The 57,671-nt window shown below is 38.8% G+C and carries 51 protein-coding genes, 5 tRNA genes and 2 pseudogenes; 29 read left to right on the forward strand and 29 right to left on the reverse strand.

The genetic code is table 11. The features are described from left to right. Positions 1-550 (reverse strand): annotated as a pseudogene (locus tag ESZ39_RS04590) (hypothetical protein); the annotation flags it as partial. A gap of 450 nt (positions 551-1,000) precedes the next feature. On the opposite strand from ESZ39_RS04590, the gene ESZ39_RS04595 reads away from it, so the two are divergent. Further along, entirely contained in the window at positions 1,001-2,341 is a 1,341-nt protein-coding gene (locus ESZ39_RS04595; RefSeq protein WP_146878616.1) for a dicarboxylate/amino acid:cation symporter, read from the forward strand. 362 nt (positions 2,342-2,703) lie between these two features. Here ESZ39_RS04595 and kdsA read toward each other — a convergent pair whose 3' ends face one another. The 7 genes from kdsA to hemA form a co-directional block, all read right to left on the reverse strand. After that, the gene (kdsA, locus tag ESZ39_RS04600; RefSeq protein WP_411266854.1) at positions 2,704-3,549 is read right to left on the reverse strand and encodes a 3-deoxy-8-phosphooctulonate synthase; all 846 of its coding nucleotides are present in this window, start codon (positions 3,547-3,549) and stop codon (positions 2,704-2,706) included. Positions 3,550-3,584: 35 nt separating this feature from the next. Beyond that, a complete protein-coding gene (locus ESZ39_RS04605; protein ID WP_146878618.1) occupies positions 3,585-4,847 on the reverse strand; it encodes a DUF819 domain-containing protein in 1,263 nt (420 codons plus the stop codon). Between the two features lie 86 nt (positions 4,848-4,933). Further along, a complete protein-coding gene (locus tag ESZ39_RS04610; RefSeq protein WP_146878619.1) occupies positions 4,934-5,734 on the reverse strand; it encodes a tetratricopeptide repeat protein in 801 nt (266 codons plus the stop codon). A 39-nt stretch (positions 5,735-5,773) separates the two neighbouring features. Continuing rightward, positions 5,774-6,148 carry a SirB2 family protein gene (locus tag ESZ39_RS04615; protein WP_146878621.1) on the reverse strand — a complete coding sequence of 125 codons (375 nt, stop codon included), beginning with the start codon at positions 6,146-6,148 and terminating at the stop codon, positions 5,774-5,776. A gap of 38 nt (positions 6,149-6,186) precedes the next feature. Beyond that, the gene (gene prmC / locus ESZ39_RS04620; protein ID WP_146878688.1) at positions 6,187-7,026 is read right to left on the reverse strand and encodes a peptide chain release factor N(5)-glutamine methyltransferase; all 840 of its coding nucleotides are present in this window, start codon (positions 7,024-7,026) and stop codon (positions 6,187-6,189) included. A gap of 50 nt (positions 7,027-7,076) precedes the next feature. Further along, positions 7,077-8,165 (reverse strand): peptide chain release factor 1, encoded by a 1,089-nt coding sequence (gene prfA / locus ESZ39_RS04625; RefSeq protein ID WP_146878623.1) that lies wholly within the window; start codon positions 8,163-8,165, stop codon positions 7,077-7,079. Between the two features lie 188 nt (positions 8,166-8,353). After that, positions 8,354-9,622: a glutamyl-tRNA reductase gene (gene hemA, locus ESZ39_RS04630; protein WP_146878625.1), complete on the reverse strand. Its 1,269-nt coding sequence runs from the start codon at positions 9,620-9,622 to the stop codon at positions 8,354-8,356. A gap of 266 nt (positions 9,623-9,888) precedes the next feature. On the opposite strand from hemA, the gene lolB reads away from it, so the two are divergent. The 11 genes from lolB (at position 9,889) to ESZ39_RS04685 (ending at position 17,014) form a co-directional block, all read left to right on the forward strand. Continuing rightward, positions 9,889-10,503: a lipoprotein insertase outer membrane protein LolB gene (gene lolB / locus ESZ39_RS04635; RefSeq protein ID WP_146878626.1), complete on the forward strand. Its 615-nt coding sequence runs from the start codon at positions 9,889-9,891 to the stop codon at positions 10,501-10,503. A 10-nt stretch (positions 10,504-10,513) separates the two neighbouring features. Further along, positions 10,514-11,374 carry a 4-(cytidine 5'-diphospho)-2-C-methyl-D-erythritol kinase gene (gene ispE / locus ESZ39_RS04640; RefSeq protein ID WP_146878627.1) on the forward strand — a complete coding sequence of 287 codons (861 nt, stop codon included), beginning with the start codon at positions 10,514-10,516 and terminating at the stop codon, positions 11,372-11,374. Between the two features lie 123 nt (positions 11,375-11,497). Next, entirely contained in the window at positions 11,498-12,445 is a 948-nt protein-coding gene (locus ESZ39_RS04645) for a ribose-phosphate pyrophosphokinase (protein ID WP_081149333.1), read from the forward strand. A 310-nt stretch (positions 12,446-12,755) separates the two neighbouring features. Then, positions 12,756-13,373: a 50S ribosomal protein L25/general stress protein Ctc gene (locus ESZ39_RS04650; protein WP_146878628.1), complete on the forward strand. Its 618-nt coding sequence runs from the start codon at positions 12,756-12,758 to the stop codon at positions 13,371-13,373. Positions 13,374-13,501: 128 nt separating this feature from the next. After that, a complete protein-coding gene (gene pth, locus ESZ39_RS04655) occupies positions 13,502-14,086 on the forward strand; it encodes an aminoacyl-tRNA hydrolase (RefSeq protein WP_146878629.1) in 585 nt (194 codons plus the stop codon). A gap of 32 nt (positions 14,087-14,118) precedes the next feature. Next, the gene (gene ychF, locus ESZ39_RS04660) at positions 14,119-15,210 is read left to right on the forward strand and encodes a redox-regulated ATPase YchF (protein WP_146878630.1); all 1,092 of its coding nucleotides are present in this window, start codon (positions 14,119-14,121) and stop codon (positions 15,208-15,210) included. Positions 15,211-16,411: 1,201 nt separating this feature from the next. Then, positions 16,412-16,488: transfer RNA gene (locus ESZ39_RS04665), tRNA-Met, on the forward strand. 29 nt (positions 16,489-16,517) lie between these two features. Beyond that, positions 16,518-16,602, forward strand: a tRNA-Leu gene (locus ESZ39_RS04670). 51 nt (positions 16,603-16,653) lie between these two features. After that, a tRNA-Gln gene (locus ESZ39_RS04675) sits at positions 16,654-16,728 on the forward strand. Positions 16,729-16,797: 69 nt separating this feature from the next. Then, a tRNA-Gln gene (locus tag ESZ39_RS04680) sits at positions 16,798-16,872 on the forward strand. Positions 16,873-16,929: 57 nt separating this feature from the next. After that, positions 16,930-17,014, forward strand: a tRNA-Leu gene (locus tag ESZ39_RS04685). A 526-nt stretch (positions 17,015-17,540) separates the two neighbouring features. Here the strand turns inward: ESZ39_RS04685 and ESZ39_RS04690 are convergent. Next, positions 17,541-18,710, reverse strand: coding sequence for an FAD-dependent oxidoreductase (locus ESZ39_RS04690; RefSeq protein ID WP_223270236.1), 1,170 nt, complete (start codon positions 18,708-18,710; stop codon positions 17,541-17,543). Positions 18,711-19,181: 471 nt separating this feature from the next. Here ESZ39_RS04690 and miaB point away from each other — a divergent pair, with 471 nt between their 5' ends. The 7 genes from miaB (at position 19,182) to ESZ39_RS04725 (ending at position 27,509) form a co-directional block, all read left to right on the forward strand. Further along, entirely contained in the window at positions 19,182-20,624 is a 1,443-nt protein-coding gene (gene miaB, locus ESZ39_RS04695) for a tRNA (N6-isopentenyl adenosine(37)-C2)-methylthiotransferase MiaB (RefSeq protein ID WP_146878631.1), read from the forward strand. 86 nt (positions 20,625-20,710) lie between these two features. Continuing rightward, a complete protein-coding gene (locus tag ESZ39_RS04700) occupies positions 20,711-21,790 on the forward strand; it encodes a PhoH family protein (protein ID WP_146878632.1) in 1,080 nt (359 codons plus the stop codon). After that, entirely contained in the window at positions 21,780-22,250 is a 471-nt protein-coding gene (gene ybeY / locus ESZ39_RS04705; RefSeq protein WP_146878633.1) for an rRNA maturation RNase YbeY, read from the forward strand. The genes ESZ39_RS04700 and ybeY overlap by 11 nt, the downstream gene beginning before the upstream one ends. A 202-nt stretch (positions 22,251-22,452) precedes the next feature. Beyond that, a complete protein-coding gene (locus ESZ39_RS04710) occupies positions 22,453-23,331 on the forward strand; it encodes an HlyC/CorC family transporter (protein ID WP_146878634.1) in 879 nt (292 codons plus the stop codon). Between the two features lie 5 nt (positions 23,332-23,336). Next, entirely contained in the window at positions 23,337-24,896 is a 1,560-nt protein-coding gene (gene lnt / locus ESZ39_RS04715; protein ID WP_146878635.1) for an apolipoprotein N-acyltransferase, read from the forward strand. Between the two features lie 583 nt (positions 24,897-25,479). Continuing rightward, positions 25,480-27,141, forward strand: coding sequence for an amidohydrolase (locus ESZ39_RS04720; RefSeq protein ID WP_146878636.1), 1,662 nt, complete (start codon positions 25,480-25,482; stop codon positions 27,139-27,141). 56 nt (positions 27,142-27,197) lie between these two features. Next, positions 27,198-27,509, forward strand: a complete 312-nt coding sequence (locus ESZ39_RS04725) for a VanZ family protein (RefSeq protein WP_223270237.1) — start codon at positions 27,198-27,200, stop codon at positions 27,507-27,509. A gap of 212 nt (positions 27,510-27,721) precedes the next feature. Here ESZ39_RS04725 and ESZ39_RS04730 read toward each other — a convergent pair whose 3' ends face one another. Together ESZ39_RS04730 and ESZ39_RS04735 are read right to left on the reverse strand one after the other, a co-directional pair. Next, positions 27,722-28,681: a GGDEF domain-containing protein gene (locus ESZ39_RS04730; protein ID WP_146878637.1), complete on the reverse strand. Its 960-nt coding sequence runs from the start codon at positions 28,679-28,681 to the stop codon at positions 27,722-27,724. Positions 28,682-28,683: 2 nt separating this feature from the next. Next, positions 28,684-29,793, reverse strand: a complete 1,110-nt coding sequence (locus tag ESZ39_RS04735; protein WP_146878638.1) for a response regulator — start codon at positions 29,791-29,793, stop codon at positions 28,684-28,686. 286 nt (positions 29,794-30,079) lie between these two features. Here ESZ39_RS04735 and tpx point away from each other — a divergent pair, with 286 nt between their 5' ends. Next, the gene (gene tpx, locus ESZ39_RS04740) at positions 30,080-30,652 is read left to right on the forward strand and encodes a thiol peroxidase (protein WP_223270241.1); all 573 of its coding nucleotides are present in this window, start codon (positions 30,080-30,082) and stop codon (positions 30,650-30,652) included. Between the two features lie 337 nt (positions 30,653-30,989). On the opposite strand, the gene ESZ39_RS04745 is transcribed toward tpx, so the two are convergent. Beyond that, positions 30,990-32,327: an amidohydrolase gene (locus tag ESZ39_RS04745; protein WP_146878640.1), complete on the reverse strand. Its 1,338-nt coding sequence runs from the start codon at positions 32,325-32,327 to the stop codon at positions 30,990-30,992. Between the two features lie 410 nt (positions 32,328-32,737). Between ESZ39_RS04745 and ESZ39_RS04750 the strand changes: the two genes are divergently transcribed. Then, positions 32,738-33,049, forward strand: a complete 312-nt coding sequence (locus ESZ39_RS04750) for a hypothetical protein (RefSeq protein ID WP_146878641.1) — start codon at positions 32,738-32,740, stop codon at positions 33,047-33,049. A 92-nt stretch (positions 33,050-33,141) separates the two neighbouring features. Beyond that, positions 33,142-34,551, forward strand: coding sequence for an FAD-dependent oxidoreductase (locus ESZ39_RS04755; protein WP_146878642.1), 1,410 nt, complete (start codon positions 33,142-33,144; stop codon positions 34,549-34,551). A gap of 269 nt (positions 34,552-34,820) precedes the next feature. Here the strand turns inward: ESZ39_RS04755 and ESZ39_RS04765 are convergent, their stop codons facing one another. The 3 genes from ESZ39_RS04765 to ESZ39_RS04775 form a co-directional block, all read right to left on the reverse strand. Continuing rightward, on the reverse strand, positions 34,821-35,120 hold the full coding sequence (locus ESZ39_RS04765; RefSeq protein ID WP_146878643.1) for an MGMT family protein: 300 nt from the start codon (positions 35,118-35,120) through the stop codon (positions 34,821-34,823). Beyond that, positions 35,120-35,785, reverse strand: a complete 666-nt coding sequence (locus ESZ39_RS04770) for an SDR family oxidoreductase (RefSeq protein WP_146878644.1) — start codon at positions 35,783-35,785, stop codon at positions 35,120-35,122. Before ESZ39_RS04770 ends, ESZ39_RS04765 begins: the two co-directional genes overlap by 1 nt. Positions 35,786-35,899: 114 nt before the next feature. Further along, complete coding sequence (locus ESZ39_RS04775; RefSeq protein WP_146878645.1) at positions 35,900-36,277, reverse strand: hypothetical protein; 378 nt, start codon at positions 36,275-36,277, stop codon at positions 35,900-35,902. Between the two features lie 613 nt (positions 36,278-36,890). Between ESZ39_RS04775 and ESZ39_RS04780 the strand changes: the two genes are divergently transcribed. The 4 genes from ESZ39_RS04780 (at position 36,891) to ESZ39_RS04795 (ending at position 39,572) form a co-directional block, all read left to right on the forward strand. Continuing rightward, a complete protein-coding gene (locus ESZ39_RS04780) occupies positions 36,891-37,856 on the forward strand; it encodes a tRNA-dihydrouridine synthase (protein WP_146878646.1) in 966 nt (321 codons plus the stop codon). 153 nt (positions 37,857-38,009) lie between these two features. Further along, positions 38,010-38,987, forward strand: coding sequence for a methylenetetrahydrofolate reductase (locus ESZ39_RS04785; protein ID WP_146878647.1), 978 nt, complete (start codon positions 38,010-38,012; stop codon positions 38,985-38,987). An 85-nt stretch (positions 38,988-39,072) separates the two neighbouring features. Next, a complete protein-coding gene (locus ESZ39_RS04790; protein ID WP_146878648.1) occupies positions 39,073-39,315 on the forward strand; it encodes a hypothetical protein in 243 nt (80 codons plus the stop codon). Positions 39,316-39,368: 53 nt separating this feature from the next. Further along, complete coding sequence (locus ESZ39_RS04795; protein ID WP_146878649.1) at positions 39,369-39,572, forward strand: hypothetical protein; 204 nt, start codon at positions 39,369-39,371, stop codon at positions 39,570-39,572. 273 nt (positions 39,573-39,845) lie between these two features. Here ESZ39_RS04795 and ESZ39_RS04800 read toward each other — a convergent pair whose 3' ends face one another. Together ESZ39_RS04800 and ESZ39_RS04805 are read right to left on the reverse strand one after the other, a co-directional pair. Next, the gene (locus tag ESZ39_RS04800) at positions 39,846-40,235 is read right to left on the reverse strand and encodes an acyl-CoA thioesterase (RefSeq protein ID WP_146878650.1); all 390 of its coding nucleotides are present in this window, start codon (positions 40,233-40,235) and stop codon (positions 39,846-39,848) included. 67 nt (positions 40,236-40,302) lie between these two features. Next, positions 40,303-41,373, reverse strand: a complete 1,071-nt coding sequence (locus ESZ39_RS04805) for a beta-ketoacyl-ACP synthase 3 (protein WP_146878651.1) — start codon at positions 41,371-41,373, stop codon at positions 40,303-40,305. An 821-nt stretch (positions 41,374-42,194) separates the two neighbouring features. On the opposite strand from ESZ39_RS04805, the gene ESZ39_RS17720 reads away from it, so the two are divergent. Both ESZ39_RS17720 and ESZ39_RS04815 read left to right on the forward strand, forming a co-directional pair. After that, positions 42,195-42,332 carry a hypothetical protein gene (locus ESZ39_RS17720; protein ID WP_191321702.1) on the forward strand — a complete coding sequence of 46 codons (138 nt, stop codon included), beginning with the start codon at positions 42,195-42,197 and terminating at the stop codon, positions 42,330-42,332. Positions 42,333-42,370: 38 nt separating this feature from the next. After that, positions 42,371-42,556, forward strand: coding sequence for an NfeD family protein (locus tag ESZ39_RS04815; RefSeq protein WP_191321703.1), 186 nt, complete (start codon positions 42,371-42,373; stop codon positions 42,554-42,556). A 368-nt stretch (positions 42,557-42,924) separates the two neighbouring features. On the opposite strand, the gene ESZ39_RS04820 is transcribed toward ESZ39_RS04815, so the two are convergent. The 11 genes from ESZ39_RS04820 to ESZ39_RS04865 all read right to left on the reverse strand — a co-directional run bounded on the left by ESZ39_RS04820 (position 42,925) and on the right by ESZ39_RS04865 (position 52,216). Then, a complete protein-coding gene (locus ESZ39_RS04820) occupies positions 42,925-43,254 on the reverse strand; it encodes a YbaB/EbfC family nucleoid-associated protein (RefSeq protein WP_191321705.1) in 330 nt (109 codons plus the stop codon). Between the two features lie 63 nt (positions 43,255-43,317). Next, a complete protein-coding gene (gene dnaX, locus ESZ39_RS04825; RefSeq protein ID WP_146878654.1) occupies positions 43,318-45,573 on the reverse strand; it encodes a DNA polymerase III subunit gamma/tau in 2,256 nt (751 codons plus the stop codon). A gap of 9 nt (positions 45,574-45,582) precedes the next feature. Beyond that, entirely contained in the window at positions 45,583-46,128 is a 546-nt protein-coding gene (gene apt / locus ESZ39_RS04830; protein WP_146878655.1) for an adenine phosphoribosyltransferase, read from the reverse strand. Positions 46,129-46,182: 54 nt separating this feature from the next. Beyond that, complete coding sequence (locus ESZ39_RS04835) at positions 46,183-46,566, reverse strand: response regulator (RefSeq protein WP_146878656.1); 384 nt, start codon at positions 46,564-46,566, stop codon at positions 46,183-46,185. Positions 46,567-46,587: 21 nt separating this feature from the next. Next, entirely contained in the window at positions 46,588-46,710 is a 123-nt protein-coding gene (locus ESZ39_RS18225; RefSeq protein ID WP_262984480.1) for a hypothetical protein, read from the reverse strand. Positions 46,711-47,272: 562 nt separating this feature from the next. After that, positions 47,273-48,532 (reverse strand): tetratricopeptide repeat protein, encoded by a 1,260-nt coding sequence (locus ESZ39_RS04840; protein WP_146878657.1) that lies wholly within the window; start codon positions 48,530-48,532, stop codon positions 47,273-47,275. 2 nt (positions 48,533-48,534) lie between these two features. Further along, complete coding sequence (locus tag ESZ39_RS04845) at positions 48,535-49,152, reverse strand: energy transducer TonB (protein ID WP_146878658.1); 618 nt, start codon at positions 49,150-49,152, stop codon at positions 48,535-48,537. Between the two features lie 3 nt (positions 49,153-49,155). Further along, positions 49,156-49,557 carry an ExbD/TolR family protein gene (locus ESZ39_RS04850; protein WP_081149207.1) on the reverse strand — a complete coding sequence of 134 codons (402 nt, stop codon included), beginning with the start codon at positions 49,555-49,557 and terminating at the stop codon, positions 49,156-49,158. A 12-nt stretch (positions 49,558-49,569) separates the two neighbouring features. Further along, on the reverse strand, positions 49,570-50,094 hold the full coding sequence (locus tag ESZ39_RS04855) for a MotA/TolQ/ExbB proton channel family protein (protein ID WP_146878659.1): 525 nt from the start codon (positions 50,092-50,094) through the stop codon (positions 49,570-49,572). After that, positions 50,094-51,437, reverse strand: a complete 1,344-nt coding sequence (locus ESZ39_RS04860; protein ID WP_146878660.1) for a MotA/TolQ/ExbB proton channel family protein — start codon at positions 51,435-51,437, stop codon at positions 50,094-50,096. The genes ESZ39_RS04855 and ESZ39_RS04860 overlap by 1 nt, the downstream gene beginning before the upstream one ends. Then, positions 51,437-52,216, reverse strand: a complete 780-nt coding sequence (locus tag ESZ39_RS04865) for a DUF3450 domain-containing protein (RefSeq protein WP_146878661.1) — start codon at positions 52,214-52,216, stop codon at positions 51,437-51,439. The genes ESZ39_RS04860 and ESZ39_RS04865 overlap by 1 nt, the downstream gene beginning before the upstream one ends. A 638-nt stretch (positions 52,217-52,854) precedes the next feature. On the opposite strand from ESZ39_RS04865, the pseudogene ESZ39_RS04870 reads away from it, so the two are divergent. Further along, positions 52,855-54,397, forward strand: a pseudogene (locus tag ESZ39_RS04870) (IS3 family transposase). Between the two features lie 155 nt (positions 54,398-54,552). On the opposite strand, the gene ESZ39_RS04875 reads toward ESZ39_RS04870, so the two are convergent. After that, positions 54,553-57,474, reverse strand: a complete 2,922-nt coding sequence (locus ESZ39_RS04875) for a TonB-dependent receptor domain-containing protein (RefSeq protein ID WP_146878662.1) — start codon at positions 57,472-57,474, stop codon at positions 54,553-54,555. Positions 57,475-57,671: the final 197 nt, after the last annotated feature.

Raw genomic sequence — 57,671 nt, forward strand, 5'->3', positions numbered from 1 at the left:
TAAAACTGATCACTTCATTGGCTAAATCGCTGCCATCTGAGGCTTCAAAATGAATGGTAATGTTACCCGGGCTGGCATTAGTAATTGAGGTGTTATTGGTAAAACTGGTGATGGTTAATGCATTGCCGTCTTCAGCTGAGCCATCGCCTGCACTTTTAAACGTTACGGCATTAGAGTCAATACCGTCAACAGTAGCAGTAATTGAACCATCTCCACTACTTACACCAGCAAGCAAACCTATTTCAGCTTTACCATCAGCACCAGTGCTACTGGTATTAATGTCAGTACTAAAACTTGCCAACGCTGCATGGCTAATTGAGAAAGTAACTAACTTATCAGATACCGGTGTATTTCCTTGCATCACACTTACTGTCAGCGTTTGAGGTGTCGCTTGAGTAAGGTTTTTATCCGAAATAACTAAAGTAAGAGTTATAGCGTCTGGTGTACTTGCATCACTCTCTGAGGTTTCATCAAACTCACCACTACTACCGCCACAACCAACTAAAATTGCAAACAGTAAAATCAAACTAAAGTGTTGAAATAGAATCATAAAAAGCATTTCCCTATTGTTTTTATTATTTAATTGGCTCATCTTAACCTAATTTTTGTAAAAAGATCAGTGATTAGCATAAAAAATGTAATTTATTGAGCACTCCTTGCCTGTTAAGTTACTTAAATCGCTGCTATTTTAAGCATACGGGCTGTATTGTTTGTTTAGAAGCGGTCCTAAACAAATAGAAAGCTGTACTCTTGTTCAAGTAAGGCAATTCATTCAAAAAAAACAGCTTAAAATACCCATGATAAAAAGACTTTATTGCTGTTAACTCTGCGTTGTCCTAGTTCATGCCAAAGATTAAATTTCATTTACTTAGCTTAATTTAGTAGCAAACAAACCAGCAGTAAAAATAATCTCGTAAAATCAACAGCCAAAGCTTTAATCATTTGATTTCTGCTCGTCGCAACAACATAATAAGGTATCGTTCAATAAAAATAGAATAATATGGCTGAAAAAAAGCAAGCAAGTTTAACTGCTCGAATTGTTACCGGTATGGTTGCGGGTATTCTCACTGGCACAATTTTACAATGGTTAATGCCTGATGGCTCTGATCTCGTTATTCCTTTATACCTCTTTGATTTTTCAGTCCGCGGTTTTTTAGTTGATGGTGTTTTTGAAGTTATTGGCCAAGTATTTATTTCGAGTTTACAAATGTTAGTGGTGCCTTTAGTGTTCGTTTCGTTAATTTGCGGGACGTGTTCACTAAAAGACACCACTAAGCTAGGTCGAATTGGTGGTAAATCCATCGGCCTATATTTAATCACAACAGCTATCGCTATTAGCTTTGCTATGGGCTTAGCTTTACTGGTGAGTCCAGGTGAAGGCGTAAATATGACCGCAGGTACAACCTTTACCAGTCGAGAAGCCCCTTCACTTGCTCAAACCATTATTCAAATGTTCCCCAGTAATCCATTTGCCGCCTTTGCTCAAGGCAATATGCTGCAAGTGATTATTTTTGCTTTATTGTTTGGTATCGCCATTGCACTTTCTGGCAAACCGGGCGAACGTGTTGCTGCACTTTTTGAAGATATGAGTGTTGTGGTCATGCGTCTTGTTACTATCTTGATGAACATTGCGCCTTATGGTGTATTTTGTTTGTTAGCTGGTTTATTTACTGATGTGTCATTAAGTACCTTTGGCAATTTGTTAGAGTATTTCTTTGTGGTATTTTTTGCATTATTACTGCATGCCTTTGTCACCTACCCTGTTTTACTTAAACTATTCACCGGATTAAATCCCGTAATATTTTTAAAGAAAATGCGTGATACCGTTATTTTTGCATTTTCAACCTCAAGCAGTAATGCAACATTGCCCATTACCTTAGAGACAACGACAAAGAAAATGGGGGTTAAAAACTCCATCGCCTCATTTACTGTGCCATTAGGTGCCACCATTAATATGGACGGTACGGCAATTATGCAAGGGGTTGCTACAGTATTTATCGCACAAGTATTTAGCCAAGATTTAACCCTTACTGATTACTTAATGGTGATATTAACCGCAACATTGGCATCAATTGGTACGGCGGGAGTCCCCGGTGTTGGCTTAATCATGTTAGCTATGGTGTTAGAACAAGTCGGTTTACCTGTTGAAGGCATTGCGCTAATTATTGGTGTAGACCGCTTATTAGATATGACACGCACCGCGGTTAACGTGACGGGTGATAGTATGGTAACGATTATTGTCGGTAAATCTGAAGATCAGTTTGATGAAGCGGTGTTTAACGACCCTAACGCGGGTAAAAACATCGAAGATATCGACTTTCATCACTTGAATAACCGTTAATTATCAGACAGCTAACATACAAAAAGGGCGCTTAACAGCGCCCTTTTTCTTGGTAGTAAATATTTACAATAAACGATATATTTGTGGTAATACCAATCCCATTAAGTTATTGCTCACTTGTACTAGTTAAAATAGCTCAAGGCTGTGTTGCTCTCACTCCCAATAGCCAGCTATTGCTCAATCGAGCGCCTTACCTTGAGTTATTTTTCCTGCGCACAACAAGATCACAAACTTAATGGAACTGGTATAATACCAAGTCGTAACTGACTGTTGCTACCGACTTAGTAAAATTAACCATATTTAATTTACCTGGCGCTTAACCCGATGATATAAGCTTAATTTTCTAAGTCGGAGTATCTTATCTACCCTGTGATTAGTGGCTCAAAACCTTTAACTAACTCGTCTAACGCTTTCATTTGTACTAAATAGGGTTCAAGTTTATCCAAAGGTAAGGCACATGGGCCATCACACTTTGCGTTTAGTGGATCAGGGTGCGACTCAATAAATAAGCCAGCAATACCAATAGCCATACCACTACGGGCTAATTGCGCGGCTTGTGCACGCCGGCCGTCAGCTGAATCTTCTCTACCCCCTGGGCGCTGTAAAGCGTGAGTAGCGTCAAACATAACAGGCGCATAATTTTTCATCTCATCCATGGCTAACATATCAACAATTAAGTTATTGTAACCAAAGCAACTACCGCGTTCGCAAAGAATAATATCTTCTTTACCGGCTTCGCCAAATTTATTGATAATATGACGCATTTCATGGGCAGCCAAAAATTGTGGCTTTTTCACGTTAATAATCGCACCCGTTTTTGCCATGGCGACCACCAAATCAGTTTGACGAGCAAGAAACGCGGGTAACTGAATAATATCAGCTACTTCAGCAACAGGTCCGGCTTGATAAGGTTCATGTACATCAGTAATAATTGGCACATTAAATGTTGACTTAATTTCTTGAAAAATCTTTAAGCCCTCATCCAAACCAGGACCACGGTATGCGCTAACCGACGAACGGTTAGCTTTATCAAATGAGGCCTTAAAAACAAAAGGAATATTAAGTTTTTGGGTCACTTCAACATAATGCTCGGCAATGGTCATGGCTAAGTCTCGCGACTCCAGCACATTCATACCACCAAATAATACGAAAGGTTTATCGTTGGCGATATCGATATCGCCAAGTGAAATTAATTGCTTTGTCATCATATTTCCAAAATTTCTCTAGTAGATTAGCGGCGATTCTAGCTGCCAATAATTCTTAATAACTGGCCACATAGCCATGCCATATAAGTACCTAATGCATAACCAAAAACGGCTAACAAAACCCCAACAGGTGCAAGCGATGGATGAAATGCCGATGCAATAACCGGTGCCGATGCTGCGCCGCCAATATTGGCTTTACTACCAACCGCTAAATAAAATACCGGCGCTTTAATATACTTACGTACTGCAAATAATAAGCCTACGTGCACGGCCATCCATATTAAGCCAATCACCATATATTTAGGCGCTTCTACAATTTGTGTAATATCCATATGCAAACCGATAGTAGCGACTAAAATATAAAGAAAACTACTGCCAACCTTTGAGGCGCCTACCGCCTCTAGTTTTCTAACTTTAGTAAAGGACAGTGCTAAACCAATAGTGGTAACCAGTACGATGATCCAAAATAATTTACTGTGTAAACTAAATTTCTTTAACTCAGGATAGCTGTTTTGAAAAAATGGTACTAAATAATCAGCCGCTAAGTGTGCCAAACCGGCAGCACCAAAGCCAACCGCTAAAATGAGCATATAATCTTTCAGTTCAGGTTGTTTTGAACTTTCTTTCGTTTCAGCTTCAACTTTTTCAATCAGTCGGTCAATACTTGAGGTATCTGCACCATTTTTTGCGTCAATGCGCTTATGGTTCGCCGCCATATACAGTAAAATAGCCATCCAAATATTGGCAACAACAATATCTACCGTCACCATAATAGTAAATATTTTACCATCCGCACCATAAATTTCTTTCATAGCAAGCATGTTTGCGCCGCCGCCAATCCAACTACCCGCTAGTGCAGCCATACCTCGCCATACCGCGTCTGGGCCGGAAACCCCGATTAATTCAGGCCAAACAGCTGAAACAATTAACAGTGCCAGTGGGCCGCCAATAATCACGCCAACGGTACCAGTTAAAAACATAATAATGGCTTTACTACCTAAGCCGGCGATGGCTTTAATATCAATGCTAAGCGTCAATAAAACTAAACAAGCGGGTAATAAATAATATTTTGCTACTTCATCAACTTGACTGACTTGTGCACTAACAATACCAAAAGTATTTAATAGTGATGGTAACAAATAGCACATTAACAGTGCGGGCACATACTTATAAAATGAGCGACAAGCAGGGTTACTGCTGTTTGAGGTATAAAAAACAAAGCCTAAAATTAGCGCTAGAATTCCAAGTACTGTGGCGTCGTTGGTGATCAATGGCATGCTAGCCACAACTGAATCTTGCATTACTTATCCTTATAATTTTTCTAGGTTATGGTGTTATTATTCTTCTTCTAGATGACTCTTAAACCAACTTAAAGCAGTAAGTTTTGTTAATGCAATATGGTATCTGCAATTGAAATCTTATCTAACTGCAATTTTAATAGCTGCGCAGCGGGATCTTTGGGGCATTGCTCAACAAAGTATTGGTAGTCGTCATAGGCGACTTTAAAGCAATCGAGTTGATGTAATAAAAAGCCACGATCGCGACGTTCAAAGGGATCATTTGGATTTAGTGCCAATAGCATATCAACACACTTTAGCGCGTTATCATAAGCTTGTTCTCGTATAAAAGCCGCTTTTAGACTTGTGATATGTTCAAGCACTAGGCTTTCTTGTTTCATTATATCTAGAGTGACTTCAAATGGATCACCTGAAATTTCACTCATGCGAGTATCAAGCTCATGCCAATTTAGCGACTCACCGGTAACGGGGTCGAAAATAATGGCGTAACTGTCATCACAAATAATTCTTAACATGGCTTTTTCTGGTACAAAAACAATGTCCGTCTGACAATCACAAGCATTAGCGACATAAGCAATAAGTACCGATTTTAAAATCGGTGAAACTAGTTTATGCGTTAACGCTGATGACACCTGATATGACATTACGGGCCAATTTTGCTGCTGTTTATCGATAAAAAGTTGATCAATAAACAAAGCATTAATCAGTACCTCAGCACGTTCAATAGGATCTTGTATTTCATCCGTTTCGCCTTGGCAATAACCCACTAGGTCATCCAGTTCACTTTGAATAGCCGTTTTTTTGCCAAAAATAAACTCTTCTATTAATAAAAAAGTTTGTAATAGTTCATTTTCTTCAGATTTAATTTCTGATAACAACAAGTCGTTCATGCATACTCGATTAATGGATTTGGTAATAATTTTAGTGGCTTATAAGCCAGCTAAAAATACGGTTTCCTTGCTGATGGCGATACGAACAATTAGCATTACCCAGCCTATTGCGCCCAGAAAGCCAATAATTTGCATAGCACGATTTCGCGCCAATTTCAGGGTGTAGTAACCGGTAAAAATATAAGCAAACACGGCAAACAGTTTTTCGGCAAACCAGAGTTGTTCTATTGGATTTATCGCTAGCTGAATCGATAACGCAATCCCAAGACCCAGTAACAGGGTATCGATAATATGTGGGGCAATTTTCAGCCATTTCAATGTTAATTTATTTGAATGAGCTAACGTTAAGGCAAAACGAAAAGTAAAAAGTAAAACACTGATCACCGCAATGGTCATATGTAAATGTTTAAGCATGATGGATTCCGTTAAGTTAATTTTGTAATTTTTGTGCTTTATGCCGAGTAACAAGCCCAAGTAACTCGGTCATTGTGACTGTAATCTTTCATTGTTTGGATTTCGCTATAAGCTAAATCTGCTAAAATTATTTGCACCATTTTGCTTTGCTCAAAGCCATGCTCAATATACAAAAAGCCACCAGGCTTTAAAAAATTAAGCGCGTGGCAGGCAATAATTTTAATATCAGCTAAGCCATTGTCCGCAGCAACTAATGCGGTTTTAGGCTCGTATTTAACATCCCCTTCATTCAGGTGGTGATCATTCTCATCAATATACGGGGGATTGCTAACAATAATATCGAAGCGTTTATCTTCAGCAACCTGATTAAACCAATCACTTTGATAAATATTAACCTGTGTTAGCGCTAAATTATCAGCATTACTCTTGGCCAACGCAACTGCCTCATTGCTATAGTCTACCGCTTCTATTTGCCATTGAGGTCGCTCAGAGGCTAAAGCTAAGGCAATAGCACCAGTACCTGTGCCTAAATCTAAACAACTTAAGCGTGCTGCTCGATGATGAGTTAACACCAGTTCAACTAGTACTTCAGTATCTGGACGCGGAATTAATGTCGCAGGTGACACTTGCAGGGGTAATGACCAAAACTCACGCAGTTTAACGATATAAGCGATAGGTTCGCCCTGAACTCTCCGTAACATCAGTTCAGCAAATTGTTTTGCTTGGCTTGTAGATAGCTTATGCTCTGGCCAGGTTAATAAAAAACTTCGCGCTTTAGCAATCACAAAGCAAATTAATATTTCAGTATCTAATTTGCTGCTATCAGAGTAAGGCAACAAAAGTTGCTGACCAAAAGTAGTTAATTTAGCCAAGGTCATCGATGATAAATCTTCAACCGATAACCTTTGTGCTACAGCTAATTCAATCACTAATGCTGCTCAGCAAGCTCTGCTAATAGATCAGCCTGACTTTCTTGCATAATCGGTTCAAGTACTAAGTGCAAATTACCTTCCATGATTTCATTTAAACGATAAAGTGTTAAGTTGATACGATGATCACTCATACGCCCTTGCGGGAAGTTATAGGTACGAATTCGCTCAGAACGATCGCCACTAGCCACTAAGTTACGACGAGAAGACTCTTCTTCACTACGGCGTTTTTCATCTTCTATTTGCTGTAAGCGAGCTTGTAATACTGACATCGCTTGCGCACGGTTTTTATGCTGAGAGCGCTGGTCCTGACATTCAACCGCCACACCACTTGGAATATGGGTAATACGAATAGCTGAATCGGTTTTGTTCACGTGTTGTCCACCTGCACCAGAGGCACGAAAAGTATCTATTTTTAAGTCAGCTTTATTGATTTCAATGGCTTGTGACTCTGGAATTTCTGGCATTACAACCACAGTACAAGCAGAGGTGTGCACACGCCCTTGTGATTCAGTTTCAGGTACACGCTGTACTCGATGACCGCCAGACTCGTACTTCATTTGGCCGTAAACACCGACACCGTTAACTTTAACAATAACTTCTTTAAAACCGCCCTGCTCACTTTCGTTGGAGTTCATCACTTCGATTTTCCAACCTTGCTTTTCAGCATAACGGCTATACATACGAAATAAATCGCCAGCAAAAATAGCCGCTTCATCACCGCCAGCGCCAGCGCGAATTTCAACAAAACAGTTATTATCGTCTTTTGGATCACGAGGCAAGAGTAAAACTTGCAGTTCCTCGGTCATTTTCTCTACCGATTTCTTCGCCGACTTAAACTCTTCTTGCGCCATTTCACGCATATCAGGGTCTTCATCCTTGAGCATTTCTTCTGCCGCAGCAAAATCATTCTCGGCATCTTGAAAGCGATGAAAAGCAGAGGTTACTACTTCTAATTGTGAAAATTCTTTCGATAAGGCTTGAAATTTCTCTTGATTGGCAATCGTTTCAGGATCAGACAACAACGCTTGTACTTCTTCAAAGCGTTCGACAAGTATCTCAAGTTTTTGGTAAACAGATTTATTCATTAAATGATCTTATATAGTCAATGATTGATGAATTATCCGCGCATTATATTCGACTATGCGGGTAATTTATACTAAATAGGCGAGCAAGCAAGCAGTATAAAGAGCTTAGCTAAGAGTTTCAACGGGTGTGAAGATAGTGCTAGGTAAATTATTGCTCGCTTAAATCAATGACTGAGCAAACTCGGTCGCTATTCTTGATGGTCAATATCAAAAATATCGCGTAAATAAATAAGTCTATCTAACTCGCCACCTTGTGCGGCCGATTGAATAGCACTAGTAGGTGCATGCATAAACTTATTAGTTAGCTTAGTGGCAAGCTCAGCAATTACCGCTTCCGGTTTTTTGTTCGCTGCTAACTGTTGCATAGCTTTTTCGAGTAATTGGTCACGGTTTTCTAAACACTGTTTTCGATATGAAATCACGGTATCCTGAGTATTTAAGCCTCTAAGCCATGACATAAAAACAGATGATTGATCAGAAACAATACCTTCTGCTAATACCGCTTCTTTGCGGCGATTATTTAAATTTTTTGCAATAATATTTTGTAAGTCATCAACGGTGTAAAGAAATACATCCTCAAGGTCTGAAACCTGCTCTTCAATATCACGAGGCACAGCCAAATCAACCATAAACATTGGCCGATGCTTTCTTTTCATTAAGGCCTTTTCCACCATACCTTTACCTATAATGGGTAAAGTACTGCCGGTAGAGCTGATGACAATATCAGCGCTGGACATCATTTCTGGGATTTGTGCCAGCGTTATAACATCGGCACCAAATTTTTTCGCCATATTTTCAGCGCGAATTAAGGTCCGGTTTGCCACAGTAATGTGGCCAACATTATTTTCATATAAGTGCTTAGCGACTAATTCGATAGTTTCCCCAGCACCCACTAACAAGACCCGAGTTTTATCTAAACTGGCAAAAATGTGTTTTGCTAAATTAACCGCAGCAAAAGCAACAGAAACCGCACTTGCGCCTATTTCGGTATCAGTTCTCACTTGTTTAGCAACGCCAAACGTACGTTGAAAAAGACGGTCCATCACTAACGCCATTGAACCGGCCGCTTTAGCTTGTTTGTAGGCTTGTTTCATTTGCCCTAATATTTGTGGCTCTCCCAGTACGAGGGAGTCTAAGCCACAAGCAACACGCATCATATGATTAACGGCTTGTTGATCTTGATGCCAATATAAACTGGGCGTTATAGTAGACGCAGGTACATTGTGATGTTGCACTAGCCAATGCACTAAACGCTCTTGCGTTAAGGTAATATCTCCCTCTTGTACGATATATAACTCAGTTCGATTACAGGTAGATAAAATCGCGGCTTCCTTGCAATCTACTGAATGAATCAGTTCCTGCAAAGCCGAACTCAAGTTATCAGGGTTAAATGATATTTTTTCCCTAATAGCCACTGGAGCGGTTTTATGATTGATACCTAATGCAACTATCGACATATGAATATATTGAGTCCAAAAAATGTTAATGGCCGGCAATGTCTGCGGCGGATGACTATTATCTTACGGTTGATTATACGCTTGTAATGGCTATTCGGCGCAATTATCAGTTAGATATTGAAAAAAACCTATGATCTGAGATAAAAAATCGCGATAATTTTACGTAAGATCACCTTAAATTGAAAGCATGCCGTCATATGTTTTCGTTATTTGTTGTTTCTCTTGATGAAGCAAAGCTTATTTAATTCGTTCAACTCAGGAATGCTATGTACAGTAAACGACTCATTACGCTATTTTTTGTCAGTATATTAAGTGCTTGTAGTAGCATCAACGACATACCCGTAGAGAAAAATCAAACAAACCAAGATATTGCTACACGCAACCAACAAGTATCACAACTAAATAGCTGGACCATCGCGGGGAAGATAGCCTTTATAAATAGCCAAAAGCGCCAAAGTGCGTCATTGCATTGGCAAAGAAATGCCGCGGATAAAACCGAGTCATTAAATTTATCGACTTTATTTGGTATTAAGGTCTTAGCACTTACTCGACAGCAAGATAACTTTGTTTTAGAAGTTGATGGCAATCTTTATAATACTAAAGATTTAGACCATTTAATTTATACACTTACCGGCTTAGATTTACCGACGCGTGCCATGAGTCATTGGCTGAAAGGTTTAGCTTTTTTAGCTACTGACAAGATAGATTACCATGCAAAAACTCAACTACCACAATCTTTAACCAGTTATTACAATAATAAAAACTGGTTGATAAAATACAATAAATATCATCACATTGGACCATTTCAATTGGCTAAACAGCTAACGATTATTCAAGGCGATTTACGGATAAAAATTGTCATTCATTCATGGAAAGTTTAACGAGGTCATCGTGAATAAGCAGCCATTTATTGCCTTTAAGTCACCAGCCAAACTCAATTTGTTTTTACATATTGTCGGCAGGATGGACAACGGTTATCACCAGTTAGAAACCGTTTTTCAGTTTTTAGATTACCACGACACCATAGAATTAAAAGTTACAGCGGATAAAGCCATAAAGCTGCTAACACCAATCCCCGGCGTAGCTAATGACGATAATTTAATTGTCAAAGCCGCACGGCTATTACAAAACTATAGCGAGTGTCAGCAAGGGACAGAGATTAAGCTAAAAAAACGCTTACCTATGGGCGGTGGCTTAGGTGGCGGTTCATCAAATGCTGCGACAGTATTACTCGCTCTAAATGCACTTTGGCAAACCAAGCTTACTATTGAACAACTGGCTGGTCTTGGTTTGAAACTGGGTGCTGACGTGCCAATTTTTATTCATGGTTTTGCCGCATTTGCCCAAGGCATTGGCGAACAACTAACCCCTGCCGCACCAAAAACTTATTGGTATCTAGTTTCTAAACCCAATTGTAGTATTTCTACCGCCAGTGTTTTTACTGCGAAAGATTTAACTCGAGATACGCCCACCATACGCTACAGCGATGATAACATCGAAAATTATCATAATGACTGTCAAACTTGGGTAATAAAAAACTACCCCGAGGTTGCCAAACTACTGGCTTGGTTGATAGAATACGCGCCGTCCCAGATGACTGGAACTGGTGCGTGTATTTTTTCACGTTTTAGCTCTAAACAAGACGCGTGCTACGTGCAATCTTTGCTGCCAAGCGGTATAGAATCATTTGTAGCCGAAGGACTAAATCAATCGCCCTTACATGCTGCAATTGCGGCAGTAAACGACAATTAAGTTCGGATAAAATTAATATAAATGCCATTAAAACTGGCAAAAATAAAATAATTTGCTGATATTTAACTCACCGTTTTATTCAGTATCGTAATTTAAATGTCAAAAGTTTCTGAGGAACTGACCGTGCCTGACATGAAGATCTTTGCGGGTAATGCCACCCCTGAACTGGCCAAGCAAATCGCTAATCGCTTATACATCACCTTAGGCGAAGCCAAGATTGGCAGTTTTAGTGATGGTGAAATTAGTGTTGAAATTACCGAAAACGTGCGTGGTGCGGATGTTTTTATTATTCAATCAACATGTGCCCCTACCAACGATAACTTAATGGAACTAATCGTGATGATTGATGCGCTACGTCGTGCATCAGCTGGACGTATTACCGCTGTTATGCCTTACTTTGGTTATGCTCGTCAAGACCGTCGCGTTCGTAGTGCTCGTGTCCCTATTACTGCAAAAGTTGTTGCTGACTTTTTATCAAGTGTTGGCGTTGACCGAGTATTAACGGTTGATTTACACGCTGAACAAATTCAAGGCTTTTTTGATGTGCCGGTGGATAACGTTTTTGGTACGCCTATCTTACTAGAAGATATGTTAGCGCGTAACATTGAAAATCCAGTGGTAGTATCTCCTGATATTGGCGGTGTTGTTCGTGCTCGTGCCGTGGCTAAATTATTAGACGATGCGGATCTGGCCATCATCGATAAACGTCGCCCGAAAGCGAACGTTGCGCAAGTAATGCATATTATCGGTGATGTTAAAGGTCGTGATTGTTTTATTGTTGATGACATGATTGATACTGGTGGTACATTAGCAAAAGCCGCTGAAGCATTAAAAGAACACGGTGCTAAACGCGTATTTGCTTATGCAACTCACCCAGTACTATCTGGTAATGCAGCTGAAAACTTGAAAAATTCAGTTATTGATGAAGTGGTCGTCACTGACTCAATTCCATTATCAGATGAAATTAAAGCGCTAGGTAACGTTCGCCAGCTTACCTTAAGTGGCATGTTGTCAGAAGCTATTCGCCGGGTATGTAACGAAGAATCAATTTCTGCAATGTTTGATGCTTAAGCGTTAATCAAAAAATATCATAAAAAAAGCACCTAGAGGTGCTTTTTTTTATTGTTATTAATGGTCAATTAAATAAGTTAATTACTCAGGCTTTTTGCCTGCCGCTTAAAATAAATATTTAAAGATAAGTAATGGATATCGTTTCATCGGGGTGTTATCATACTGCGCCTTTTTTAGCTAATTATGCTTGGTTAGTACCTCACTAATAGTGCTTCACTAATTAATCGCTAATTAATCGTCAAAAAAGGAGCAGGTTGCTTTTGGTCGCAAAAAGCAACAACCTTTAATTATTAAATAATGGATATAACCCATGACTGATTTATTTACATTGGATGCTGAAGTACGTACAGATTTAGGGAAAGGTGCGAGCCGCCGCCTACGTCACGCAGAAAAAGTTCCAGCAATTTTATACGGTGAAGGCCAAGAGCCTGTTTCTTTAACGTTAGCACACAGAAATGTTTTTCGTGCCCAACAAGAAGAAGCATTTTACTCTCACGTTTTAACAATCAACGTTGACGGCAAGCCTGTTGAGTGTCTTTTAAAAGACATGCAACGTCACCCGTTTAAACAACTTGTAATGCATTTAGATTTTTTACGTATCGATGCAACGCATGTTGTGCAAGTTAATGCTCCAATTCATTTTCTTAATGAAGAAGAAGCAGAAAAACTAGGTGGCACAATTGCACATCTAATGAATGAAATAGCAATTACATGTTTACCTGCTGATATTCCTGAGTTCATTGAGATTGATGTTGCTAACCTAGCCGTTGGTGAAACAATACATTTATCAAACGTTACTTTGCCTAAAGGCGTTACGTCTGACGAATTAGCTAAAGGCGAAAGCCATGATCAAGCCGTTGTTACTGTGAACGCTCCTAAAGTTCCAAATAGCGATAGCGAAGCAGCTGAAGAGGCTGCAGCTGAGTAATAGTTAACTTTACTCATGATAAACAAGCTTAAAGGGAAATGTTTTTACAACATACCCTTTAAGCTTTTTAGTTTTAAATACACTTGAATTTATTGACCTTAAGTTTAATAACAAGAGTAAATCATTAGATGGCGATTCAGTTAGTAGTCGGTTTAGGAAATCCAGGTTCCGAATACAGTAAAACCCGTCATAATGCTGGTGATTGGTTTGTTCAAGAGCTTGCTTCATGTCACAACATTTCACTAAAGCCAGAAAAAAAATACTCCGGCCTATACGGCAAAGGATTAATTGCCGGGCAATTAGTTCATCTGCTCATTCCGACCACTTTTATGAATTGTAGTGGTAAAGCCGTAGCACCTTTAGCCAATTTCTTTCGTATTCCTGTTGAAAATATTCTCGTTGCTCACGATGAGCTAGACATGTTACCTGGTGTTTGTAAAATAAAACAAGGTGGCGGCCACGGTGGCCACAATGGCTTACGCGACATTATTTCGTGCCTAGCCAATAACAAAGAATTTTATCGGTTACGCATTGGCATTGATCATCCAGGTCATCGCGATCGCGTTACTGGGCATGTGCTTGGAAAAGCCCCTGCTATAGAACAAAACTTAATTGACCAAGCGATAGATGAAGCTGCGCGCTGTTTTGAAATTTGGCAAAAAGATGATATTAAGAAAGCACAAAATCGTCTACATTCTTTTAAAGCGCAATAAAGCTTATTGCGTCAACATAATAGGTAAACATCATGGGATTTAAATGTGGTATTGTTGGCTTGCCCAACGTCGGTAAATCAACGCTTTTCAATGCGTTAACTAAAGCAGGTATTGAGGCAGCAAACTTCCCCTTTTGTACAATTGAGCCTAATACGGGTGTCGTACCTGTACCTGATCCACGCTTAGACGCGTTAACAAAGATAGTAAAACCACAGCGTGTATTAGCAACCACCATGGAATTTGTTGATATTGCAGGCTTAGTGGCTGGCGCTTCAAAAGGTGAAGGATTAGGAAACAAGTTTTTAGCTAATATTCGTGAAACTGATGCCATTGGCCATGTTGTGCGTTGTTTTGACAATGACAATATTATTCACGTTGCTAATAAAGTCAGCCCGATTGATGATATTGAAGTGATCAATACTGAATTAGCCTTATCTGATATGGACACAGCAGAACGCGCTATTTTTCGTTTAGCGAAGAAAGCCAAAGGTGGCGATCAAGACGCTAAATTTGAAATGCCCGTATTAGAAAAAATACTAAAGCACGTTGAAGACGGTGAAATGATACGGTCTTTAGTGTTAACTAAAGAAGAAAAAGCCGCTGTTGCTTACTTGAATTTTTTAACTATCAAGCCAACGATGTATATTGCCAATGTTAATGATGATGGTTTTGAAAATAACCCCTACCTTGATCAAGTGCAAAAAATTGCTGATACCGAAGGGGCAATAGTGGTAGCGGTTTGTGCTGAGATTGAAAGTGAGTTATCTGAAATGGATGATGAAGACCGTGTTGAGTTTATGGCTGAAATGGGCTTAGAAGAACCTGGACTAAATCGCGTTATCAATGCCGGATATTCCTTATTGCACTTGCAAACCTACTTTACTGCTGGTGTAAAAGAAGTCAGAGCTTGGACAGTGAAGCAAAATGCGACGGCGCCACAAGCGGCTGGTGTGATTCACACTGATTTTGAGAAAGGCTTTATCCGCGCAGAAGTAGTTGCTTATGATGATTTTATCGAGTTTAACGGTGAGTCTGGTGCGAAAGAAGCTGGAAAGTGGCGTTTAGAAGGTAAAGAGTATCGCGTTAAAGATGGTGACGTGGTGCATTTCAGATTTAATGTTTAATGTTTAATTTTTAATTTTTAATTTTTAATTAAAGCTTAATCAGCCCCAAAAAAAGAGAGCTCAAGCTCTCTTTTTTTTTCTAACATAACCGAACACTTAATCTATTTAGAGCTAACGCTAGCCCTGTGCGATTAAATAGACCAGTTTCATTTCAAGACCCCCTTGCAGAGCTAAGCTAAAAAATCAGATCAAGGCGCAATACATAGATAATGGTTGTTCTTGCCTATTATCTTTAATCCTTGCCTAGTACTAGTACTCATTGATTGAGTTATACCAATTTGATTAATTAAGTGATCTACTTTTTCATGAGGAAAAATGGATAAATACAAGGCATAAAATTTAGTAAGTAGTTATTCTACTTATGAATTTTATAACGCTGTAGTTATTCATTTTAACCATTAAAAATGAGCAGGTAATTAATCAACTTGGTATTATTGCCCACTTATGCTGGTTAAAGTACACCACGGCCGCGGTATTCTCTATAAAAATAGCCAGTAAACAATATGCTCCTGCTTATGCCACTGGCTTATACCAATCCCATTAAGTTATTGCTCACTTGTACTAGTTAAAATAGCTCAAGGCTGTGTTGCTCTCAATCCCAATAACCAGCTATTGCTCAATCGAGCGCCTTACCTTGAGTTATTTTTCCTGCGCACAACAAGATCACAAACTTAATCGAACTGGTATTACATCGACGTAGAAGCATTTATTCATGCCCAAGGCGATGCTCTTATATCGATGTAAGTCATTAACCTAATATAATACCAAGACGACTATAAAAAGCGACGTAAACACCAATCAGTGCTTTACCTAGATGAATGTCGATACTTATGCTTGGTCTGAAACAATAAACATCTGCCTTAATATATTTTTTCTAAGGTGCACAATAAAAACAAAAAATTAATCAAATTGTTATTATTAACTCAATAAGTGATAAAACACTTAACAAAAATTTAGTGTCCGCTAAAAAACTCCTGTTGTAAAAGCGGCTAAGGCAGCTATTAAATACCCTGATAAGTAAACTCATTAGAGTAGTCTACGATTAGGTTTGTCTTTTCGGGTTATTTTTGTGCAGATATCCGACAAATTGCACAGCGATTAGCCAAACAAGAAAAAAGTCTTATTTTTTGATAAAAAACGGTTGACGTAACGCGATCAGATTTGCATAATACGCGCCACTTGCTGAGAGGCAATACGGAAAGGCTACATAGCTCAGCTGGTTAGAGCACATCACTCATAATGATGGGGTCCCAGGTTCAAATCCCGGTGTAGCCACCACTTTACTCTTAGTAAGAAATAGAAGAAATGCGGGTTTGGCGGAATTGGTAGACGCGCTGGATTTAGGTTCCAGTATCGCAAGATGTGAGAGTTCAAGTCTCTTGACCCGTACCATTCTACTAACAACTGCCGTCATGGTATTTGTTGGAAAGTAAGTAACATTGTTGGGGTATAGCCAAGCGGTAAGGCAGCGGGTTTTGATCCCGTCATTCTGAGGTTCAAATCCTCATACCCCAGCCACTTTCTTTTATCTTTTAAGTTATTTGAAAGTCAATCAATGTTTCTCACTTTAATCTAAAAGTATCCAGTTGGGGTATAGCCAAGCGGTAAGGCAGCGGGTTTTGATCCCGTCATTCTGAGGTTCAAATCCTCATACCCCAGCCATTTTCTTTTATATTAATTTTTTATGGTTTCAATTTATTGAGATTACTACCTGAATATGCGGGAGTGGCGGAATTGGTAGACGCGCTGGATTTAGGTTCCAGTATCGCAAGATGTGAGAGTTCGAGTCTCTCCTTCCGCACCAATTCTATTTATACTTCCTAAGCATTACGCTATACGCAGTTACAACTAAATTTATTGCCCCATACTATTTTAAAAAAATCCCTTTCTTTGCAAAAAATAAACATTTTTTATATTAACCTAAGCTAACTCTCAGCTAACTCTCGGCTATTGATTTGCTTTCAAATTAAATACGCCCTCTAATACCAATCCCATTAAGTTATTGCTCACTTGTACTAGTTATACCAAGTTGATTAATTACCTGCTCATTTTTAATGGTTAAAATGAATAACTACAGCGTTATAAAATTTATAAGTAGAATAACTACTGACTAAATTTTATGCCTTGTATTTGTCCATTTTTCCTCATGAAAAAGTAGATCACTTAATTAATCAAATTGGTATTAAAATAGCTCAAGGCTGTGTTGCTCTCAATCCCAATAGCCAGCTATTGCTCAATCGAGCGCCTTACCTTGAGTCATTTTTCCTGCGCACAGCAAGATCAAAAACTTAATGGGACTGATATAACATCTTAAATTCATAAAACTCACTTTATACACCACAAGCATAGGCTAAGGCTTTATTTTTTAAGTTCGGCACTTTATTTACCATCATTAAGCCGGCATTTCGGGCTAGCTTGACTAAAGGTGATACATGGCCAAATGACAAATATAGTGCATCCATCGTGGTCATCATTAATAAGTTATCTGTTCTTCTTTTTTGTTGATAACGCGATAAGATTTTTGGTTGGTGCCATAACTCGCCATTGCCAATAGCTTTTGCAATAACATGCTGCAGGGCTTTAACATCTTTAAAGCCTAAATTAACTCCTTGCCCTGCCATAGGGTTAATCGTGTGTGCTGCGTCGCCTATTAACAGTACTCGGCCTTTCTGATATTGATTAGCATGTCGTCGTGTTAGCGGGAATGACGCTTTATTGATAATAGCTACTTTTCCTAAACATCTTGGAAAATGCTGCATTATTTCTTGTGCTAGATTGTCATGAGATAATGCTGATAAGCGCTTTATTTCATCTTTATTATGATACCAAACCAATGATGCATGATTTCCTGACATAGGCAGCATAGCAATGGGGCCGGTTTGAAAAAACTGTTGCCAAGTAATATCTTGTTGTGATTTTTCTGTCTCGACATTGATCAGCAGAGCAGATTGAGCATAATCCCAGCCTGTGGTACCAATATTAACCAGTTTACGGACATAAGAATTCGGACCATCGGCACCTATAACTACTTTAGCCTTTATTGTGCCTGACGATAAAGTTAACTCAACGTCTGTTGGACTTTGCTCAAGTTTAATTAAGGTTTCAGGACACAATAAAGTAATATGGCGATGTTGCTGCATTTGTTGCCATAACGAAAGTTGTAGCAACCTATTTTCAACAATATGACCTAAATGGCTTTGCTTGATATCTTGGGCATTAAATTCGGTATAGCTTTGCTCAATCTCCCATACTCCAAGACGTTTATAAGGGCACATTCGCCACTGTTGCAACTGCTGCCAAGCACCTAACTGTTTTAACAATTGCTCTGAGGCTAGCGAGATGGCTGACACCCTCAAATCAAAGGCTTGTTCAGGAAAAAATTTTTCTGGCACACTTTTTTCAATAATGGCCACACTTAATCCTAACTCAGCCAGTGATAAAGCACTTGCTGCTCCCACCATGCCACCACCGACAACAACACAATCAAATTGATTCATCATGATTTTTACAACTTTAAGAACGTTAGGTTATTCTACCCAACCTGATATCGTAATTCGATGTTTATGTGCCAGATTATGCAACAATACCTATCTGACTAATTTCCTAATTATTTCAACTGGTGAAAGCAACCCACAACTGCGTTATTTATTTAATCATCAGCACAACGAGTTATTAAAATAAATGCTGTGTATTTCCCAGTTTTACTTGGGTATAAAGAAGAGCTGCTCATTAACGACACGGATAAAACCCAAGTGAAACACTAGCAAAAAAACCTGCTACTAATCACTTAATGACCAAACTGAGCGCTTCAAAATTTTACTTACTAACCACGCTAGGCTAAAAAATTAAAACTTTTTTTAACCAAGATATTTCTAAGCTAGCATCATAGGCAAAGAAAGAGTAAAATATGCCTCCTTAAATTCTCTAGCAAAAACTAGAATCAATTCATAGAAAAGATTAGGCGCAAATCAATGAGTAAAAAGCTATATATCAAAACTTGGGGCTGTCAAATGAACGAGTATGACTCGCAGAAAATGGCTGAACTTTTAGACTCTACCCATGGCTTTGAATTAGCCGAAGCAGCAGAAGATGCTGATGTTATCTTACTCAATACCTGCTCTATCCGTGAAAAAGCACAAGAGAAAGTCTTTCATCAGCTAGGTCGCTGGAAAAACCTTAAAGTAAAAAATCCTGATCTCATTATTGGTGTTGGTGGTTGTGTTGCTTCACAAGAAGGTGATGCTATTCGCCAACGTGCTCCTTATGTAGATATGGTTTTTGGTCCACAAACCTTGCACCGTTTGCCTGAAATGATCCAACAAGTTACTGGTCATAAGGGCCATGTTGTTGATGTCAGCTTCCCAGAAATTGAAAAATTTGACCGTTTGCCTGAGCCAAAAGCTGATGGTGCTACTGCCTTTGTTTCTATTATGGAAGGTTGTAGTAAATATTGTACCTTCTGTGTAGTGCCCTATACCCGTGGTGAAGAAGTTAGTCGTCCACTTGATGATGTACTCTATGAGATTGCTCAACTTGCCGACCAAGGTGTGCGCGAAGTAAATTTACTTGGCCAGAATGTAAATGGTTATCGCGGCGATTCACATGATGGCAGTATTTGTCGTTTTTCTGAACTGTTACGCCTTGTGGCTACGATTGACGGTATTGACCGTATTCGCTATACCACATCACATCCCATCGAATTTACTGATGATATTATTGATGTTTACGCTGACGTGCCTGAGCTTGTTAGCCACTTACATTTGCCGGTACAAAGTGGTTCGGACCGCATTCTAACGCAAATGAAGCGTGGCCATACCGCTTTAGAGTACAAGTCACAAATCCGTAAACTGAAAAAAGTTCGACCTGATATTTGTATGTCATCTGACTTTATTATTGGTTTTCCAGGTGAAACCGATGCAGATTTTGAAGCTACCATGAACTTAATTAAAGCAGTGGATTTTGATTTAAGTTTCAGCTTTATTTACAGTGCTCGCCCAGGTACACCTGCAGCCGATATGGTTGATGACATTAGTGATGAAACTAAAAAGCAACGTTTACAAATTTTACAAGACCGTATTAGCCAGCAAGCGCTACAAATTGCCCGTCATATGCTTGATACCGAGCAACGTATTTTAGTTGAAGGTCCGTCAAAGAAAAATCCAATGGAATTACGTGGCCGGACAGAGAACAACCGTATTGTAAACTTTGTTGCTCCACATACCGTTATTGGCCAATTCGTTGATGTCAAAATCACCGATGTCTATGCCAACTCGTTACGTGGTGAATTAATTCGCCAAGAAAGTGAAATGGGTTTACGTATCGCCCATTCACCAGCTGATATTTTAGCTAACAACCATCACCAAGCAGAAAAAAATCTAGTCAATGAGCTAGGGGTAGCGACCTTTACGCCTTAAGCCGTTATTATTCATAAACGTAAATATTAAGGGCAAATAATTATTTGCCCTTTTAACATGATGCTTCGAGCACTCGGGAACCGCAATTGAGTAAAAATACCAGTATAACTTTTGAACTATCTCCAGCCGATAATAATCGCCTGGCCAATTTGTGTGGCGCTATAGACGACAACCTTAAGACGATAGAACGTCGAATGGGCGTTGAGATCAGCTACAGAAGCCATGAGTTTAAAGTCACCGGTAAAAGTTTAAATGCAGAAGCCGTGAAACAACTTTTGATCAATCTTTACCTTGAAACCGAAACAGTTAAAGGTAAGTCAAACACCATTACCGCTAAAATGCTGCACTTAGCCATTGTAGAAGCCGGAGTACTAGAAGCCACACCAAGCAAGCTTGATGGCAAGTACGACGATATGGTGACCATAAAAACCAAACGTGGTATGGTCAAACCGCGTAACGAGAGCCAGCAAAGTTATGTCCAAAATGTCATTACCAATGACATCAGCTTTGGTGTTGGTGTTGCCGGTACCGGTAAAACTTACCTAGCGGTGGCCTGCGCTGTCGACGCTTTAGAGCGTCAAGAGGTCAGGCGCATATTACTGACCCGCCCAGCCGTAGAAGCCGGTGAAAAGCTTGGCTTTTTACCAGGCGATTTATCGCAAAAAGTCGACCCCTATCTACGTCCGTTATACGATGCGCTCTTTGAAATGCTCGGTTTTGAGAAAGTTGAAAAACTGATTGAGCGTAATGTCATCGAAGTGGCTCCATTAGCCTACATGCGCGGTAGAACCTTAAACGATGCCTTTATTATTCTAGATGAAAGTCAAAATACCACCGTAGAACAAATGAAAATGTTCTTAACCCGCATCGGCTTTAACTCACGCGCCGTGATCACTGGTGACATTACCCAAGTAGATTTACCGCGCGGACAAAAATCTGGCTTACGTCATGCGATTGACGTATTAGTTGATATTCCGGGGGTTAGTTTTAACTTCTTTCAAGCAAAGGATGTTGTACGCCACCCGGTTGTTGGTCATATCGTTGAAGCTTATGAAGCGTTTGAACAAAAAGAGCAACGCTTAAAAGCAGAGAAACAGCAAGCTCGCGAACAACAGCAAAAAGCAGAAGCGTTAGCCGCTGCCAGCGAAAGCAAACATGGCGAATAACGCGGCTAATATTATTGTCGATTTACAATTGGCTTGTGGTGACAAAGTGGTGCCTAAGTTCGATGATTTTCAACGTTGGACCGAAGCTGCACTAGCACCCTATAAAAAATCATTTGAATTGACCATTAGATTGGTCAATAGTGCTGAAAGCCGCCAGCTTAATCATCAGTATCGAGGTAAAGACAAAGCCACCAATGTTTTGTCTTTTCCATTTGAAGTACCTGATGGTATTGAGCTTGATTTACTAGGTGATCTTATCATTTGCGTTGATGTTGTTGAGCAAGAAGCGGCAGAACAGCACAAAAGTATTAATGCCCATTGGGCGCACATGGTTGTGCATGGCTGCTTACATTTACTAGGTTTTGATCATATTGACGATGATGAAGCAGAAGAAATGGAAGCACTTGAAACCAAAATAATAACCGGTTTGGGCATTGCTGCTCCGTATGAAATACAATAGCAGCCAGTGTTAAATCGTAAGCGGACTGATTTATAAATTCGCTTACTGTAAATATCAAAGCATTATTTGATCTCTGTCAGCAAAATAGTTACTGAAGAGAATAAGCAACAATTTAGTACTTGAAATTAACGACGATCGGTTACAAACTGGTTAAGTAATTAAATAATATTAAATTCAACTAACAAGGAATTAAAAAGGCTCTATGAGCGACGACCAACCCCACTCTAGTAACGGTTCTTCAAATAAATCAATCTTGACTAAAATCATGCAAGTATTTACCGGAGAACCGAGAAGCAAAGAGCAGCTAGTCAATGCATTAAATGATGCTGAAAACCATGAATTTATCAACCCAGAGATCAAGCAAATGATCGAAGGTGTACTCGAAGTATCTGATATGCGAGTACGCGATATTATGATCCCTCGTTCACAAATGATCACCTTAGATATTAATGAGCCGCTAGAGAAATCACTCGCCATTATAGTGGATTCTGGACATTCAAGATTTCCCGTGATTAATGATGATATTGACGATGTTGAAGGCATCTTATTAGCGAAAGATTTATTAGCTTATGGTTTTAAAAAAATTGAAAAAAATTTCACCATAGCACAAATTATTCGTCCCGCTATTATTGTTCCTGAAAGTAAAAAAGTTGATCCACTGTTAAAAGAGTTTCGCCAACAGCGTTATCATATGGCGATTGTTGTTGATGAATACGGCGGCGTTTCAGGTGTGGTAACCATTGAAGATATTTTAGAGTTGATCGTAGGTGAAATTGAAGACGAAACCGACGATGCCATGGAGGAAGATATTAAATATCTTGCCGGTCAAGTTTATCAAGTAAAGTCTCTTACCGACCTCACCGACTTTAATAATTACTTTAATTTTCAATTTAATGAACGTGATGCCGATACCATCGGTGGTATTGTTACCCAGCATTTTGGGCACATGCCGAAAAAAGGTGAAAAAATCACCATTAATAAAATCATATTCAAAGTCACTGCTGCCGATAATCGACGCATGCAAACCTTGCAAATTACCGTACCAAAAGAACATCTTGTTGCAGGTAAAGTCACTGATTAAACGCTATGCTAAAGACAGTCTTTAAACGAATTCATCAAAATATCACCAATAAAGAAAATGGTCTCAGTTTTATACTGGGACTTGCATTAGTACTGTGCTATGCGCCATTTTCTTATTATTGGCTGATGGCGATACTATTACCAACATGGCTATACTCACTGCAAGAAAAATCAGCTAGAGCAGCAGCTAAGCAAGGTTTTATTTTTGCTTTTGGTTGGTTTTCTTCCGGTATTAGTTGGGTACATGTCAGTATCGATCAGTTTGGTGGCTTACCGCTAATTGTGTCAGTATTATTGATGATATTGCTGTGTGTATATTTAGCGCTATTTCTTGCTCTTGCCTGCTATTTAGCTGCGCGTTTTTCCTATCAAAATAAACTTAATCTTTGGCTTTTATTGCCCTTTTGGCTACTCGCCGAGTTTTTACGTGGTGTTTTGCTTACAGGCTTTCCATGGCTAACCTTAGGTTATAGTCAAATTGACGGTCCTTTAGCTGTCTTTGCCCCTCTCATTGGCGAGAAAGGTATTAGCGCCCTAGTGATTACCATCAGCATTGCCATGGTTTATATTCTTAAGCAGCGCAAACCTTACCTACATATTACCTTACTTATCACGATTAGTGTTGCAGGCCTAGTTTTGCAGAATAAGACTTGGGTGTCAGCAACGGGTAAGTCTGTCAACACGCTGATGGTACAAGGGAATATTAAACAAGCAATGAAATGGTCACCCGAGTTAACTTGGCCCACCATGCTAACGTACTTAGATCTAACCCGAAAAAACTACCCTGCTGATATTATTATCTGGCCAGAATCAGCCATCACCGCAGTAGAGCCAAGTGCCCAAGCACAAGATTTTTTACAAATAGCACAAAAATCAGCCTTACTGAATAACAGCGCGATTATTACTGGCATTATTGATTACAACATCAATAGCAAAAACTATTACAATAATTTAGTCGTACTTGGCAAGAAATCACCGAATGACAGTCAAGGAAGTTACCAATATAACAATCAGAATCGTTACGCCAAACATCACTTATTACCCATAGGTGAGTTTGTGCCCTTTGCGGGTTGGTTAAGACCACTAGCAGCGATTTTTAATTTGCCGATGTCATCTTTTAGTCGCGGTGAATATGTGCAAAATAACCTCGTCGCTAATGGCTATCACTTACTGCCACTGATCTGCTTCGAAGTGGCTTTTGCCGAGCAACTTAGTGCTAATTTTTCCAACCAAACTGATTTACTATTAACGGTGAGTAATGATGCTTGGTTTGGTGATTCACATGGCCCACACCAACATTTAGAAATTGTTAGAATGCGTGCGCTAGAGTTTGGTCGACCTTTCTTGCGCGCAACCAACAATGGCATTACTGCTGTTATTGACCACCAAGGCCAGATTCTTAAGCAAATCCCACAATTTGAACAAGTCGTACTTAGTACTCAAGTAGCTTTAGTGACTGGGCTAACACCTTACGCGCGCTACACGCGTGTTATCGACTTTGTTATTCCTTTATTACTTTTGTTATTGGCTGTTATACGCCGTTTTCAATATAGACCGAAATCATAAAACCTTAACAGCTATGCTTATAACACTGAGCTTATACCAATTTTATTAATTAAGTGATCCACTTTTTCATGAGAAAAAATGGATAAATACAAGGCATGAAATTTAGTCAGTAGTTATTCACCTTATAAATTTTATAACGCTGTAGTTATTCATTTTAACCATTAAAAATGAGCAGATAATTAATCAACTTGGTATTATACCAGTTCCATTAAGTTTGTGATCTTGTTGTGCGCAGGAAAAATAACTCAAGGTAAGGCCCTCGATTGAGCAATAGCTGGCTATTGGGATTGAGAGCAACACAGCCTTGAGCTATTTTAACTAGTACAAGTGAGCAATAACTTAATGGGATTGGTATTACTTACAACGAAAAGCTGTATTGGCAAGTCTTGCTAAGGTTAACCCTCCATGGTGCTGGCCACTTAAAACCTAGGCTAACGTTATGATTTTATCTTGTTCTCCTTTCAGAGCCTTTAGGCATTTTTTCTCATAAAAAGCTCTGAATCTATAGATAAAAAAGCTAAAGTTTTCATTATTTTTCATGTTAGTATTTAATGATAATAAAAAAGCAAATCAAGGAAATACTATGATTAGACTATCGACCTCAATAAAATCGGCAATACTCATTGCAACATTGAGCCCCACGCTAGTGTTTGCAAAAACGACGTTAATAACTAATGTTCAAGGCTATACCATAACAGGCAGTGAGCTTGAAAGCTTCGCTGCTATTGCGTTTACCGATGACAAAATCGATAAAATATATTCGGCAACAGACACCCTGCCAAGTACAAAAAATTTAACAGTTATTGATGGTAAAGGGAAAACTTTAATCCCGGGTTTGATTGACTCGCACGGCCACATTTTAAATTATGGTTTAAGCCTATTGCGCGCAGATTTAGTCAACAGTGCTTCCGAGCAAGATGCCGTTAACAAGACCTTAGCATACGCCAAAGCTAACGCGGGACTGACATGGATACAAGGTCGGGGCTGGAATCAAACCCAATGGCCAAGCAATGTTTTCCCTCATGCAGAGAGTTTAGACAAGCACTTTATCAACCAACCGGTCTGGCTTAAACGTGTTGATGGCCATGCTGGCTGGGCAAATTCAAAAGCGATGGCGCTGGCAGGCATCACAAAAGATACCCTATCACCAGAAGGTGGTGAGATTATTAAAGATAAAAATGGCCTACCTACGGGTGTTTTTATCGATAATGCCATGGCACTCATTGATAACAGTATTGCGCCTTTAACCATTAAGCAGCAAAAACAAGTATTGGTCAAGGCCATGGACTCGCTTGCCAGTTATGGCCTTACTAGCGTACATGACGCTGGCATTGACACTGATAACCTAAATGCTTTTAAAGAATTGAGCCAAGAACAAGCAATGAGTATTCGCGTTAATGCTATGTTGTATTTGCCGTCAGCTAAATGGCAACAAACTTTGGCTAACGGCCAATATCGCAGCAAAGATGATATGTTAACTTTTAATAGCGTAAAAATTCAAACCGATGGTGCCTTAGGTAGTCGTGGTGCGGCATTAATTGAAGATTATTCTGACCACCCAGGTCATAAAGGTTTACTGCTAAATACCCCAAAAGAATTTGAACATTTGGTTAATACTTCAATGCGCCAAGGCTATCAAGTCAATAGTCATGCCATTGGTGACAATGCCAATAAATTGGTACTTGATACCTACGAAAAACAGATCAAAGCGACTAATACCAAAGCTTTACGTCACCGTGTTGAACACGCACAAGTATTACGCCTTGAAGATATACCGCGTTTTGCAGAGTTAGATCTTATCGCTGCCATGCAAGCAACTCACGCAACTAGTGATAAAAATATGGCACAAGACCGACTAGGGCCAAGCAGAATGTTAGGCGCTTATGCTTGGAGAAAGTTACTTGATGCTAAGGTAATGATTGCGGCTGGTTCAGATTTTCCAGTTGAATCACCCAATCCATTTTTTGGTCTACATGCCTCAATTACTCGTCAAGATCATAGCAATAGCCCCAAAGGTGGTTGGTTTGCCGATCAGAAAATGACACCGCTGGAAGCTTTTAGAAGCTTTACCTTAGATGCCGCCTATTCTGGCCATCAAGAAAACATTATTGGTAGCTTAGCAAAAGGAAAAAAAGCTGACTTTGTTTTACTCGACAATAATTTATTTACCATGCCTGAGCAAAATATCTGGCAGGTGTCGGTTGATAAAACCTGGGTAAATGGCAAATTGGTGTATCAAAAGTAGTGATGATAATCACTATAACAAACTTTATTAAGCAGTTTTGGCAGGGTATAACAGTCGTGATCTTAGTACTAATAACGGTTGCTTCGCTCTACCCTGCCCAGTATTTACCTAGCGTACCTGGTAGTGATAAAACTCACCACTTTATTGCCTATTGCGCTTTAATGTTACCCATAGCACTGCGTCGCCCTAAGTATTGGTTAGCGTTTGCCTTATTATTCATTGTTTGGAGTGGTTTAATCGAATTGATTCAGCCACACGTTAATCGCTATGGTGAATGGCTAGACTTAGCCGCTAACGCCGGTGGTGTGCTATTAGCGATAATCATTGCACAAGGGTTACATGGGTTGATTGCACTAAGGAAAACATAATATCAGCATCAGCAAGATATTATGCTGTGCTTGTTATAACTAAAGTATTCATAAACTTATCAATATAAAAAAGCCCTAATGGGCTTTTTTTATGAAGAAAAATGAGGAAATACAAGAGATAAAATTTAATCAGTAGTTATAAATTTTATAACGCAGCAGTTTTTTATTTTAACCCTTAGAAATGAACCGATAATTAATCAACTTGTATAATATTACTTTTGATAAACCGTTACTTTATTACGGCCATTACCTTTCGATTGATATAACGCATTGTCGGTGTGCTCAAGCCACTGTGTTACTGTGCTATAGCTTGGTTCAACTTGTGCAACGCCTAAGCTAATCGTGTATTGAATTTCAATCTCATTATAAATAATTACTGACTCTTCTACTGTTTTACGCAAGCGCTCAGCAAATATCAGCCCACCTTCTGCATAAGTATCTGCCAATAAAATAATAAATTCTTCACCGCCATAGCGCGCTGAAATATCAGTTTCTCGTACTTGTTCACGGATCAATTTTGCTAAGTGGCGGATGACATCATCACCCACTAAGTGACCATAGTTATCATTAACAGCCTTAAAATGATCTATATCCAACATAACTAAGCTACTAGCATGTTGGTTACGCGTATAACGCTTAAATTCAGCTGCTATACATTGCTGCCAATGATTGCGATTAAACAATTGGGTTAGGCCATCAGTTCGGCTAAAAATGGCTAACTCAGCGTTGGCTTTTTTTAGTTCCTTTTTTTGTGTGGCATTATCAGTGACGTCATAAACTAATAAACATAAATGAGAAACTTCACCCGTAGTCGACATTAAGGGAATAAAAGTTGTATTTTGGTACATAAACTCAGCAGTACCAGTAATAGGGCGATAATTATTAAACTTAAACACATAAGGGCGTTGCTCCCAAATAGTAAAAGCTTTGTTTTTTAATAAAAATACTGACTCCGCTTTACGACGAAACCAATCTTGGGGTATTTCATCAAAAAGATCGAAGAGTAACTTACCTTTGACTTCACGCGGTAATAAGCCACTGTGATTTTCCATAAAACCATTCCAAATTTGAATGGTGTAATCACGGTCAAGTACCACTAGGCCAACATCAATGGTATGAAGTACTTCCATCATCCAATGTAATTCGTTCAACTGTGCTGTTTGTAATGACATGATTAATCCAACAAGTAAGCTATTTTATGATTAAGTACGGCTAACGATTGTTCGGTAAAAAGCAACAATAGGTCAAATTTAATAGGATAATTTTCAATACTATAGCTAATTTCAATCGCGAGGGTTTTCTTCCATTTATTAGTATTTGTCGCAATTAATTCGGAAATTTTGCTATGCTGACCTAATACAACCGGATGGCCTTGACTAAATGACATATCAAGCTGTTCTGCAATACCACTTAAACATGCACCAATAAGTAAGTTAGCTATGTCCATTAATAACTCTAATTCAACATTGTTATCTAACTTATCACCATATTTCATCAATGAGGCAATATCTTTGAAACTTGAGTCATTAAGAATTAAAAGTGCTTCACCTGAGATGCCAGCACCAATAAAACCTTGACAGATCCCCGAAGTTTCATCTTTGTTTTCCACATCCGAAAGCGCCATTGTTAACTCACTGACTTCAATTAAATTAACATTGGGGACAGGTAAAACAACAACAACATCTAGTAAACGAGCCAGTAAATCACCTGCCTGCCCCATCGCCACATTGGTGATTTCTTGATAACAATCAAGCATTTCACTATCAACTTTAATAATTGATTGCTGTCTTGCTGCCACCGCTGGCCTTCTCAGTTCACTCACTGATAGGCTTTTTACTGGGCCTGTTGATTGATTTATCGCTTTAGCTGTTTCAGTTTCAGTTTCAGTTTCAGTTTCAGCAATGATAAGGTCATCTTTACTGAAAACGCCATAAGCACTCAATACTTCAGTGAGTTTGCTTTTATCAACTGGTTTTTTAATGAAATCTAATGCGCCTAAACGCTTCACTCTTTGGTGTGCTTCGGGTTGAATGTCACCTGATATAACAATGGTTAAGGTTGGCAGGTCTTGTTTTAATATGGTTTCTAGTACTTGATAGCCGTCCATTTCTGGCATATTCAAATCAAGTAATAATATATCGCCTTTACCTGCTTTAACTGCTGCTATGGCTTCAACACCATTGCTAGCAAATGTTAAATCAACATCCCAACCATCAGGGAGTGAACGCGCGACTTGTTTTCGCGCCATAGTAGAGTCATCACAAATAAGTAAAGAAGTTGGCATAGCAGAAAGAACCCTAGGTTGGGATAGCAAAAGATAACTCAATTGGAATTTTCAGCAAGGTATATTCAGTAATAAAAAGGTCAACATATACTCATGCTATTATAATAGGCGGTAGTTTTTTTAAAATAAAACGCAATTAATTTGCATTTTTTCTACACTTTTTTCTTACACAAAGGTAAGCTTGAGTACTAGTTTACCTTAAGTAAATATCGAAATTATGAATATTTTAAAATTACCTGCAATTGCCTTACTTAGCTCAGTATTTATCGCTTCAGTTAGCGCTGATATGTCTGTAGCTGAACTAACAGAAACCACCAATTTAGTCATGGCGGGTAATAAATACGTTACCTTATTGGGCAATCAAGTAAAGGTAGGAGATGAGGCACCTGACTTTAAAGTAGTAACTCAGTCATTTTCACCCGTTACCTTAGCTGAATTTAAGCACAAACCCGTGTTAATTTCAGTTGTACCGAGTTTAGACACCGGTGTTTGCTCTATTCAAACTAAGCGCTTTAATGATGAAGTAGCAAACTTACCCGAAAACGTGGTTATGTTAACAATTAGTAATGATTTACCTTTTGCTCAAAAACGTTTTTGTAAAACTGAAAAAGTAGAGAGTATCAAAGTATTATCAGATGCTGTTTGGCGAAATTTCGGTCATAATTATGGCTTACTTATTAAAGATATGGGCTTGTTAACACGCGCTATTTTCATTATTGATGTCGATGGAAAAATCGCTTATAAAGAACTAGTTGGCAATATCTCTCAACACCCAGATTACGACACAGCGTTAACCAAACTAAGGTCAATGAGTCAGATTGTTAAGCCGAGTGAAACAACAAGTGAGCACTCAGGGTAAGGTTTTTTAAACCATTAAATGAAAAGAGCCAAGAAAAATAGCGATTAGCGCTAGCAGCTTATTACAACAACGTAATATCAATGTGATAGAAAAATTAATTTTTTCTTTACGCCTTTTATCTCTCTTGTTTTGCCCAGTCTCTGACTGGGCTTTTTTATCAGTAAAATACTGTTGAAAACGGTTATCTACTGATAAAAGTCTTGTTTAGCATCCAACTATCGACAGATAACAAACATGACTCAGCACAAAAGTTATGACTATTTTAGTATCACTAAAGCGATATTAATATAATTTGCGCTAGCCATTAAGTTTACAGACAAGATAAGGACTAGGGTAATTATTTCGCCATAACATCAAGTAGCGCATACACCGTAGCTTCAACACCTGATTTAATAGCGGGCTCAGGGGTTATTTTAAATTGTGGGCTATGATGACTTGGCACAGCTGCGCCACCGGCTTGTGCTCGCTCAAAATCAGCTTTTAGCGTGCCGCCTACTTTAAAGTAAACGCTAGGAATATAAGGTTTGGTAGTAAAGAAGCCAAAATCTTCTGCACCCATACCAGTTTCCGCCGGCTCTAATAGTGCGTCAGCACCCATTTTTTCACTTAATACGCTTTTCAAGCGCTGAGCCAATTTTTTATCATTAAAGGTCGGCGGGTACGCGAATTCACTGACCACTACTTCTGGTAATTTATCTTCTGGCACACCTGCAGTACGTGCTGTACCAATAGCAACACGCTTAATAGCTGATAGTAACTGCTCACGTACTTCTGGTGTTAAACTCCGTACCGTTAACTGCAACTTAGCTTCATCTGAAATAATATTATGCTTAGTACCGGCATGAAATGAACCTACTGTGATAACACCCGCATAACGAGGTGCCAATTCACGACTAATAATAGTTTGTAAGTTGTTCACAATTTGCGCACCAATCACAACAGGATCTTTACCTTGGTGTGGTGAAGCACCATGAGCACCAATACCGTGTATCGTAATATCAACCGTATCAGCACCGGCATAAGGCGAGCCTTCGTCTACAATTATTTTGCCCGCTTCTGAATTGGCACTAACATGAAAAGCAAAAGCATAATCAGGTTGACCAAAACGCTGCCATAAATTATCTGCCATCATCGCAGAAGCGCCAGGGCCCTTTTCTTCTGCAGGTTGGCCTATAAGCATTAAAGTGCCTGACCATTTATCTTTATTTTCAGCCATATAGCGACCAGTTCCCACTAGGCTTGTTATATGAACATCATGACCACAAGCGTGCATAACACCGACAGTTTCGTTATTCCAATTTTGCATTTTAACTGTTGAGGCATTAGCTAAGCCTGACTGCTCAACTACGGGCAAACCGTCCATATCGGCTCGTACCATGACCATTGGGCCTTCGCCATTTTTCATTATCGCGACAATGCCTGTGCCACCAACACCTTGAGTAACCTCATAACCCACAGCACTCAATTCTTGTGCTAAACGTTTTGCTGTTTTAGTTTCCATTAATGATAATTCAGGATTACGATGAAAATGATCCCATAACGGGGCTAAGTGCTGTTGATAATCTTTTGCAATATCGTTAGCCATATCTTGTTCAAAGGCTAAAACGTTAGTCGTCGCAAAAGACGAGATTGTTAGTGCTGACGCAATTAAAATAGCTAGTGTTTTACGCTTCATTTTCAACTCCATGGATTATCCAAGTATCGTCCGATTTTATAACGAATCACTTTAAAGTATTGATGTCTTTATTGTTATAAAAAACAGTGTAGGTATAACTTACTGTACCTAGGCTAATTATCAATGTCTTGCTGTTTTCGCTAATCTGCCTAAATCCAACGACAGGCGACTTTAATTTCTAGCCACTTCTGTCTAATTTTCATCTTATCCTTGTTGGTAATTAAAGCGATAGCTGACCGTACAAAGCTCAATCATATCGGGTCTTTAACCACCCTTTCGCTTAACAAACATGCGTTTAATAACACATTTGTTTACTTATTGATTTATGAGCCTCGGGGATAAGATTTTTTTAACAACAACGAAAGCTTAATTAACCGACGAATATTTAACCTGACACCAAAAATAAAAATTTGTCTGTTTCTTATCAAAAATTTACTGACATTAATTTTTTTATTGTGCTGAAAGTTGGATGCAATCTTACTCATGCTGCCAACAATATTGAGTTATCATTACATCAACGGCAAGTCACCTTATCTGCTAAGCGTGTTAGCGCAGATGGGCGCGAGCCCAATGTTATACCAATCCCATTAAGTTATTGCTCACTTGTACTAGTTAAAATAGCTCAAGGCTGTGTTGCTCTCACTCCCAATAGCCAGCTATTGCTCAATCGAGCGCCTTACCTTGAATTATTTTTCCTGCGCACAACAAGATCACAAACTTAATGGAACTGGTATTATTTGTATTGCGCCAGTGCCGTTATACAATGACTTTCAAAATATTTACCATTTTTCAGAATATTAAAGGAATACATCTAATGTCAGTAAGAGAGAAAATAACCATTGCCGGTGCCGGCCCAGTTGGTACTTTGCTTGCTGTGCTTTTAGCACGCCATGGTTATGCCGTTAATTTATTTGAATCGCGAGCTGATTCGCGTAGCCATAATATTTATCAAGGTAAGTCAATTAACATTGCTTTGTCTGATCGGGGTTGGTTGGCATTAGCATCTGTAGGTCTCGAAGCAGAGGTTAAGCAGCACGCCATTGCTATGTATAAGCGTGTAATGCACGCCATTGACGGCACGATTACCGAACAAGCATATGGTCAAGAAGATCAAGCTATTTGGTCAGTTTCTCGTTCGGGTATTAATGAGCAGCTACTTGATTTAGCTGAGCAAGAGCTTTTAATAAAAGTTAAATTTGAACAACGTTTAATTGATCTTGATTTTAGCAATGCCAGTGCTAGCTTTAGCCATGATCATAGCGTTGAAAAAGTCTCAGCAGATATTTTATTTGGTGCAGATGGCGCTTTCTCAAAAGTGCGTCGCTTAGCACAAGACACGCCACGCTTTAGTTATAACCAATCTTATATGCCACAAAGCTATATTGAATTACACATTCCAGCCAATGACGATGGATCATTTAAAATAGCCAAAAATGCCTTACATATTTGGCCACGTAAAACCTTTATGCTGATTGCCTTACCTAACCCTGACGGCTCTTTCACTTGCACCTTATTTCTAGACTCTGAAGGTGAGGTGTCATTTTCTTCATTAACAAACCGCGCTGAAGTCACTGCGTTTTTTGCAGAAAATTTTGCCGATGCACTGCCTTTAATGGAAAATCCGATAGATGACTTTCTCAATAAAACCGCCAGCCCATTATTTCTGCTGAATGTTGACCCTTGGGTTATCAATAATACTGTCGCGTTAATTGGTGATGCCGCTCATGCCATGGTGCCTTTTTATGGTCAAGGCATGAATTGCGGCTTTGAAGATTGTCGAGTATTAGACCAATTAATTACTGAATATCAGCAAGACTGGTCGAAAATATTTCCAGCTTATCAAGTGGCCAGAAAAATCAATGCTGATGCTATTAGTGAGTTAGCCAAACGAAATTTTGTTGAAATGAGTGAGTTATCAGGTCAGGCAACGTTTTTATTACAGAAAAAAATAGAAGCAGAATTTCATCAGCGATATCCGACACTTTGGACTCCATTGTATACTATGGTGACCTTCTCACCCTTACTGCCTTATTCTCAGGCCTTAGCACTTGGTGATATTCAGCAAGAGATTATGCAGAAGATAATGCAAATTCCTGATATCGAAAACTGTTGGCAAGCCGATTTTGTTTATGAAAAATTATGGCAATTGGCCCAGACAGCATTTGGCGCTGACAATACTGATTTAGTAGCCCAGAAAAATTTAACCGATCATAGTAACAACTAAAATAGACTCGACAAAGGCAATACTAATGCGCTAAAACAAACAACAACTCTGCTAGATCAGGTTGCCATTGAAAGTCTTTTAATTTGATACGCGCCCCCATAACCACCACTTGCTCAGCTTGCAGTAATACCAGTTCCATTAAGTTTGTGATCTTGTTGTGCGCAGGAAAAATAACTCAAGGTAAGGCGCTCGATTGAGCAATAGCTGGCTATTGGGATTGAGAGCAACACAGCCTTGAGCTATTTTAACTAGTACAAGTGAGCAATAACTTAATGGGATTGGTATAAGTCGCGCTGTTGAGCAAAGTTTTCGCTACCGGCTGCAAATGAAATTCTACCTTGAGCGTTAATCACCCGATACCAAGGCACTATTTGCCCGTGCCAGCCGTTAGTTGGCACAGCAGCTAACGCTTTGCCTACTAACCGAGCGCGGCCAGGTAAACCTGCTAGATCAGCAATTTGGCCGTAGCAGGCGACTTTTCCCACAGGAATAGCCAGCACGGTTTGCCAAACTTTTATATACTTACTACTAACCGGTTTACCAACATTTGAGCTTATATTGCTCTTCATTACCAAGGCAAGACATTACCATTGGAGTGCTTAAAAATACCACTTTGTGCTAAAGTGAGTTGATTAATTAACCCAACCAACTTTTTAGCTGCATCACTCGCGCTGATATCACCACCATAATTAACCATCTCGGTTTGGACATAACCGGGATGATATACACCAACAGCCACTTTCTTACTGGCAAGATCATGACTTAACGACATGGCTGCCGCATTTAAAGCCGCCTTTGACATTCTATAACCATAACGACCACCTGAGTCATTATCCGCAATAGAGCCCATTCTTGAGGTAATAAGTGCTACTTTTGCTTCTTCTTTAAGCTGTTTTTGCAAACTAGCAACTACTCTTAGCGGAGCTAAAGCATTGACTTCAAACTGCTCTCGTATAGTGTTTAAATCGAGAGTGGCTAGACTTTCATCGCGTAAAATACCGGCATTACACACCAATACATCAATGTCGATATGCTTTAAGGCAGATACCATGTTTGCTATACCTAAATCACTTGCTACATCGACATCTTCAATAATATTGACATCAAGCGCGGTTAACTCAACTGAAGTTTTTCGACACAGCGCAAAGACACTATCTCCTTGTGCCTTAAAGTGCAGACACATGGCTAAGCCTATGCCTCTATTCGCGCCAGTAATCACAATATTTTTGCTCATTGATTATCCTTATATTTAAACGTTGTCGTTAATATTAAATCATTAAAATTAAAAAACCACTTCAAGTGAAGTGGTTTTTTATATGCTATCAAGCTTATTTACTAAGCACTACACTTATTCGCCACACTTGCCTTCTTTAGCTTTTGTGACTTTACCTTCTCCACACTTGCCTTCGCCGCATTTACCTTTGGCTTTGGCTTTCATTTTGCCTTCGCCGCACTTACCTTCGGTTTTAACTTTGCCTTCGCCGCACTTACCTTCGGTTTTAGCTTTGCCTTCACCACACTTGCCTTCGGTTTTAGCTTTGGCTTTACCTTCGCCACATTTGCCTTCGCCGCATTTACCGTTCTCGTGACCGTCTGCAGACACTATAGTCATTACGTTTTGTACAGCAAATGGGTTAGTTTCTGCTTGCACTGGCATTGTTGCCGCAACCGTTAATACAAATAAGCCTAATAAAGCCACAATTGAAGATTTTTTAATTAATTTCATTATATTTTCCTTTTAATTTTTTAATTAGACACTACATCTACTAGGTATAGCTATTTACAAAGACCACACTGGATGTAAATAAATTTCAAATGCTGTAAATTTTTTGAATTAAGTTAAAGAAATTTTGTATCTACAACATCATTGAGATTAGCCTTATCTACATGAAACCACAAGTAAAAAACTCAGCTATTTAACTGCTGCATTAGCCACTTTCACTAGCAAAATGTAGTTAATATGATTGATTATTATATTATTTTTTGTCAAAAAAAAAGCCCATCAATATAGGCTAAAATCATTTAACTTTACAAATTCCACTTAATTTTCATGACAAAACTGCATTATATCTGAGTAACTTGCCAGTAAAAAAATAGTTTTTTGGCCCATTTTTAATACTAAAAATAAATGGAAGATAAATAAGTCGCTTACTATTTATTTTTAGTTGTTATGCTGCGCTTAATGTTATTATTGCCAGACGATCACCCTTGGGTAAATCAACAATAATGGCAGCTAAAGCGCGTTGCCTGCTAAGAGTACAGGTTACTCTCAGCATAAGGTATTTAATAAAACACCATTGAATAACGTCTACCGCCTCAAATATTACAGCTAATAACGTATGCATACCCCAATAGAAACTAAAGTAAAAAAAATAATCCTAGCGCCTATGGAAGGTGTTGCCGATGAATTAATGCGTAAAACACTGACATCACTTAATAATTATGATTTTTGTATAACAGAATTTATTCGCATTGTTGACGCTTTAATGCCTGAGCATGTTTTTAGAAGAATGTGCCCTGAGCTAGAGCATGGCTGCAGAACTCAAAGTGGTACCCCCTTGAGAATTCAGTTACTCGGCCAAGAGCCTGATTGGATGGCTGAAAATGCAGTTAGGGCAATAGACATGGGCTCACACGGTGTTGATGTAAATTTTGGTTGTCCGGCTAAAACCGTTAACAAAAGTAAAGGTGGCGCTGTTTTGCTAAACGAGCCAGAAAAAATCTATCAAATAATGGCTAAAATAAGAGCGGCTATTGACCCTAATGCCACTTTATCAGCGAAAATCAGGCTAGGCTTTAATGATGCCTCAAAGCTAGATGAAATTGTTAGTGCAATTGAGTCAGCTAAGGTTGACCAATTAACCATTCATGCTCGCACCAAGCAAGATGGCTACCGACCTCCTGCCTACTGGCACTTTATTGGCCAAATAAGACAAAAGTACGATATTGAGATATTTGCTAATGGTGAGATTTGGAGTAAAAGTGATGCCACTGACTGTGTAACTCAGAGTCAAACACCCAACCTGATGCTGGGGCGTGGCGCATTAGCCCTACCCAACTTAGCCAATGTTATTAAGTTTGATGAAAAACCTATGCCTTGGTCTGAACTAAGCTTGTTGTTAATAAGTAATAGCGCATTAGACTTAAAAGGCCATAAAAGCTTTTATTTTTCAAGTCGTTTAAAACAATGGTTGCGTTATTTAAAGTTACAATACCCACAAGCAGATACCTTATTTAACAATATCAAACGATTAAAAGATAAAGATGAAATTCTTCATCAAATAGATATCGCAGCATCGATATAAAAATCAATCGAACAGACTATATCCGTTGGCTTATCAGCATTAGCTATAATGTTGATAAAACTATTATTAGACGAGCGCAGATTTTTATCATGTAACAAGGTAAGATAATTGTTATTAAAGACCCTAACTTACCTTAAATAAGAAGTAACGATAGTGAAGAACGGTTCAGAGTTAAGAGCACGATATAACGACGTAAATCGTGGTGTCTACTTTATCGGCACAACCCCGCCCAAAAGTGATACACCCATCGAGCAAGTATCAATTATTGCCGATAAATTACTTGAGCGTGTAAGCGACATCGACTTTGACGGTTTAATTGTTTATGACATTCAAAATGAAGATTCACGCACCTCAAAGCCACGGCCTTTTCCTTTTAAGTCAACGCATGATCCTCGACTTTACTCCTCATTTTTACAACAGAAGTCAAAACGACCGGTGATTACTTACAAGAGTGTCGTGCAATCAAACGGTGATGCTTTTAATCAATGGGTTAATGAAGCGTGGCATGAATATGGTATTCGCGACATTGTACTGGTTGGCAGCCCTTCACGGCAAAATAGTATTAGTCTGCCTTTGGCTGAAGCCTATAAAACCTTAGTGACCAATGAAAATAACTTTTTTATTGGCGGTATTACTATTGCTGAGCGTCATGCAAATAAAGGCAATGAGCATGTTAAATTAATTGAAAAACACCAGCAAGGTTGCAACTTTTTTATCTCACAAGCCATTTATAATGCCCAAGCAACCATTGATATGTTGACGCGCTATGCCATCGAGTGTCAGCAACAAGGTATAAAGCCACAACGTATTATTTTAACCTTCTCTCCCTGTGGCAGTAAGAAAACCTTAGAGTTTATTGAATGGTTGGGTGTCAGTGTTCCTGAAGCAACAAGTTTACGCATTTTAAATGCTGAGCGACCATTATATGAATCGATTAGAATTTGCAGCAATACCTTGGTTCAGATTCTTGATGCGGTTTTGCCCTACAAAGTGCCTCTAGGGCTTAATATTGAGAGTTTAACTAACCGTAAAGAAGAGATTGACGGTTCAATATTACTTTATAAACTCTTGCGTTCGACGATGGATAATTATTTAGCAAAGCAAGAGCTCAGTGGGCTTTTTACTGATTAATTAAGCATTTTTCTCATCGTTATACGCTATACTTTGTAACTGAAATATTATTTATTTCAGTTACAAAGTATAGGAGACTTAAAATATGTCAGGTACAGCGATGGTTGTGGCAATTGTATTTATTTCGGTTGGCTTTGGTGTGATATTTGACATGTACAAAAAGCATTTAGAATTTAAAGCCAAAACCTTAAACCACAACAGCCAAAGTAATGAAAAAGCTATAGCGGTGATTAAACAAGTACAAGCACTTGAAGAGCGTATGCAAGTGTTAGAAAAAATTATTACTGATGAAGGCTATAGCGTTCAAAAAGAAATTAATAAGCTCTAGCGACGAACCTGTGCTATTGGTTATGGTTATAACGATGAGGATCGAGTGTTAATATGAAATTAATCATGAGAACCGAATTTGAAAACTTACAAAAAAAACTACTTCATGGTAGGCAAAGTGATGTAAATGGCGCAAAGCAGGTCGTAAAACCATATCGAAATGAGCAGCTTATTGCGAAAAAAATCACGCTAAAAAACTCTATTCGATATTTTGCTATTGATCGCTATCAACAATTTCTCACTGACGAAACTGAGTAAACTGAGTAAACACAACTACGGCTAAACCTTTACTCAGATAGAAGCCTGCTCAAATAAATACCTAATAAATAAATACACCACCTACATCATGATATTGCAATGTACTTTACTGGTAGCGCTCTAGACCAATTTAGCATTACTGCACTAAAGTAAAAACTACTAAATAATAGTAGTTTTTGCACTTCAAAAGTGAGACAGAGTTGACTATAAATGTGATAAGTTCTGATCATTTATGAGCCAGTTCCTAAAGTCTTCTTAGATTAAGCACATCCATTAACCTTCAATAATCTCAGTTAAAGAAGCCAACGTTTTACCATGTGGGATCGGTTGTTTAGATTCAGGATCAACTTGAACAAAAACAATATCATCAGCCAAACATATTGTTTTTTTCGTCACCTTATTACGCATAATGCATGTGATAGTAATCGAGGTATTTCCAACCGCTTTAGTTGATAAACCAAACTCAACAATGTCACCCTGTTGAGCCGGTGATTCAAAATGTATGGCGCCAATATGCTTAGTAACCAAACAGTTTGTTTCTAGTTGGCATATGGCATATATAGCAGCTTCCTCATCAATCCAAGCTAATGCCCGACCACCGAAGAGTGAATTAGCATAATTTAAATCATTAGGTAGAATTAATCGACGAGATAAAAAGCGCATGGGTATCCTTATTACAGCGATAAGCTAACCAGAAGTAGTGTTAGCTTATAAACAAAAAATTAATTTTTTACACAGATTTGCCAGCAATAATGTCTTGTACTAGTTCCAAGCCAGATTGCTTACATTCAGGTAAATTGACATCGGTTGTTGATAAAGCATGGGTTCTATCACCCCATTTCACAACATGAGCGCTCCATGTTAAACCACCACCAAAGGCTGGAAGCAACACATAAGATTGCTGCGCAATGAAGCCTTCTTCTATCGCTTCGACAAAGGCCACTAAGGTTGTTGCCGCTGACATGTTGCCATATTTATGAATGTTGATAAATACCTTTTCTTTGTCCATTTTAAGACGTTTTACTAGGGTATCAATAATACGTAAATTTGCTTGATGAGGAACAACACTGGCCATTTGGTCAGCACTGAGTTGCGCTTGTGCTAGTGCTTTTTCACAGGCCTGCGCCATACCTGAAACCGCTTTTTTAAAAATATCTGGTCCTAAAAACGCCCAATTAGACTGTCCAAGCAAACGTCCTTTATTAGCATATTTCATGCCCCAGCCTTCAACAGCCAGAATATCTCGGGATTCGCCATAGCATCCTAAAGCTTGCGTTATAACGCCAGTTTCTTCTGCACTTTCTTCTAAATAAAGCGCTGCTGCACCGTCACCAAATAAGACAGCAACATCACGGTTACTCCAGTCCATAATAGGCGAAATAGTTTCAGCGCCAATAATCAGTGCTGATTTAACCACTCCGCTTTTTATCATAGATGTTGCAACGCTTAAACTATACATGCCACCAGTACAGGCTGTACTAACATCCATGCAAGCGGCATTCTCAGCTCCTAGTAAACGCTGGACATTAGAGGCCGCGTTAGGACAGATCTGATCAAATGTGGTGCTGCCAAAAACAATCAACTCAACATCTTTGGCGGTTTTACCTGCAGCAGCCAATGCTCTCGCACAGGCAACATGGGCTAACTCACTGACAGTAACATGAGAAATTCTTCGCTCTTTCATACCAGTGCGAGAAGTTATCCATTGGTCATCTGTTTCTAAAAACGTGGCTAAATCATCATTGGTAAGAATAGCGGGCGGTAAGCACTTGCCCCAACCGGTAATTGCTGCGTATGTCATAGGAAACCTTATTTTGCTGTTATTTTTACTTTTAAAAAGCAAAGAATAGTTTTTTTTTATAGTCATATCATACTACAAAAAACAGTATTTTAACGGCTATTTACCGTATTTACACCAAGTTGATTTAAAATTAGGTCTGTCGATAAAGGCTAGCATTAAAGACCTTATAAAAAATCAGCGTTTTTACCTCTCCTGTCCTCCTACTTGTTTTCTACCTGTGAGTTATTTTATTATTTTTTACAGGGGGGAAAGGAAGGAGAAAACAATGAGGAAAGACTAAAACCTTTTGGGCTGGCTGTACTTATGCCAAGTTGGTTTAACATTTATTTAATCGGTAAAAATTAGTATTAAAAACCACCTAAAAAGTCAGTATTTTTTTACTTCTCCTGCTCTTCTCCTTCTTTTCTCCCTGTGAGTTATTTTATTATTTTTCACAGGGAGAAAAGAAGGAGAAATACTGAGAAAAAAACCACATTGGCGTAGGAGTAGCGGGTATTGTCGGCGGTATATCGTTACTTATCGCCTTATATGCCCTACAGTTACTGCCACTAAATTTTGCGGGTGTTGCCCTACTGTTGTTAGGCGTAACACTCATGGTAATGGAATCACTAATACCAAGCTTTGGTATTTTTAGCCTCGGCGGTTTTGACGCATTTTTTTAGGCTCGATCCTTTCATACCAATTTCATTAAGTTTGTGATCTTGTTGTGCGCAGGAAAAATAACTCAAGGTAAGGCGCTCGATTGAGCAATAGCTGGCTATTGGGATTGAGAGCAACACAGCCTTGAGCTATTTTAACTAGTACAAGTGAGCAATAACTTAATGGGATTGGTATTATTCGACACTAAGCTTGAGCAATTTAAAATATCTCTACCATTGATTGCCGGTTTTGCTTTTCTCCTGCACTATTTATTATCTTTGACTTGGGATTTATCTACCGAGCACAAAAAAATAAAATAGTCAGTGGTCAATAAGAAATAGTTAAGGCTTGGGTTACGGTGGAGATTGACTTCACTGATGAGGGTTATGTGCTCTTTAATGGCGAGCGTTGGGCGGCTAGCAGCCAACTAGCCTTGGAAAAAAATCAACAGGTACAAGTGCAAGAAATTAATCACCTAACCCTTGTTTTTGCACCAGCACTAAACGCAACAACTAAGGAGCAAGATAATGACTTCATTATTTAATAATTTAGAATTATTCACCGGCTCAATTATACTTTTACTTATTGCCTTTTTGTTAAGTGCTTTTAGAGTTTTACAATAATATGAACGTGGGGTTATTTTTTTACTTGGACGATTTTATAGCGTGAGAGGGCTTGGTTTTATTATCGTTATTCCGTTTATCCAACAAAACACGAACGACCTCGTTGACTAATAAAGAGCATATTATATGATAATGTTCTAGTCGAAATAGCTAGAAAAGACAGAAGTATAATCACGTTGTGTGCGTTTGCTGTTTTTATTATCAGGTCCTAAGTGTGTAAATGTATTTAGGACGGGCAATCCATACAAAAAAGCCCGCATAAGAAGCGGGCTTTTTCATAGACTTAAAACTAAAACGGCATTTTCATCCCTGGAGGCATTTGCATACCACCAGTTAAAGCACCCATTTTATCTTTATTTTGCTCTTCAACGCGACGTACAGCATCATTCATTGCTGCGGCGACTAAGTCTTCAAGCATATCTTTATCGTCTGCTATTAAGCTGTCATCGATAATAACACGACGTACGTTATGGTTACCTGTCATGGTCACTTTGACCATACCTGCACCCGCTTCGCCGGTCACTTCCATTTTAGCTAAATCTTCTTGTGCTTTTGCCATTTTAGCTTGCATTTCTTGGGCTTGCTTCATTAAGTTGCCCATGCCACCTTTCATCATAATTTTCTCTCCAAATGTAATATGCCGCCAAAGATAGTAGTTAACGGCTAAAAATTCAAGTAGCGATTAACGCGCTACAACAGTTTCTTGGTAAAGCTCAGCTTGAAATTGTTGTTGCAGTGCAATAACAATTTCGTCTTCAGCTAACACTTGCTGTGCATATTCATAGCGCTTGGCATTAATATCTGTTTGGATTTGATAAGGATCCGCAACAGTTTTTTCAACAATGTTTACTTCAACTGTGATTTTACGTTGTAGATATTCAGATATTTGTGCTTCTAATTGCTTATGTGCAGCATCACTATTTAAGTGCTTAATGGCTTGATCTAATTGTAAAATCAATAAATCGTCAGTAGACCTAGCATCGATAGTAGCATGTATTGCTAGCTGTCTTAGGCGCGCGAGCAAAGACATGCTGTCGATCATATGTGCCCATTTATCAACTTGGTTTGCTAATTTGATCGTCGCTGGGTTAATAATACCTTCATTATAGGGCTGTTCAGGTAATGTTGCTATGTCAGGCACATTAGGCTGCTCTGTGGCATTATTTTTTACCGGGTCTACACTCGTGTCCTCGTTGGTATTTAATGATGGACGCAGGACCACGCCATTAGGCTTTTTTGAGCTATTCTCCATTGACTTTTTACGACTTCTGAGCATATTTCGTGTCGCGATTGCTGCCGCAACTGGCGATTCAAATGGCTTTTTATCATCACTTCCCTGCGGCAAGTCGGTACTATCGTTACTCGCGCTAACAATAGACTTATCTTCCTCACCGTGATTAGCAGTAGGTGTTTGAACAATAATATTTTGATCAATTTCGCTATGCTCAGGCTGTAATGTCTGTATTGCGGTTATCGGCTCAATAAGCGCATTAGCTTGATGTTCAATTGCCCGCATTTCTTCTGCTAAAACATCATTAGCTTCAAGTTCTTGATTAGGAGCTATAGCCGCATCGGGAATCGATGTTTCTTCATTTATATTAACGCTTGATTGCTGTTGAATATCTTCCATGCTCTCAGGTCGATTATCACTAGATTTAACCTGGTTCTGCGCAGCATCAGCCAATATTTCTCTGTTAGTTGAGCTCAGCGAATCAGCCTCTGGTAAGACTGATTTTTTTTCTGGATTGAGGTTTTCGTCCAGATTAGCGCTAGCATTAGCTAATAACTTTGAATCACTAAACGAAATTTCATCAGATATTTCTTTACCTGCTTCTGGTAAATTATCGCTATTAACAACCGGTTTAAAAGCCAGTAAGCGTAATAACATCATATCAAATGCAGCTTGTTCATCATCTGCATAAGGTAAATCTTTTCTGGCTGTTAAAACTATTTGATAATACAGCTGAACATCTTCAGGCGACATTAACTGACAGAAACGCGTTAGCAGTTGTTGGTGCTCTACCGGTAAGCTAAAATTAGCTTTAACCACCTGTGTCATCGCTATTTGGTGCAATAGTTGGATTAGCTCAGCTGACAATCGGCTATAGCTTGGCGCATATGAGGCAATAACCAGTGAAAGCTGCATTAACGCTGCAGAGTCTTGTTTCAATAAGGCGATGATAATTTTAAAGACCCAATCTCGGTCAACGCCCCCTAACATTTGCTGAACGTCATTTCTGCTTATATTGCCATTACCCTGCGCAATACATTGGTCGGTCAAACTCAAGCAGTCGCGCATGCTGCCACGAGCTGCTTTAGCTAGTAACGCAATTGATTCATCATCAAATGCTACGGCTTCTTTTGTTAGTATTTCAATGATTTTATCGCTAATTTGCTTAATCGTTAGCGCTTTTAAATGAAACTGTAAACAACGAGAAAGTACCGTAACGGGTAGCTTTTGTGGATCAGTGGTCGCAAGAATGAACTTTACATGCTCAGGAGGTTCTTCAAGTGTCTTTAATAAGGCATTGAAGCTACTACGTGACAACATATGAACTTCATCAATCAAGTAGACCTTATATCGACCTCTTGTTGGTGCATATTGTACGTTATCTAAAATTTCACGAGTATCGTCAACTTTAGTACGAGAGGCGGCATCAATTTCAAGTAAGTCTACAAAGCGACCTTGGTCGATATCCACGCAAGCATCACAAGTGCCACAAGGCGTTGCGGTGATGCCTGTTTCGCAATTTAGACTTTTAGCAAAAATTCTCGCAATGGTAGTTTTACCGACACCACGCGTTCCAGTGAATAGGTAAGCATGATGTAGCCTTTGTTGGGTTAGGGCATTAACCAAAACAGTAACAACATGTTCTTGGCCCATCAACTCACTAAAGGATTTTGGTCGCCATTTTCTTGCTAAAACCTGATAGCTCATTCTTCAGCCTTAATCACCAGCATATTGCAGTAAAGAGAACACAGATAAATCCATGTCTTCGAGTTTTTTTTCACCACCTAAATCTGGCAACGATATAACAAATGCAGCATCTGTTACCTTCGCACCTAAACGTCTGATCAGCTTGGTGGTTGCTTCAATAGTCCCACCCGTTGCCAGTAGATCATCAATAATTAAAACATTATCATCTTTGGTTAACGCATCTTGGTGGATTTCTAAGGTGTCATGCCCATACTCTAGCTGATAATCTTGCCTATAAGTAGCTCTTGGCAACTTACCTGGCTTGCGCACAGGAACAAAGCCTAAGCCCATCGCTAATGCTAACGGAGCACCAAAAAGAAAGCCACGCGCTTCAGTGCCAACTATCTTAGTAAAACCACCCGCTTTGAATTTATTAGCTAAGATATCTATGGTGAGCTTGAACGCTTCAGCGTCATCCAATATACCTGTTACGTCTCTAAACATAATACCGGCTTTTGGATAATCTGGAATGGTGTGAATTGCGGATTTAAGTGTATTGATTTGTGTTTCAGTCATGTTCTAAAAGTCAAAAAATATTTTAGTTACAGAATAAAGCAATTCACTGAAAGATTATAGTAACTGATAGCGAGTATTTACCGATAGTAAGTTATTTACCAATTTAAGTAGGTTTTCTGCATCAACAGGTTTATCAATTATCGCTAAAAATAAGTCAGTATTGCAAATCAGCTTTAGCGATTGATGACCTTGCGTTGTCATCAGAATAACCGGTGTATCTGCATAAATTTTATGCTGGCGTATGTGTTTAGTTAACTGAATACCGTTCATGATAGGCATCAAGTGATCAACTATGACTAAATCATAGTATCGTTTTTGTAATTTTTCAGAGCCATCTAGACCGTGACACGCTGTATCGACAAAATAACCTTGAGCGAATAACAATTCACTCAGGCTATTTAGTATTACCGGATTATCATCTACAACAAGAATTTTCATTTTAAACAAAACACTTATTGGTTAATTTGACAATAATGTAAACCAACCGGCCAACATCGGTAATAAAGGTGCTGCAAGCATCACAAACAACGCAATAAATACATGGCGCTTAGACGAGCTATCTTTAAAGTTTTCTTCTGACATGGCAATTCCAATGGAGTAACTAAACGGCGCAAATTGTAGACTAAAATAGCTCTTAAAAGTAGCTTTATTTGATTTAGAACAACTAATACCAATCCCATTAAGTTATTGCTCACTTGTACTAGTTAAAATAGCGCAAGGCTGTGTTGCTCTCACTCCCAATAGCCAGCTATTGCTCAATCGAGCGCCTTACCTTGAGTTATTTTTCTTGCGCACAACAAGATCACAAACTTAATGGAACTGGTATAACTTAACTATTTATTAAATTTTTATTTTAAATTCGATAATAATATATCGACAAGTAATTATTGAGCAGATGGTTATACCAGTTTCATTAATTATCTGGTCTACTTTATACGCAGGGGGATAGCCAAATATAAGGTATTTATTTTAATAAACTAGCTGCTTTTATTATTAAATAACGCCGTAGTTAGTTATTTACACCAGTAGAAATGATCAGATAATTAGTGAAATTGGTATTATGAGTAAGTGACTATTCAAAACATAAAAAAACCAGCCTAATTGGCTGGTTTTTAGTGTCATATCTATTAATTAAGTATAAAAATTAGATAGAAACGTTCTTCCGTCGTGCTGTATCTTTAATAAAGCTTTCCCAACCCTTAGCTGACTTACGGGTTTTAGGATCTTTCATGGCTATACTAATCGCTTTATAAGCTTGCTTGTATTGTTCTAAATAAAAGTGTGATTCTGCGATACTCATTTGCAGTCTACCTTCATTTCTAACACCAAGCTCTATTGCTTTAGTTAATGCTATGATCACTGGCTTAAATTGCTCATCTTGCTTTAATAACATACCTTGTTTGCTGTAATGCTTAGCAAGGTTAGTCATTTTAGCCAATTCGCCATAATAGCTAGCCGCTTTATCAATATTCTGAGCAGCGTGCCAAGCATTAGCTAGTGATGATAAATTTTTATCATCACGTGCTACTAAGCCAGAATCGATATGCTTCTCTAGAAGTATCGCTGCTTTGTATGGCACTATATTCTGCGAATATAAACTTGCTAGTGTTTTGATTTCAGATTCTTTAACAAGGAAACCTTGTTTATAAGCCAGATCAAGCGTTTGTAGACCTTTCTGGTAATCTTCAACTAGCAGGTAGAACATACCTAACTGCGTCCACCAAGTTTTATCTTCTGGGAATACTTGGATAACAGTTTCAAGCGTTTCAACAGCCTCTTTATATTTTTTATTTTCATAAAATGAAGTAATCTTCAATATATAAGGATTCTTGTTTTGCTTGTCACCGTAAGCGGCAATGGCATTATCAGCTGGAGCAATTATTTCATCTAATTGCTTCAGCGCATAATGGGCATTGGCTATTTTAGTCCAAGTGTTACCATCAGATTCACCCGTAAAATCCATCCAAGCTTTATAATTAACTAGTGCTTCTTCATAAGCTTTGGTTTGCATCTGTAAATCAGCTAACAGCTTAATCGCAGCACCGTGATCACCTTCATTGAGGATGTCAGGTTCTACAGCCATTTTTAGGTATTGAATTGCTTTCGCTTCTTCATCACCCATAGTTGCATACATAACCGCTATAAAACGAGCAACATAAGCTTTGTCGTAATCTTTATTAGCATCAATGTCTAAAAGAATAACTAAGGCACCTGGAATATCATCAGCTGAATAAGCTTCAAAGGCCTTACCTACTTTTTTACCAACACTGGGTCCAACAAGCTGCGTTTTACGTTTTGGTTTTTCAGACTTTTCAGCGCCGGCTGCAGATACTTCTGCAACCATTGGCAATTGAATTAGAACAACTGAAACAATTAACAGTAAAGATGAAAAAATCTTATTCATTACTAATTCCCTCCATCCATTTTAAAGTCAAGTCGTACAGTCAAACCTTTTTGTCTCATAGCTTTGCCATCGACAACTTTTGGTTTGTATTTCCATTTTCGCAAAGCACGTTTAGCTTCTTTGTCGAAAACACGTCTTGGCTCTGCTTCAATGACATCAACGTCTTCAACACCACCAATTTCATTGATAGTAAATGAAAGCGTAACCCAACCTTCTTTACCATCACGAGCAGCTTGTATTGGGTATTTAGGCTCAATACGCACTATTGGTGTTGCATCTCCGTCACGACCAAAACCAGCACCAGGTGCAGAAATACCTGCATTTGCTCCAGCTAACTGTACGCCAGGCATATTAAACGTTAATCCACCGGTGTCGTTATTAGCTTCAGGCTCTGGAGCTTGAGGCTTAGGTGGCGTTTTAGGCGGCGGCGGCGGCGGCGGCGGAACACGTTGACGGCGTTCAGCAGCTGACTTAGGTGGCGTCGTATTAACTTCTACAATAATATTCTCTAATGATTCTTCCTTAGTTCTATCACCGCTAGAAATAAGGAAGGCCATAAAAGAAAACAAAGCAAATGTTACTGCCGCGCCTAGTAGTATAGATACTAAAAAGCGAACCATAAACTACCCCTTAGCTGCAGCGATAGATATTCTGTCTATGCCCGCTTCTTTAATTGCATCCATTACTTTAACAACTACACCATGTTTAGCGTCTTTGTCAGCTTGAATGATTACAACGTCAGTTGGTTGCTCAGCCAATAATTTTTCAATATTGGCCGCTACGCGTTCAACATCTACACGACGTTTATCTAACCAAATTTCACCATTATCTTTAATTGCAACAAAGATATTAGCTGACTTTTGTTTCGATTGATTTGCCGCTTTAGGTTTATTAACTTCAATACCAGCTTCTTTTACAAAAGAAGTAGTTACGATAAAGAAAATCAGCATGATGAATACGATGTCAAGCATCGGCGTCATATCTATTACTGCTTCTTCGTCTTCACGAATACGTTTACGTGCCATTCGAATATCTCTCTAGTGATGAGGTAAACTGTCAACCAGTTTAGCCTTTGCTAGTTTAACCTTAGCGTCTAACCTTGAACTGAAAAACACACCTGATAAAGCTGCAACCATACCCGCCATTGTCGGAATAGTTGCCATTGATATACCAGACGCCATCAGACGCGGATTACCAGTACCTTGTTGTGCCATTACTTCAAACACACCGATCATGCCGGTTACGGTACCAAGTAAACCAATTAGTGGACACATTGCCACCAAGGTTCTAATTGTGAGCATACGTTGCTCTAGTAGTTCTGTCGCTTCGGAGATCCAAGTCTCTCTAATTCGATGTGCATACCAAGAAGTAGTATCTTCTCTTGCATCCCAACGTCCAACGATATCGTCTTTCATTTTAGGATAAATTTTAGATAGGAACCAATAACGCTCTATCATCATTATCCACATCAATAAGAGTGCGAAGGCAACAACGTAAAGTACGTTACCGCCAGTCGCAATAAAACTCCTGACAGATTCCCAAAGCTCTATCAGGAATAACATTATTTAGACTCCTTCTCTGCGATAGCAGCAATCAAGCCAGCGCTTTGCTCGTCTAACTTTTGCAATACAGATTTACTTTTACCAGCAACAACGCTGTGGATTAAGATTAATGGTAATGCACAAATCAAACCTAAGGCTGTTGTTACAAGCGCTAGAGAGATGTTACCCGCCATAATTTTCGGGTCACCTGTACCGTACAATGTAATCGTTTGGAAAGTCATAATCATACCGATTACTGTACCCAATAGACCCATTAGTGGTGCAATTGCAGCGAACATTTTGATTAAGTGAATACCACGGTCAACTTTAGGTGTCTCGCGTAATATAGCTTCATCAAGTTTAAGTTCAAGTGTTTCCGCATCAACCGCTTTGTTTTCAAAGTAAACTTTTAACAAGCGACCAAGTGGGTTATTGTCGTTTGGTTGTTCAAGATTTTTCTCTTGAGCGCGAATTTTAGAAGTCATGCTACCAAGAACAATCATACGCTCTAAAGCAATAAGAAGACCAAAGAATAACAATACTGTAATGGCATAGCCCACTTCTTTACCTTCATGGTAGAATTCCATCAATGTTTTCTTACGCGTTTCCAGCGTTAAGATAGCACCACGAGATGGATCTACATAAAGAGGTGAATAACCAGAGGTCTCACCAAAGAAAGAAGCCGCAGCACCAGCGATATAGCCAGCAGGTTGCTTAGCTAGTGGCTGTACTTGACCAACTTCATCATTGTAATTTAAGTAACCATCTTCAGATACTAAGTTAAAAGTACCGATACGTGTTACTGACTCCGTAGACTTTGAACCATCTAAGTTAGTTACTTCTGTAGTAAACTTAGAAACTTCACCTGACTGAGTCATTTCAGTTTGCAGAGCAAACCATAATTCTTCAAGCTGCTCAAGTTCAGGAATAGCTTTTGAATTAGCAATCATGTCTAATGTATCACCACGACCTGGGTATTCAGCTGAAACAATTGACGTTACAATTGAACCATAAGCATTAGCTGCAGCTGCACGACTTACACCGAACATTTCACCTAAAGTACCTTGGGCATTGTCTAACTCTACAGCTTTTTGCGCTAAAGTAATTTCGTTAGCGGCATACTCTTTTGTTAAACGCTTGTTTCGTGCTTGTTGATTTGCTAGTTCTGTTTTAGCTGAGTTCAATAACGATTGCTTATCAGAACGCGCAGAAGTGAATTCTGCTTCACGTTTTTTATCAATTTTAGCTTCAGAAATACGGTCATTTTTAACTTGTTTTAATAAGTCATCTAACTGATTGGCTGATGCTGAAGCTGCTACTGTCATTGAAGCAGCAAATAATACGAAATTAATAACTTTTTTCATTATTCTGCTCCTGCTGCAAATACGGGTAGTTTAGCTAGATCGAGTGGTAATTGCTTACGAGCCATACGCACTGCATCAGTGACTGGTTTCAAGTATTCGTCACCTAAAGCTTCCCAAGCACGTTTTTCATTGTTCCAAACCCAAGAGTTTTTCATGTCAAGCGATTGAGCAACAAATGAAATACGACCCATGTGAACAAAATCGGCGGTAATCATACGATCACCTAAGTCAAGCTCACCTTGATACACACCGAATACAGTGCCGTAATTGGCTTCAATTTCATATGCTTCAAGCACTAAACGAAATTGTTCAGATACTGATACATCTGAATCACCCATTACATCACGTAAACCAGCAATACGCTCTTTACGTGCATCAATGTTCATAGGAACATCAAGGTCAACAAACTTCTCTAATGTGTCAATCATTTTGTACATCAATGGTACAACGCCTTGCTTAGTTTTATCTATACCAGCAATTTGCTTTTGTAATGATTTAATATTAGCTTCTTGATCATCAACCATAAGTTGAACGTGATCGTTATAACCGTTTAACACGTCAGCTTCATCGACTGTATTACGATACTCAGCTAGTAACTCTTGAGTTTGTCCGTAAATATTGTCTATTTTGCTTTGTGATTTACTTGAAGCTTTAAAAATTTGAGCTTCTGCTTTTTGTAGTTCTGTTAAAGCATCTGCAGCAGCGAAGTTGCTTGCTGAAAATGCTAATGCGCCGATTATCGTCGTTGCGATAAGGCTTTTCTTGCTTAATTTGGACATAGTTCCCAACCATTGCTATTGAATTTTGATAACAAACTTTATTGTTAACGCAAATTTAATAATCTGCCATTTTAAGTTTTAATTTTTAAAAATAAAACTACGGCAATATTCCCAGACGACAGCCTAACTGTCAACTAAGTACAATAAAAAGACCATTTATTTCGCCTTTAAGAGCGAAGTAAACATTTTTATAACGTCAATTGAACAATATATTTATCTAATACAGAAAAAACATTGATTTAATCGATGTTACAAAAGACCCCCATATTGTAAAAATATGTGCTACTGATGTTTTACTAACTCTTTCGTAGTAAGTCAAATCTTATTAGCTAATTGTGACTTAATTTCGTTAGTTTGCCTTTTAATTGAACAATTATAAATCTTTAAGGGATATCTCAGCTAACAAAGGTTCAATGTTATATTTTGAGATTAGGGAGGGATACAGATGATTATACTGTTTCAATATGGCAGTTATTTGGCTTTCCTGTCTTTACTATACACCGAATAAATTCATAGGTACCTGCACCGAGATATACTTTAATTGTTAAAGCATATCAAACTAAAAGTGTTTGTTTCACTTGTGTCAGGATAGTTGTCGCTTCAATTAATTTTATAAATAAACAGGGTGCGGTAGGCTAATGTTACTGGATTATCAAAGGTATTCAAGTCAATTTAAAGAAGCCATATTAAATAAACTCAGTCAAAGTGGTTTGTCAGTTCGAAAGTTTTCAGCGCAAGAAGGCATTAACCTTTCAACCCTGTATAGTTGGCAAAAGCAATTTAATACCTCGGGTTTAAACGTGACAAAAGTGAGTTCGTCAAATAAGTGGTCAAGTGAGGAAAAGTTTGCTGCTGTACTGGAAACCGCCACACTATCGGCAGTTGAGTTAAGTGAGTATTGTCGAGTGAAAGGGTTGGATCCTGAGCAAGTAAAAGCATGGGAACAAGCTTGTATTGGTGTTAATACAACAACAAAATCGACAAAAAGAACAAAGATAACGCCTAAGTAAAAATCTGACAAAAAACGTATTAAGGCATTAGAGCGAGAGCTGCGTAGAAAAGAAAAAACCTTAGCAAAAACAGCCGCATTACTCGTATTAGGAAAAAAGTTCGATGCCTATTGGAAAGAAAAAAAGGACAGCTGATTTCGCTGACCGATAGGCAAAAGCATGCACAGTTGGTCAGCACCGCCGTAGCGTCCGGTACGAGGCAAGACAAGGCCTGTGAAGTGATTGGCTTCTCAACAAGAGCCTTGCAGCGTTGGCGAATAAACGGTGAGGTTGGTGCAGATAAAAGGCCAACAGCCACGAGGCTCGAACCTGGGAACAAACTAAATAAAGCCGAAAGACAAGCCGTAATTGATGTGTGTAGTAGCGAAGAGTTTGCCTCATCACCGCCAAGTCAAATTGTACCAATACTCGCCGATAGAGGTGAATACATTGCGTCGGAGTCGAGTTTTTACCTTCTATTAAATGCTGAAAATATGCTGCACCACCAAGGCAAATCTAAGCCAAGAAATATCTATAAAAAACCAACAAATTATACGGCTAAAAAAAGGAATGAAGTGTGGAGTTGGGATATCAGCTACATGCCCACATTGGTTATAGGTAAACACTATTACCTCTATATAATAGAAGATATTTATAGCCGTAAAGTCGTGGGTTGGGAAGTTCATCACAATGAGACGGGTGAGCAAGCAGCATTACTAGAGCGTAGTGTTTGGGCAGAAAAATGCTTGAAGAAAGACGTAGTGTTGCATTCTGATAATGGAGCACCTATGAAGAGCCTGACGATGCGGCTAATATGTACGATTTAGGTGTTGTTACCTCACGCAGTCGCCCTAGGGTAAGTAACGATAATCCGTACTCAGAATCACTGTTTAGAACAGTGAAGTATCGTCTTCGTTGGCCTAGCGAGGGTTTTAAATCGTTAAGCGAAGCTCGAAAATGGGTGAAAGAGTTTGTTTATTGGTACAACAATGAGCATCGTCATAGCAGAATAAAGTTTGTGACACCGAGCCAGAGACACGATGGCCTTGATATTGAGATACTCGCGAAGCGAAAAGTACTATATCAGACAAAAAGAAATGAACATCCACAGCGATGGTCAAAAGAAGAGAGAAACTGGCAGCCAATAGGCGCTGTGGAGTTAAATCCAAAGCAAAACAAAGAAACTGCTTAACAATTTAGACGACCCTTAACAGATTTTGTTACAGGATTTCTTTTAAATACAAATATATCATTCATAATTTTAAGCGTGGCTGTATATATTTTCATACACTTCAATTAAAAAACCCTTGTAATAACAAGGGCTTTTAAGTAGTAATTATTTGTTAATTAAAATTTCTGGACTAAACGAACATACCAGCTACGACCAAATAATCGATAGTTACTTTCATCTGTATTACCATTATTACCAGGTTCAATATAAGGAGGCTCTTCATCAGTTAAGTTTGTAATACCAGCAGTGACCTTTGTTCCAAAGTCGAACGTGTATGATGCTGAAACGTCATGGTACATTTGCGAATCAACTTTGTACGCATGATTACCTTTACTTAGATCATTTTCATCAACTGGTGTGGTCCCCCAATATAATAGATCCTCGTATTCAGTCCCATCAATAAAGTTCATCGCATATGAAAATGTAAAGTCATTTACCGAATACATTGCTAAGAAATTAATTTTATTTTCAGCATAAGTTGTATCATTTTCAAAACGACCTGATAGGTCTTTCATCTCAAATGCAAAGTTATCAGCATTGTAAACTTGGTTCTCTCTTTCTAAAAAATGAACCCAAGTTAAATTGAAGTTAAAGTCACCACCTAATGCTTCGATGTTATATGATGCTTCAAAGTCAATGCCTTTAGCTGTCATTCTACTTAAATTAACTGAACGTTCATCGATACGCGTAATTTCACCATTAATTCTTTCAACATTTTCACATAAAGATGTAACACCACCTAAGTAACAACCTTTTAGTGAGTCGCCAGCATTAATTGAATCAATAACATTGTCTACTTCAATTGACCAATAATCCACTGTAAGACCTAGACCTTCAGCAAAGCTAGGTGAGTATACAACACCGAAAGTAGTTGTATCACCCTCTTCAGGATTTAGGGCAGGGTTACCACCAGCTTTAGACAATTGTTGTGAATCAGTATTGCCACTACCACCAGCAGCTACGCCGTCAGCTTGACAGTTACCTTGCTGTGTAGTACTTAAACTAGCCCAATTAGTTGAACTACATGGATCTGTAGCAGCAGGGAAAGAGTCATTCGCAGGGCCGTATAACGATCCAATACCCGGTGCGCGATATGAAGTACCTTTAGTACCACGTACTAAAACTTCATCGTTAATTCTCCATTCCATCCCAAGTTGATAAGTTGCTTTGCCACCAAAAACATTGAAATCATCATAGCGAACCCCAACAGGAATTTCTAAGCTGTCTCCGAATGCAGAATCTTCTAATACTGGAATACGAAACTCTGCAAATAAACTTTTAACACTAAAGCTACCATTGGTACCTTTAGATTTGTTACCTGTTACTTCACCCAGGAATTTTCCAGAATCAACATTTTGCTCTGATTTTTCGTCTCTATATTCGAAACCAACACCACCAGAAAGTGGGCCAGCTGGTAGTTCAAATAAATCACCACCAATAAAACCTGAAAGCACTTCAAGTTTGTAGTTAGATGAATCAACCAACGGTGCCGTAACATAATCTAACATGTCTTGAGTAACTGAACCAGGACCGCCAAAAACGTTCATAGATACACAGTTTGCTATTGGCTCTGCAGATGTACCACAAACAATGCTTCCATCAACATCTTTAAACGATGGACCCATTGCTTTATCTAAGTTTGGACCAAAAAGTTGACCGAAATCAGTTGATGTAGTTTGACTATAACCGTAATTATAACTCAAATCATAATACCAATTATTTCCAAACTCTCCTTCAATACCAATAACTTGTTGGAATCGAACGATATCTTGTTCAAAGCTACGTCCACCCTCCAACATACGGCGACGTGAACGTAAAACATCTTCACCAAGTGGGTTATAATAGTTATCTTTAGATACGCCATTGAATGCAACCATTACTTGATTGCCATCACCGTCTAAAACTGGAGTACCATCTGCATCTGTTTTACCATACGTTCCAGAATAACCAGGATCAAACCTTGTGTCATAAGGTACTGCGGCTAACTCTTGACGAGATTCTCGTTTGTTAATGCGTGTTTCAGTGAATAGCTTAATATCATCATTAAGCTGAAAAGAGCCTTCAATGAAAGCATTAATTTTTTCATATGGAGTCTGTAAATAGTTTACTGGGGCATAGTTATATGTGTCATTGTTGGCACCACCACCTACAAAATCACGCATATCAGCTAATGCAGCAATACCACCATCACATTTACTATTTGTTTGTTGAGGCTTATGCTGTAGATAGAAATTACCACAAGGAACAGAGCCTGAGCCAACTATAATTACGTTTGGATCTGATTCATTAGTACCTCGTAGACCGTTTTTCCAAAATGATTCTTCAAGATCACCGCCCCAAACTTGCCATGGGAAATTCAAGAACCCAATATCAGTATCGCCTTGATATACTTCTTCTTGTTTAACGTAATCAATACCCGCAACAAAATGACCATCATTGAATGCTTTACCCATTACAATACTAAAGCCGTTTTGTTCACCTTCGCTTACGTCAAATGAATTACTCGATTGAAGTGTAACTTCAACACCTTCAAAGTCTTTACGAGTAATGATGTTAACAACCCCCGCAACTGCATCAGCACCGTATGTTGCAGATGCACCATCTTTAAGTACTTCAATACGCTCAACCATAGAACTAGGAATGCTTTGGAAGTCAGAAGACACAGGACGACGACCGTTAACGAGTACTAATGTACGTGAAGAACCCAAACCACGTAACTCAACAAATGCACCACCGCTACCACCATTATTGGTAGTAGTCTGCGTTGGAGAACCTGACATAACAGCACTAGACTGTAAAAACTGACCTACATCTTGTATACCTTGAACCTGTAATGCTTCAGCGGTAATGGTTGTTATAGGAGAAGCGCTTTCCATATCTGAACGTTTAATACGTGAACCAGTAACTTCGATACGCTCTACTTTTTTAACTGCTTCTTCAGTTGCTGCGAAACTTTGAGTTGAAATTGCTGCGGCTGTACCTGCACCAAACATCATGGCGACGCGCACTGCTTTAGCTATTTTACTATTGCTATACATATGTACTCCCTGGACCACTTTCGTGATACTAGTGTTTAAATTCAAGGCTATATTGCCTTGTTGTTGAATTGTTTTTGATCATATACCTGACCTATCGGTTAAGATATTAAACTTAATGCTGTTAACAGGTCAACACAAACAGTTACATTTAGATTACCTGAGCGAGTAATTTAAACAATAAAAAAATTAATTTCAAT

The sequence above is a fragment of the Colwellia sp. C1TZA3 genome (assembly GCF_007954265.1).
Lineage (GTDB): Bacteria > Pseudomonadota > Gammaproteobacteria > Enterobacterales > Alteromonadaceae > Cognaticolwellia.

Excerpts from the sequence above, each read along its gene's own strand:
- lnt (WP_146878635.1), top strand. The coding sequence starts at position 23,337 with ATGCTAAAGACAGTCTTTAAACGAATTCATCAAAATATCACCAATAAA.
- pth (WP_146878629.1), top strand. The coding sequence starts at position 13,502 with ATGGCGATTCAGTTAGTAGTCGGTTTAGGAAATCCAGGTTCCGAATAC.
- ESZ39_RS04730 (WP_146878637.1), bottom strand. The coding sequence starts at position 28,681 with ATGTCATTACAAACAGCACAGTTGAACGAATTACATTGGATGATGGAA.
- ESZ39_RS04780 (WP_146878646.1), top strand. The coding sequence starts at position 36,891 with ATGCATACCCCAATAGAAACTAAAGTAAAAAAAATAATCCTAGCGCCT.
- ESZ39_RS04610 (WP_146878619.1), bottom strand. The coding sequence starts at position 5,734 with ATGAACGACTTGTTGTTATCAGAAATTAAATCTGAAGAAAATGAACTA.
- ESZ39_RS04745 (WP_146878640.1), bottom strand. The coding sequence starts at position 32,327 with ATGAAGCGTAAAACACTAGCTATTTTAATTGCGTCAGCACTAACAATC.
- ESZ39_RS04595 (WP_146878616.1), top strand. The coding sequence starts at position 1,001 with ATGGCTGAAAAAAAGCAAGCAAGTTTAACTGCTCGAATTGTTACCGGT.
- ESZ39_RS04800 (WP_146878650.1), bottom strand. The coding sequence starts at position 40,235 with ATGCGCTTTTTATCTCGTCGATTAATTCTACCTAATGATTTAAATTAT.
- ESZ39_RS04875 (WP_146878662.1), bottom strand. The coding sequence starts at position 57,474 with ATGTATAGCAATAGTAAAATAGCTAAAGCAGTGCGCGTCGCCATGATG.
- ESZ39_RS04805 (WP_146878651.1), bottom strand. The coding sequence starts at position 41,373 with ATGACATACGCAGCAATTACCGGTTGGGGCAAGTGCTTACCGCCCGCT.
- ESZ39_RS04795 (WP_146878649.1), top strand. The coding sequence starts at position 39,369 with ATGAAATTAATCATGAGAACCGAATTTGAAAACTTACAAAAAAAACTA.
- lolB (WP_146878626.1), top strand. The coding sequence starts at position 9,889 with ATGTACAGTAAACGACTCATTACGCTATTTTTTGTCAGTATATTAAGT.
- ESZ39_RS04845 (WP_146878658.1), bottom strand. The coding sequence starts at position 49,152 with ATGGTTCGCTTTTTAGTATCTATACTACTAGGCGCGGCAGTAACATTT.
- ybeY (WP_146878633.1), top strand. The coding sequence starts at position 21,780 with ATGGCGAATAACGCGGCTAATATTATTGTCGATTTACAATTGGCTTGT.
- kdsA (WP_411266854.1), bottom strand. The coding sequence starts at position 3,549 with ATGATGACAAAGCAATTAATTTCACTTGGCGATATCGATATCGCCAAC.
- ESZ39_RS17720 (WP_191321702.1), top strand. The coding sequence starts at position 42,195 with ATGGGATTGGTATTATTCGACACTAAGCTTGAGCAATTTAAAATATCT.
- ychF (WP_146878630.1), top strand. The coding sequence starts at position 14,119 with ATGGGATTTAAATGTGGTATTGTTGGCTTGCCCAACGTCGGTAAATCA.
- prfA (WP_146878623.1), bottom strand. The coding sequence starts at position 8,165 with ATGAATAAATCTGTTTACCAAAAACTTGAGATACTTGTCGAACGCTTT.
- ESZ39_RS04735 (WP_146878638.1), bottom strand. The coding sequence starts at position 29,793 with ATGCCAACTTCTTTACTTATTTGTGATGACTCTACTATGGCGCGAAAA.
- apt (WP_146878655.1), bottom strand. The coding sequence starts at position 46,128 with ATGACTGAAACACAAATCAATACACTTAAATCCGCAATTCACACCATT.
- ESZ39_RS04720 (WP_146878636.1), top strand. The coding sequence starts at position 25,480 with ATGATTAGACTATCGACCTCAATAAAATCGGCAATACTCATTGCAACA.
- ESZ39_RS04775 (WP_146878645.1), bottom strand. The coding sequence starts at position 36,277 with ATGAAATTAATTAAAAAATCTTCAATTGTGGCTTTATTAGGCTTATTT.
- ESZ39_RS04770 (WP_146878644.1), bottom strand. The coding sequence starts at position 35,785 with ATGAGCAAAAATATTGTGATTACTGGCGCGAATAGAGGCATAGGCTTA.
- tpx (WP_223270241.1), top strand. The coding sequence starts at position 30,080 with ATGTCTGTAGCTGAACTAACAGAAACCACCAATTTAGTCATGGCGGGT.
- ESZ39_RS04865 (WP_146878661.1), bottom strand. The coding sequence starts at position 52,216 with ATGTCCAAATTAAGCAAGAAAAGCCTTATCGCAACGACGATAATCGGC.
- ESZ39_RS04605 (WP_146878618.1), bottom strand. The coding sequence starts at position 4,847 with ATGCAAGATTCAGTTGTGGCTAGCATGCCATTGATCACCAACGACGCC.
- ESZ39_RS04710 (WP_146878634.1), top strand. The coding sequence starts at position 22,453 with ATGAGCGACGACCAACCCCACTCTAGTAACGGTTCTTCAAATAAATCA.
- ESZ39_RS04690 (WP_223270236.1), bottom strand. The coding sequence starts at position 18,710 with ATGATGAATCAATTTGATTGTGTTGTTGTCGGTGGTGGCATGGTGGGA.
- hemA (WP_146878625.1), bottom strand. The coding sequence starts at position 9,622 with ATGTCGATAGTTGCATTAGGTATCAATCATAAAACCGCTCCAGTGGCT.
- ESZ39_RS04860 (WP_146878660.1), bottom strand. The coding sequence starts at position 51,437 with ATGAAAAAAGTTATTAATTTCGTATTATTTGCTGCTTCAATGACAGTA.
- ESZ39_RS18225 (WP_262984480.1), bottom strand. The coding sequence starts at position 46,710 with ATGTCAGAAGAAAACTTTAAAGATAGCTCGTCTAAGCGCCATGTATTT.
- miaB (WP_146878631.1), top strand. The coding sequence starts at position 19,182 with ATGAGTAAAAAGCTATATATCAAAACTTGGGGCTGTCAAATGAACGAG.
- ESZ39_RS04755 (WP_146878642.1), top strand. The coding sequence starts at position 33,142 with ATGTCAGTAAGAGAGAAAATAACCATTGCCGGTGCCGGCCCAGTTGGT.
- ESZ39_RS04790 (WP_146878648.1), top strand. The coding sequence starts at position 39,073 with ATGTCAGGTACAGCGATGGTTGTGGCAATTGTATTTATTTCGGTTGGC.
- ESZ39_RS04615 (WP_146878621.1), bottom strand. The coding sequence starts at position 6,148 with ATGCTTAAACATTTACATATGACCATTGCGGTGATCAGTGTTTTACTT.
- ESZ39_RS04765 (WP_146878643.1), bottom strand. The coding sequence starts at position 35,120 with ATGAAGAGCAATATAAGCTCAAATGTTGGTAAACCGGTTAGTAGTAAG.
- ESZ39_RS04650 (WP_146878628.1), top strand. The coding sequence starts at position 12,756 with ATGACTGATTTATTTACATTGGATGCTGAAGTACGTACAGATTTAGGG.
- ESZ39_RS04840 (WP_146878657.1), bottom strand. The coding sequence starts at position 48,532 with ATGAATAAGATTTTTTCATCTTTACTGTTAATTGTTTCAGTTGTTCTA.
- prmC (WP_146878688.1), bottom strand. The coding sequence starts at position 7,026 with ATGACCTTGGCTAAATTAACTACTTTTGGTCAGCAACTTTTGTTGCCT.
- ESZ39_RS04855 (WP_146878659.1), bottom strand. The coding sequence starts at position 50,094 with ATGTTATTCCTGATAGAGCTTTGGGAATCTGTCAGGAGTTTTATTGCG.
- ESZ39_RS04850 (WP_081149207.1), bottom strand. The coding sequence starts at position 49,557 with ATGGCACGTAAACGTATTCGTGAAGACGAAGAAGCAGTAATAGATATG.
- dnaX (WP_146878654.1), bottom strand. The coding sequence starts at position 45,573 with ATGAGCTATCAGGTTTTAGCAAGAAAATGGCGACCAAAATCCTTTAGT.
- ESZ39_RS04835 (WP_146878656.1), bottom strand. The coding sequence starts at position 46,566 with ATGAAAATTCTTGTTGTAGATGATAATCCGGTAATACTAAATAGCCTG.